The 57,228-nt window shown below is 64.6% G+C and carries 53 protein-coding genes (2 of these 53 cut by a window edge); 27 read left to right on the top strand and 26 right to left on the bottom strand.

The annotated features are described in order from the left end of the window. Window positions 1-684, top strand: the 3' portion of a protein-coding gene (locus M8523_RS16220; RefSeq protein WP_282585929.1) for an aldo/keto reductase. 297 nt of this gene lie to the left of the window's left edge; only the last 684 of its 981 coding nucleotides appear in the window; the start codon falls outside the window, past its left edge; the stop codon is at window positions 682-684. A 473-nt stretch (window positions 685-1,157) separates the two neighbouring features. Here the strand turns inward: M8523_RS16220 and M8523_RS16215 are convergent, their stop codons facing one another. From M8523_RS16215 to ftrA, 3 genes are all read right to left on the bottom strand, one after another. After that, window positions 1,158-2,681 carry a L,D-transpeptidase family protein gene (locus tag M8523_RS16215; RefSeq protein ID WP_282585928.1) on the bottom strand — a complete coding sequence of 508 codons (1,524 nt, stop codon included), beginning with the start codon at window positions 2,679-2,681 and terminating at the stop codon, window positions 1,158-1,160. Between the two features lie 178 nt (window positions 2,682-2,859). Further along, window positions 2,860-3,612, bottom strand: a complete 753-nt coding sequence (locus M8523_RS16210; protein WP_282585927.1) for a hypothetical protein — start codon at window positions 3,610-3,612, stop codon at window positions 2,860-2,862. 226 nt (window positions 3,613-3,838) lie between these two features. Then, window positions 3,839-4,810, bottom strand: a complete 972-nt coding sequence (ftrA, locus tag M8523_RS16205) for a transcriptional regulator FtrA (RefSeq protein WP_282586033.1) — start codon at window positions 4,808-4,810, stop codon at window positions 3,839-3,841. 85 nt (window positions 4,811-4,895) lie between these two features. On the opposite strand from ftrA, the gene M8523_RS16200 reads away from it, so the two are divergent. Together M8523_RS16200 and M8523_RS16195 are read left to right on the top strand one after the other, a co-directional pair. Further along, complete coding sequence (locus M8523_RS16200; RefSeq protein WP_282585926.1) at window positions 4,896-5,300, top strand: rhodanese-like domain-containing protein; 405 nt, start codon at window positions 4,896-4,898, stop codon at window positions 5,298-5,300. Next, the gene (locus M8523_RS16195) at window positions 5,297-5,758 is read left to right on the top strand and encodes a GNAT family N-acetyltransferase (RefSeq protein WP_282585925.1); all 462 of its coding nucleotides are present in this window, start codon (window positions 5,297-5,299) and stop codon (window positions 5,756-5,758) included. Before M8523_RS16200 ends, M8523_RS16195 begins: the two co-directional genes overlap by 4 nt. Before the next feature lie 78 nt (window positions 5,759-5,836). Here the strand turns inward: M8523_RS16195 and M8523_RS16190 are convergent, their stop codons facing one another. The 3 genes from M8523_RS16190 to M8523_RS16180 are packed head-to-tail and all read right to left on the bottom strand — an operon-like array spanning window position 5,837 to window position 8,708. Next, a complete protein-coding gene (locus M8523_RS16190) occupies window positions 5,837-6,502 on the bottom strand; it encodes a LutC/YkgG family protein (protein WP_282585924.1) in 666 nt (221 codons plus the stop codon). Further along, entirely contained in the window at window positions 6,499-7,929 is a 1,431-nt protein-coding gene (locus tag M8523_RS16185; RefSeq protein ID WP_282585923.1) for a LutB/LldF family L-lactate oxidation iron-sulfur protein, read from the bottom strand. The genes M8523_RS16190 and M8523_RS16185 overlap by 4 nt, the downstream gene beginning before the upstream one ends. Then, on the bottom strand, window positions 7,926-8,708 hold the full coding sequence (locus M8523_RS16180) for a (Fe-S)-binding protein (RefSeq protein ID WP_282585922.1): 783 nt from the start codon (window positions 8,706-8,708) through the stop codon (window positions 7,926-7,928). The genes M8523_RS16185 and M8523_RS16180 overlap by 4 nt, the downstream gene beginning before the upstream one ends. A gap of 180 nt (window positions 8,709-8,888) precedes the next feature. Here M8523_RS16180 and M8523_RS16175 point away from each other — a divergent pair, with 180 nt between their 5' ends. Further along, window positions 8,889-9,098 carry a type II toxin-antitoxin system VapB family antitoxin gene (locus tag M8523_RS16175; RefSeq protein WP_345894258.1) on the top strand — a complete coding sequence of 70 codons (210 nt, stop codon included), beginning with the start codon at window positions 8,889-8,891 and terminating at the stop codon, window positions 9,096-9,098. A gap of 201 nt (window positions 9,099-9,299) precedes the next feature. Continuing rightward, entirely contained in the window at window positions 9,300-9,458 is a 159-nt protein-coding gene (locus M8523_RS36580) for a hypothetical protein (protein WP_345894257.1), read from the top strand. A gap of 37 nt (window positions 9,459-9,495) precedes the next feature. Here M8523_RS36580 and M8523_RS16165 read toward each other — a convergent pair whose 3' ends face one another. After that, the gene (locus M8523_RS16165; RefSeq protein WP_428350694.1) at window positions 9,496-10,029 is read right to left on the bottom strand and encodes an adenine phosphoribosyltransferase; all 534 of its coding nucleotides are present in this window, start codon (window positions 10,027-10,029) and stop codon (window positions 9,496-9,498) included. Window positions 10,030-10,121: 92 nt separating this feature from the next. After that, window positions 10,122-10,997: an S-methyl-5'-thioadenosine phosphorylase gene (locus M8523_RS16160; RefSeq protein ID WP_282585920.1), complete on the bottom strand. Its 876-nt coding sequence runs from the start codon at window positions 10,995-10,997 to the stop codon at window positions 10,122-10,124. Between the two features lie 311 nt (window positions 10,998-11,308). On the opposite strand from M8523_RS16160, the gene dnaK reads away from it, so the two are divergent. From dnaK to M8523_RS16140, 4 genes are all read left to right on the top strand, one after another. Beyond that, window positions 11,309-13,210, top strand: a complete 1,902-nt coding sequence (gene dnaK / locus M8523_RS16155) for a molecular chaperone DnaK (RefSeq protein ID WP_282585919.1) — start codon at window positions 11,309-11,311, stop codon at window positions 13,208-13,210. A gap of 442 nt (window positions 13,211-13,652) precedes the next feature. Further along, window positions 13,653-14,783 (top strand): molecular chaperone DnaJ, encoded by a 1,131-nt coding sequence (gene dnaJ, locus M8523_RS16150; protein ID WP_282585918.1) that lies wholly within the window; start codon window positions 13,653-13,655, stop codon window positions 14,781-14,783. 41 nt (window positions 14,784-14,824) lie between these two features. Beyond that, the gene (locus M8523_RS16145) at window positions 14,825-15,748 is read left to right on the top strand and encodes a class I SAM-dependent methyltransferase (protein ID WP_282585917.1); all 924 of its coding nucleotides are present in this window, start codon (window positions 14,825-14,827) and stop codon (window positions 15,746-15,748) included. Next, window positions 15,742-16,161: a hypothetical protein gene (locus tag M8523_RS16140; protein WP_282585916.1), complete on the top strand. Its 420-nt coding sequence runs from the start codon at window positions 15,742-15,744 to the stop codon at window positions 16,159-16,161. The genes M8523_RS16145 and M8523_RS16140 overlap by 7 nt, the downstream gene beginning before the upstream one ends. Before the next feature lie 31 nt (window positions 16,162-16,192). Here M8523_RS16140 and M8523_RS16135 read toward each other — a convergent pair whose 3' ends face one another. Further along, window positions 16,193-18,958, bottom strand: coding sequence for a sensor histidine kinase (locus M8523_RS16135; RefSeq protein WP_282585915.1), 2,766 nt, complete (start codon window positions 18,956-18,958; stop codon window positions 16,193-16,195). A gap of 322 nt (window positions 18,959-19,280) precedes the next feature. Between M8523_RS16135 and M8523_RS16130 the strand changes: the two genes are divergently transcribed. The 4 genes from M8523_RS16130 (at window position 19,281) to M8523_RS16115 (ending at window position 23,490) form a co-directional block, all read left to right on the top strand. Beyond that, complete coding sequence (locus M8523_RS16130; protein ID WP_282585914.1) at window positions 19,281-19,652, top strand: phasin; 372 nt, start codon at window positions 19,281-19,283, stop codon at window positions 19,650-19,652. A gap of 88 nt (window positions 19,653-19,740) precedes the next feature. Beyond that, window positions 19,741-20,331 carry a phasin family protein gene (locus tag M8523_RS16125; protein WP_282585913.1) on the top strand — a complete coding sequence of 197 codons (591 nt, stop codon included), beginning with the start codon at window positions 19,741-19,743 and terminating at the stop codon, window positions 20,329-20,331. Window positions 20,332-20,442: 111 nt separating this feature from the next. Then, entirely contained in the window at window positions 20,443-22,029 is a 1,587-nt protein-coding gene (locus tag M8523_RS16120) for a peptide chain release factor 3 (protein ID WP_282585912.1), read from the top strand. Window positions 22,030-22,074: 45 nt separating this feature from the next. Then, entirely contained in the window at window positions 22,075-23,490 is a 1,416-nt protein-coding gene (locus M8523_RS16115) for a mannose-1-phosphate guanylyltransferase/mannose-6-phosphate isomerase (RefSeq protein ID WP_282585911.1), read from the top strand. A gap of 12 nt (window positions 23,491-23,502) precedes the next feature. Here the strand turns inward: M8523_RS16115 and M8523_RS16110 are convergent, their stop codons facing one another. Continuing rightward, window positions 23,503-24,861, bottom strand: a complete 1,359-nt coding sequence (locus tag M8523_RS16110; protein ID WP_282585910.1) for an MFS transporter — start codon at window positions 24,859-24,861, stop codon at window positions 23,503-23,505. A 64-nt stretch (window positions 24,862-24,925) separates the two neighbouring features. After that, on the bottom strand, window positions 24,926-25,708 hold the full coding sequence (locus M8523_RS16105) for a hypothetical protein (protein ID WP_282585909.1): 783 nt from the start codon (window positions 25,706-25,708) through the stop codon (window positions 24,926-24,928). A 156-nt stretch (window positions 25,709-25,864) separates the two neighbouring features. Between M8523_RS16105 and M8523_RS16100 the strand changes: the two genes are divergently transcribed. Beyond that, a complete protein-coding gene (locus tag M8523_RS16100) occupies window positions 25,865-26,353 on the top strand; it encodes a c-type cytochrome (protein WP_282585908.1) in 489 nt (162 codons plus the stop codon). Window positions 26,354-26,455: 102 nt separating this feature from the next. Here M8523_RS16100 and M8523_RS16095 read toward each other — a convergent pair whose 3' ends face one another. The 6 genes from M8523_RS16095 to M8523_RS16070 all read right to left on the bottom strand — a co-directional run bounded on the left by M8523_RS16095 (window position 26,456) and on the right by M8523_RS16070 (window position 32,509). Then, window positions 26,456-26,896, bottom strand: a complete 441-nt coding sequence (locus M8523_RS16095) for a VOC family protein (protein WP_282585907.1) — start codon at window positions 26,894-26,896, stop codon at window positions 26,456-26,458. Continuing rightward, window positions 26,883-27,470, bottom strand: coding sequence for a GNAT family N-acetyltransferase (locus tag M8523_RS16090; protein WP_282585906.1), 588 nt, complete (start codon window positions 27,468-27,470; stop codon window positions 26,883-26,885). The genes M8523_RS16095 and M8523_RS16090 overlap by 14 nt, the downstream gene beginning before the upstream one ends. Further along, complete coding sequence (locus tag M8523_RS16085; protein ID WP_282585905.1) at window positions 27,460-27,702, bottom strand: acyl carrier protein; 243 nt, start codon at window positions 27,700-27,702, stop codon at window positions 27,460-27,462. The genes M8523_RS16090 and M8523_RS16085 overlap by 11 nt, the downstream gene beginning before the upstream one ends. Next, on the bottom strand, window positions 27,703-29,376 hold the full coding sequence (locus tag M8523_RS16080; protein WP_282585904.1) for an HAD-IIIC family phosphatase: 1,674 nt from the start codon (window positions 29,374-29,376) through the stop codon (window positions 27,703-27,705). Between the two features lie 266 nt (window positions 29,377-29,642). Next, window positions 29,643-30,404 carry a polysaccharide deacetylase WbmS family protein gene (locus M8523_RS16075; protein WP_282585903.1) on the bottom strand — a complete coding sequence of 254 codons (762 nt, stop codon included), beginning with the start codon at window positions 30,402-30,404 and terminating at the stop codon, window positions 29,643-29,645. An 83-nt stretch (window positions 30,405-30,487) separates the two neighbouring features. Further along, window positions 30,488-32,509, bottom strand: coding sequence for a response regulator (locus M8523_RS16070; RefSeq protein ID WP_282585902.1), 2,022 nt, complete (start codon window positions 32,507-32,509; stop codon window positions 30,488-30,490). Between the two features lie 234 nt (window positions 32,510-32,743). Here M8523_RS16070 and lpdA point away from each other — a divergent pair, with 234 nt between their 5' ends. Further along, the gene (gene lpdA / locus M8523_RS16065; protein ID WP_282585901.1) at window positions 32,744-34,141 is read left to right on the top strand and encodes a dihydrolipoyl dehydrogenase; all 1,398 of its coding nucleotides are present in this window, start codon (window positions 32,744-32,746) and stop codon (window positions 34,139-34,141) included. 113 nt (window positions 34,142-34,254) lie between these two features. Here lpdA and M8523_RS16060 read toward each other — a convergent pair whose 3' ends face one another. The 4 genes from M8523_RS16060 to M8523_RS16045 all read right to left on the bottom strand — a co-directional run bounded on the left by M8523_RS16060 (window position 34,255) and on the right by M8523_RS16045 (window position 37,613). After that, on the bottom strand, window positions 34,255-34,683 hold the full coding sequence (locus M8523_RS16060; protein WP_282585900.1) for a type II toxin-antitoxin system VapC family toxin: 429 nt from the start codon (window positions 34,681-34,683) through the stop codon (window positions 34,255-34,257). Continuing rightward, window positions 34,680-34,985 carry a type II toxin-antitoxin system Phd/YefM family antitoxin gene (locus M8523_RS16055; RefSeq protein WP_282585899.1) on the bottom strand — a complete coding sequence of 102 codons (306 nt, stop codon included), beginning with the start codon at window positions 34,983-34,985 and terminating at the stop codon, window positions 34,680-34,682. The genes M8523_RS16060 and M8523_RS16055 overlap by 4 nt, the downstream gene beginning before the upstream one ends. A 99-nt stretch (window positions 34,986-35,084) precedes the next feature. After that, window positions 35,085-36,473: an HD-GYP domain-containing protein gene (locus M8523_RS16050; RefSeq protein WP_282585898.1), complete on the bottom strand. Its 1,389-nt coding sequence runs from the start codon at window positions 36,471-36,473 to the stop codon at window positions 35,085-35,087. Window positions 36,474-36,608: 135 nt separating this feature from the next. Further along, window positions 36,609-37,613, bottom strand: coding sequence for an NAD-dependent epimerase/dehydratase family protein (locus tag M8523_RS16045; protein WP_282585897.1), 1,005 nt, complete (start codon window positions 37,611-37,613; stop codon window positions 36,609-36,611). 231 nt (window positions 37,614-37,844) lie between these two features. On the opposite strand from M8523_RS16045, the gene M8523_RS16040 reads away from it, so the two are divergent. Next, entirely contained in the window at window positions 37,845-40,838 is a 2,994-nt protein-coding gene (locus tag M8523_RS16040) for a DNA translocase FtsK (RefSeq protein WP_282585896.1), read from the top strand. A gap of 225 nt (window positions 40,839-41,063) precedes the next feature. Beyond that, window positions 41,064-41,609, top strand: coding sequence for a metallophosphoesterase (locus M8523_RS16035; protein WP_282585895.1), 546 nt, complete (start codon window positions 41,064-41,066; stop codon window positions 41,607-41,609). A gap of 15 nt (window positions 41,610-41,624) precedes the next feature. On the opposite strand, the gene M8523_RS16030 is transcribed toward M8523_RS16035, so the two are convergent. From M8523_RS16030 to M8523_RS16020, 3 genes are all read right to left on the bottom strand, one after another. Then, complete coding sequence (locus M8523_RS16030; RefSeq protein WP_282585894.1) at window positions 41,625-42,305, bottom strand: NnrU family protein; 681 nt, start codon at window positions 42,303-42,305, stop codon at window positions 41,625-41,627. Between the two features lie 86 nt (window positions 42,306-42,391). After that, window positions 42,392-43,075, bottom strand: a complete 684-nt coding sequence (locus M8523_RS16025; RefSeq protein WP_282585893.1) for a YggS family pyridoxal phosphate-dependent enzyme — start codon at window positions 43,073-43,075, stop codon at window positions 42,392-42,394. Window positions 43,076-43,100: 25 nt separating this feature from the next. Further along, window positions 43,101-43,478 carry a TIGR02300 family protein gene (locus tag M8523_RS16020; RefSeq protein ID WP_282585892.1) on the bottom strand — a complete coding sequence of 126 codons (378 nt, stop codon included), beginning with the start codon at window positions 43,476-43,478 and terminating at the stop codon, window positions 43,101-43,103. 171 nt (window positions 43,479-43,649) lie between these two features. On the opposite strand from M8523_RS16020, the gene aroA reads away from it, so the two are divergent. From aroA to M8523_RS16005, 3 genes are all read left to right on the top strand, one after another. Continuing rightward, window positions 43,650-45,020, top strand: coding sequence for a 3-phosphoshikimate 1-carboxyvinyltransferase (aroA, locus tag M8523_RS16015; protein ID WP_282585891.1), 1,371 nt, complete (start codon window positions 43,650-43,652; stop codon window positions 45,018-45,020). Next, window positions 45,017-45,658, top strand: a complete 642-nt coding sequence (gene cmk / locus M8523_RS16010) for a (d)CMP kinase (RefSeq protein ID WP_282585890.1) — start codon at window positions 45,017-45,019, stop codon at window positions 45,656-45,658. The genes aroA and cmk overlap by 4 nt, the downstream gene beginning before the upstream one ends. Before the next feature lie 235 nt (window positions 45,659-45,893). Then, window positions 45,894-46,352, top strand: coding sequence for a helix-turn-helix domain-containing protein (locus M8523_RS16005; RefSeq protein ID WP_282585889.1), 459 nt, complete (start codon window positions 45,894-45,896; stop codon window positions 46,350-46,352). 2 nt (window positions 46,353-46,354) lie between these two features. Here M8523_RS16005 and M8523_RS16000 read toward each other — a convergent pair whose 3' ends face one another. After that, window positions 46,355-47,584 carry an FAD-dependent monooxygenase gene (locus tag M8523_RS16000; protein ID WP_282585888.1) on the bottom strand — a complete coding sequence of 410 codons (1,230 nt, stop codon included), beginning with the start codon at window positions 47,582-47,584 and terminating at the stop codon, window positions 46,355-46,357. Between the two features lie 153 nt (window positions 47,585-47,737). Here M8523_RS16000 and M8523_RS15995 point away from each other — a divergent pair, with 153 nt between their 5' ends. Then, window positions 47,738-48,208 (top strand): DUF1203 domain-containing protein, encoded by a 471-nt coding sequence (locus M8523_RS15995; RefSeq protein WP_282585887.1) that lies wholly within the window; start codon window positions 47,738-47,740, stop codon window positions 48,206-48,208. 84 nt (window positions 48,209-48,292) lie between these two features. Here the strand turns inward: M8523_RS15995 and M8523_RS15990 are convergent, their stop codons facing one another. Further along, entirely contained in the window at window positions 48,293-49,348 is a 1,056-nt protein-coding gene (locus M8523_RS15990; RefSeq protein WP_282585886.1) for a hypothetical protein, read from the bottom strand. A 250-nt stretch (window positions 49,349-49,598) separates the two neighbouring features. On the opposite strand from M8523_RS15990, the gene M8523_RS15985 reads away from it, so the two are divergent. From M8523_RS15985 to M8523_RS15960, 6 genes are all read left to right on the top strand, one after another. Continuing rightward, window positions 49,599-51,125: an aspartate ammonia-lyase gene (locus M8523_RS15985; RefSeq protein WP_282585885.1), complete on the top strand. Its 1,527-nt coding sequence runs from the start codon at window positions 49,599-49,601 to the stop codon at window positions 51,123-51,125. Window positions 51,126-51,248: 123 nt separating this feature from the next. Continuing rightward, window positions 51,249-52,358 (top strand): AI-2E family transporter, encoded by a 1,110-nt coding sequence (locus M8523_RS15980; RefSeq protein ID WP_282585884.1) that lies wholly within the window; start codon window positions 51,249-51,251, stop codon window positions 52,356-52,358. 78 nt (window positions 52,359-52,436) lie between these two features. Beyond that, the gene (locus M8523_RS15975) at window positions 52,437-53,405 is read left to right on the top strand and encodes a tyrosine recombinase XerC (RefSeq protein WP_282585883.1); all 969 of its coding nucleotides are present in this window, start codon (window positions 52,437-52,439) and stop codon (window positions 53,403-53,405) included. 140 nt (window positions 53,406-53,545) lie between these two features. Beyond that, window positions 53,546-54,844: an NAD(P)/FAD-dependent oxidoreductase gene (locus tag M8523_RS15970; protein ID WP_282585882.1), complete on the top strand. Its 1,299-nt coding sequence runs from the start codon at window positions 53,546-53,548 to the stop codon at window positions 54,842-54,844. A gap of 31 nt (window positions 54,845-54,875) precedes the next feature. Beyond that, window positions 54,876-55,820 carry an alpha/beta hydrolase fold domain-containing protein gene (locus M8523_RS15965; RefSeq protein WP_282585881.1) on the top strand — a complete coding sequence of 315 codons (945 nt, stop codon included), beginning with the start codon at window positions 54,876-54,878 and terminating at the stop codon, window positions 55,818-55,820. Window positions 55,821-55,923: 103 nt separating this feature from the next. Next, window positions 55,924-57,228, top strand: the 5' portion of a protein-coding gene (locus M8523_RS15960) for an ABC transporter substrate-binding protein (protein ID WP_282585880.1). The gene runs 261 nt beyond the window's last position; the window shows 1,305 of its 1,566 coding nt (coding positions 1-1,305); the start codon lies at window positions 55,924-55,926; its stop codon lies off the right edge, out of view.

The following is a 57,228-nucleotide window of genomic DNA, read 5'->3' as shown; positions in this document are numbered from 1 at the left end:
TATGTGAAGGCGGCCGTCGAGGGCAGTCTCAAGCGGCTCGGGGTCGATCACATCGACCTCTATTATCAGCATCGCGTCGACCGCAACACGCCGATCGAGGACACGGTGGGGGCCATGGCGGACCTCGTCAAAGCCGGCAAGGTCCGCTACCTCGGGCTGAGCGAGGCGTCGGCCGCGACGATCGAACGGGCCCACAAGGTGCATCCGATCACGGCGCTGCAGAGTGAATATTCGCTGTGGACGCGTGACATGGAGGGCGAGGTGCTCGACACCTGCCGCCGGCTCGGGATCGGCTTCGTGCCCTACAGCCCGCTTGGGCGCGGGTTTCTCACCGGCGCCGTCAAGCCGGAGGCTCTCGCGGCCGACGACTGGCGGTTGCAGAACCCGCGCTTCGCCGGCGACAATCTCACCAAGAACATGCAATTGGCCGAACAGGTGAAAGCAATGGCGGCCCGCAAGCGCATCACGCCCGCGCAATTGGCGCTCGCCTGGGTTCTGGCGCAGGGCGATGACATCGTGCCGATCCCTGGAACCAAGCGCCGCGCTTATCTCGAGGACAATGTCGGCGCGGTCGACGTCGTGCTGTCACGCCAGGAGCTTGACGACCTCGACGCCGCATTCCCGCCGGGCGCCGCGGCTGGCACCCGCTATCCGGAAGCCGCGATGGCGGCATTGAACGGGTAATACCAAGCCGCATCAGGCTCGACTGGTCGTCTCTGGCTGGATATCGGGTTTTGAACCTTCGCCCCGCAGGCGCCTACGGCATTCCCACATCTCGGCGGAGCTTCCCGGAATCCCCCTCTCCCTTGTGGAGAGGGGTTAGGGGTGAGGGTCGGAACGGGAGAGGACATTGGTTTCCTGACGAAAACCGCGTTCGTCGTGACCCTCACCCCCGGCCCCTCTCCACAAGGGAGAGGGGAGAAACCGCACCGGGTCTTCAGACATTGTGTTAATACGACAGCCGCTTGAGGGCGAAGGGACACGGCACCCATTGAACCTCATGCAGGTCGCTATAAGGCCGGCAGGGGACGGAGGGAGCTCCCGGTTGCAACTCGGACGCGGATTGCTTCGATGGCGATCCAGGTCCCAGGCACGGCATGGATCGCCACGGCGGCTTCGCCGTCTCGCAATGACCGGGGAGGCCCCCCGGCGTCTCCTTACTGTTTGGTCAAAGCCTCGAGGTCGGCCCTCGCTTCGGCGGGCGCACCGATCGTGTCGAGCCCGTAGACGTCGTCGCGGAAATTCGCCGTGCCTTCGCCGTTGGACCAGCCCGTCAGATAGACCCAGGAGACCGGGACGGCCGCCGAGAGGCGAACCTCCTGATGTTCGCCGCCCGCGATCTTCGAACTCACGGCGTCGCCGGTCCAGGTTCCGTCGGGTGCGCCGGGCGTGCCTTGCAGCAGCCAGGCCGCGAGATCATAGACCCCCTGCACCCGGACGCAGCCATGCGACAGGAAGCGGAAATCCGCGCCGAAGAAACGCTTCGAGGGCGTGTCATGCATATAGACCGCGTATTTGTTCGGCATGTTGATGCGGATCGAGCCAAGCGCGTTGGCGATGCCTGAATCCTGCCGCAGCGTGTAGTTCGTCGCCTTCTGGGTGCTCCAATCGATCGAGCGCGGGTCGATGACATTGCCGGCGCCGTCGAGGACGCGGATCTTCTCGCGGGTGAGATAGCCCGGATTCTTCTGCATCTTGGGGATGATCTCGTTCTTGATGATCGAGACCGGCAGCGTCCAGGTCGGATTGAGGTTGACCGCGATCGCCTTGGCATCGACCTCAGGCGACGGATGATCCGGGTCGCCCACCACCGCGACATAGCGCTTGTGGACCTGGCCATGGTCGACCGTCTCGACCGCCGCGGACGGGATGTTCACCACGACATAGCGGTCCGCGAAATTGAAGTTCCGCCCGGCAAGCCGTTGCGCGCTCGATGCGAGTTCGGTGAAGCGCACATTGGCGGGCACATTCATGGCCTTGAGGGTGGCGCCTTGCACAAGGCCCGTCTCCTTCAGGCCGTGATGCGCCTGGAAGCGCTTGACGGCATCGGTCAGGTCCTGCCCCCAGCGCGTGTCGAACATGGCCGGGCTCTGCCCATCGCCCGCAGCTTGGGCGCCGCGCTTGCCGAGATAACCCTCGATGGCAAGCCGCAACCGAAGCGTCGTCACGCCCTTGCCGGACGACTGCGGCGTCAACGGCCCCGACACCACGGGCCAGCCGCCGGCATCCGCGATGGCGGCGTAGCGCTCGGAGGCCTTGGCGGTGGCGAAGAACGTCTCCGGCGTCAGGGTCGGGTTCGGATCGGTCGAAAGTGCCGTTTCGCGAGGCGGGGCAGGGGGCGCCACTTTTTTCCGCGGCTTCACCTCGGCGGTCGGGATCGGGGCGGCCGGAGTGGATGTGGCCGGTACGGTAGCGGTCGCCCCGGGGATCGCCTGGGTCGCGGCCGGGCTCGGTGGGAGCGCCGCCTGGGGGGGTGGCGTGGCCGGTGCCGAGGCCGCAGGCTTGGTAATGGTGGGAGCCGGCACGGCCGGGACCGCCGGTGTCGCGATGCCGGTGATGGGCGCGGGCGACAGAAGGTTCGGCGCCTGGTCTTGCGCCCACGCGCCGCCGCTCAGCCCGAGGCCGAGGGCCGAAAGAACTCCGAGCGAGACTCCGGCTCTGGCATAACGACCGTGAAACATTGGCCCTCGCGCTTCTCGAACGGTTGGACGACCGAGCAGACGGTCCGCAACTCCTATGTCAAGAGTTCGGACGAAAGTGAAGCTTCCGAACTAGGGGTCGATTGAGGTCGTTCCAAGGCTCTTTCCCTGCCTGATCAAACCTCCCGGAGTCTGATGCAGGGATGCAACGCTGGTCGGGTCAGGGTGTGGCCGGTGTCGCTGGCGCGGCGGGGGCGGCCGGGGTGACCTTGGCGGTATCGTCGGTCTTGGTTGCGCCCGCCGTCGCGGGGGGAGGCGGCGGCGCACCGGCCGACGCGTCGACCGGCACGTCCGTGACCTTCAACAGGCTGAACTTCCAGGTGTCGACCTGGTTCTCCTCCGACTGCGCCCGCATGCCGATACGGCCGCCGCCGTCGGGGATCTGCCCCTTCACGGAGGCGAATTTCGCATCGTTGACGAAGGCCGAAATCGTGTTGCCGCTGACTAGCACGCGCAGGACGTTGTCCGACCCGGCCTTGGTGTTGATGTCGGCATCCGCCTTCCAGTCGACGATGCTGACCCATTTCCCATTCAGCTTGCGGGCGATCTCCGCATAGCCGCTCGGAGTGATCATGAACATGTAGTAGTTGTCGTAATCCTGCTGCAGGAAGACCGGGCCCGCCATGGTGTTGTCGTTGTTCGACACGACCTTGGGCATGCGGACCGTCAGGCAGATGTCCACCTCGCCGAAGTTGAGACCCTTGTAGATCAACAGGTTGGAGATGTTCGGCTGCGGTTTGACCTTGACCTTGCCGTCCTCGACCATGACGTCCGGCGCATCGAGCCCCCAGCTCGCGTCAACCTCCTGGAAGTCGTCGGAGAACAGCGTCTTGCCGCCCTTGCAGGCGAAGGCGGGCGTGCCGGCAAGCGTCACCGCGCCCACCACCATCACGGCTTGCAACCACCGGCTCATCAGCACTCTCCCGTTCGACGCGGTTGGTCTAGCAACTTGCGTGGCGGGAAGTTTGGCAAAAGGCGGGCTGCCCGGCAAATGCGGCCGGGCGTTGCAGCCGCGCACCACACGGCCGTGGTGTGGCGGCGATACATCCAAACTCGTCGGCAAGGTCGAATCAAAACTCTTCGGCTGTCCCTGACGAGGACGGAGATCTCCTGAAGCGACGGAAATCCGACACCTTACTCTATGCGGTTCCAAGACGGCCAAAGCGCACCCGATATTCCCTGGGGCTGATGCCGACACGCTTCCGGAATTGGTGGCGCAGACTGTCGGCCGCGCCTAGTCCGACGGCGACCGCGATCTCGTCGATTCCCAGATGGCCAACAGTGAGCAATCGCTTGGATTCCTCGATCCGCTCGATCGCCAGCCACTCGCCCGGCGGCAACCCCGTCGCCTCGGTGAAGCGCCGGACGAACGTGCGCAGGCTCATGCGGCATTCCCCAGCCATGCGTGCCAGTGGCCAGGGAGTGCCGAGCTCCACTCGAATCCGATCGAGCAGCGGTGCAACCGCAGCGTTCCGCAGCACCGGCACAGGCCGTTCCAGAAACTGCGATTGGCCACCTGTGCGGTGGGCAGGCATCACGAGGCGGCGCGCCACCGAGTTTGCCGCGTCCGGTCCGTAGTCCTGACGCACGATCTCGATCAGCAGGTCGAGCCCCGCGGCGCTTCCGGCGGAAGTGAAGATGCGCCCATGCGATTGGTAAAGCGAAGCGTGATCGACCGTGATGGCCGGGTGGCGCGCGCGCAGAACTTCGGCGTAGCGCCAGTGCGTGGTTGCCGTTCCCCCATCAAGGAGCCCGGTTGCTGCGAGCACGAAGGCGCCCGAGCAGATCGAAGCCAGGCGTGCGCCGCGCTTGTGGGCCTCGCGTAAACGGCGACAGAGATCCTCTGGGACCGGCTCGTTGGCTCCCTTCCAACCGGGCACCAGGATGATGTCAGCACGCTCGATCAGCTCGACGCCGTGTTCCGGCGTGAGCCTGAAACCTCCATGCGCTCGCAGGGGGCCGTCTTCGATCGCGCAACTTGCGAAGCGATACCAAGTCTCCCCCATCTCGGGCCGGGGCAGGCCGAACACTTCGGCCACGATCCCGAACTCGAAGGTGCATAGGCCGTCGTAGAGGAGTGCGACAGCAAGGGGGCCTGTTGTCTTTGGCATGATCTTCATGGTGTCTGTCATTCACGCCAATTGCAAGCGCGGCTTGGCGGGTGCGACATGGGGTGGTGAACCGATGGAGATCGTCATGCCTACCGCCGTAACCGCCGTGCCACCCGCGCCGAGTGACCTTGCCCGCGAGCACTACGCCGCCGAATTCGCATTCGAGACCGACTGCTGGGATGTACACGACGCCTTGGCGTTCGGGCCGGATTTCGTGCTCCTCGACGTGCGCGGCCCTGCCTTGTTCGCCGCCGGTCACATTCTAGGCGCCATCAACCTACCGCATGGCAAGATCGTGCGCTCCAAGCTCGAACAATGGGCAGAGGGCACGGTGTTCATCACTTACTGCGCCGGACCTCACTGCAACGGTGCGGCAAGGGGGGCCCTGCGGCTCGCCGAAATCGGACGGCCCGTCAAAATTATGTCAGGCGGGATCACGGGCTGGCTCGACGAGGGCTTTGATCTGGTGCGGGATGGGGCCCCGGCGTGAACCACCCTGCCCGAGTGGCGTCGCTGTCCGACGCACCGGCCCTCCTCGATCTGGTCCGAGAGCATGCGGCGTTCGAGCGTGGAATGGCTTCTCTATCGCTCAGCGATCTCGGGACGATCCTCTCGGCGGCCAGCCCACCGACACGCCTGCTTGTGGCCGAGAGCGACGGCACGCTCATCGGCTACGCCGCAGTGACTTTCGATTTCTCGCTTTGGCGTGCAAGCCGATATGGCCATCTGGACTGCCTGTTTGTCGCGTCGAGCGCTCGCGGCCGAGGGGCTGGGAGGAAATTGTTCGAAGCGGCGGCAGGTTTTGCTCGGGCCGAGGGGGCCGATTGGCTCGAATGGCAGACGCCGGCCTGGAACAGCGAAGCCATCAGCTTCTATCAGCGAGCCGGGGCGCTCCAAGCAACCAAGGAGCGGTTCGCGATGCCATTTCCGGTGCTGTTCACCGGATAGCGGGAACGGTCGAAAAGGAGATCGGGTTCTTCTCACGCGCCTGGGATATCGCCTGCCGTGCGCGCGAACACGAACTCCTTACCGCACGATCACCACATGCAACCGGCGCGGTCCATGTGCGCCGAGCACCAGCGTCTGTTCGATATCGCCCGAGCGCGAGGGTCCGGTGATGAAGTTCAGCGTCCGGGGCATGCCTGTGCCATGGCTGTCGCGCAGGCGGGAGAAGACCGTCTCGTAGTCACCCGCGACATCGTCGGCCCGCACGACCACGACGTGGTTGTCGGGCAGGAAGTTGAGGGTGGTGGGATTGTCGGTGCCGGAGACGAGCGCCAAGGTGCCGCTTTCGGCCACGGCCCCAAAGGCGCGCGACACGGCATTCAGATCCGCGCCATGCGACCGGCCGGTCTCGACTGTCAGCGCCGTGTCGGCCCAGGGCAACGCCGCGAGCTGCGGGTCGTCCCCCATGCGCAGCGTGGCCGGCGCATTGGCGTCCCTCAGGAAGCGTGCCACCTCGCTCGGCACCGCCTCCATCGCATCGAGAACCGTCACGGTCGCGTGCGCGGCCTTGGCCCTGTCGGCCATGAGGGCGATCCTGGCCTCACGGTCGACCTGCCCCCGCTGCGGGATGACGCCGCGTGGTGCTGTCGCCAGGCGCGTCTCGACCGAAAGCCGCCGCGTCGCCTCCCGGCCCGAAACCCCGAGGGAGCGCCGGATGGAGGCCAGAACCTCGTCGCGCGCGCTCATCGGTGGCCTCGACGGCGGGCCTTCCACTGCGCCTGGAAGGTCGCGCCCTGCGGCGCCGGCATGTCGCGCCACGCCGTCCACCCGCCCGCCAGCGGCAGGCTCGTGAAGCGGCCCTTGGTGCGGCCCGCCAATGCCATGGCCCGCATGGCGAGGCCGGTCGCGGCCCGGTAGAGGGCCGGGCGCTCGGCGAAGAAGGCCCAGAGTTTCAAGCCGTTGCGGACGGGCGCGGGGGACAGGTGCCGTTCGAATTCCTTCTCGCGCCAGTTGCGCATCATGCGCGGCAACGGGATGCGGACAGGACACACGGCCTCGCACCGGCCGCAGAACGTGGAGGCGTTGGGCAGATGCCCGGCCTTGTCGATGCCGATCAGGCTCGGGGTCAGCACGGCCCCCATGGGACCGGGATAGATCCAGCCATAGGCATGGCCACCGACCGCCTGATAGACGGGACAATGGTTCATGCAGGCGCCGCAGCGGATGCAGCGCAGCATGTCCTCGAACTCCGTGCCCAGCATGGTCGAGCGGCCGTTGTCGAGCAGGATGACGTGATATTCCTCCGGCCCGTCCGGGTCCTCGGCCCGGCGCGGACCGGTCGAGAAGGTGGTGTAGACCGACATTTCCTGGCCCGTGGCCGAGCGGGCCAGCACGCGCAGGAGCTGGGCCACGTCGTTGCGGGTCGGCACCAGTTTGTCGATCGCGGCCAGCACGATGTGGACCTTGGGCAGGATCTGCGTGAGGTCGCCATTCCCCTCATTGGTGACGATCACCGACGTGCCGGTCTCGGCGATCAGGAAATTCGCGCCCGTGATGCCGATGTCGGCCGCGAGAAAGCGCTCGCGCAGGATGGCGCGCGCTTCGGTCAGCAGCAGTTGCGCATCCGAGAGATCGCGGTCCGGGTGCAGGTGCAGATGCAAACGCCGGAAGTCGGCCTCGACCTGTTCCTTGGTGAGATGCACGGCCGGCGCGATGATGTGGGACGGCACTTCGCCGCGCAGCTGGATGATATACTCGCCGAGGTCGGTCTCGACCGGCTCGATCCCCGCCGCATGGAGCGCGTCGTTCAGGCCGATCTCTTCCGAGACCATCGACTTGCCCTTGGTGACCGTTCTGGCCCCGCGCGCCCGGCAGATCTCGACGATGGCGGCCCGCGCCTCGGCGGCATCGCGGGCGAAATGGACCGTGCCGCCCGCCTCGCGCACCTTCGCCTCATAGGCCTCGATATAGACGTCGAGGTGCTTCAGCGTATGGGCCTTGATGTCCCGCGCGCTGTCGCGCAACGCCTCGAATTCAGGCAGGGCGGCGGCGGCCTTGGCGCGCTTGTCGATGAAGGCCGAGCGGACGTGGTTGAAGGCTTTCTGCAGCTGCGGGTCGTGCAGCGCCTTGTGGGCGTTGGCGGGAAATTGCGCGGACGTGGGGTGGATCGTCATCGCGTGGTCTCTCCTGGCGCCCCGATCGCCGGCGCGTCCGTCATCCCGGCGAGGATCTCGGCGACATGCCGCACTTCTGTCGGCGAGCCGCGGCGGGACAGCTTTCCAGCCATATTGAGCAGGCAGCCGAGGTCGCCGGCCACGATCGTGCGGGCCCCGCTCTCCACGATCCGGTCGGCTTTGCGCTCGACGATGGCGTTCGAGATCTCCCCATATTTGACCGCGAAGGTGCCGCCAAAGCCGCAGCAGACATCCGCATCCGTCATCTCGACGAGATCAAGGCCGAGGACGCTCTGCAGCAACCGGCGCGGTTGCTCCCGGATGCCGAGCTCCCTCAGGCCGGAGCAGGAATCATGGTAGGTCACGGTCCCGTCGAAACGGGCCTTGACGTCGCTCACGCCCATGACGTCGGTCAGGAAGCTGACGAGCTCGTGGGTCTTGTCGGCGAGCGCCCGCGCCTTCTGGGACAGGCCCGGTTCGTCGGCGAAGAGTTCGGGGTAATGTTTGACCACCGTGCCGCCGCAGGAGCCCGATGGCACCACGACGTAGTCGAAGCCCGCGAAGGCATCGATGATGTTCTGCGCCAACCGGCGCGCGGTCGCGCGGTCCCCGGAGTTGAAGGCCGGTTGCCCACAGCAGGTCTGGCCCGGCACGTCGACGATGCAGCCCGCATCTTCCAAGAGCTTCACGGCGGCGAAACCCACGCTCGGCCGCATGAGGTCAACTAGGCAGGTGACGAGAAGCCCGACGCGCGGAGCAGGTTTGGCGTTGTCCCTCATGAATATTCCTTGGCCGGGCGATTCCACCTGGACGAGCCGCTATGTGCCCCAGGGCCTTCGGCGCGGCAAGTCGCATTCCTTCGACTTGCATGGGTTCGATCGAGCCATCAGCCTCACCCGGAAAGACGGCTTGAGCAAGGAATTGTTGATGACATCGATCGATGATATTTTCGTGCCTTATTGGAGCTGCTCAGGCGCACCACCCTTTCGCTCGATGATGAGCTTCTCGCACAGGCGGAAGCCTTCACGGGTCTCAAAGAAAAGTCGGCGATCGTCCGCGAAGCCCTGAAAGCCCTCATCGAACGGGAGAGTGCTCGGCGCCTCGCGCGTCTCGGCGGAACAGAGCCGGATGTCGAGATACCTCCCCGTCGACGAACCAAGCCTGCTTGATCCTGGCCGACACTTCGATCTGGATCTGTCACCTGCGGAGCGGTGACGCCGGGCTCCCAACCCTTCTTGCAGCCAACAGGGGTGCAATCCACCCTTTCGTGCTTGGCGAAATCGCTGGGTCACCTGCGGCAACGGCAAGCAATCATCGAGTCTCTGCAAGGCTTGCCCCGTCTCGCGATCGCGACCGACGCGGAAGTATTGATGTTCATCGACCGCTTCGCCCTGGCGGGCAGAGGAATCGGCTATGTGGATGCGCACCTTCTGGCTTCGACGCGCCTGAATGTCGGCTCCCGTCTGTGGACCCGGGACAAAAGACTTGCGGCGGTGGCGGACCAGCTGAAGCTGGCCTATCGAACCTGAGCGGCCCGTGCCGGCAGGAGCGTGATCGCCGCAGGCCTCAATGTCCCGCGAATTCAATCAGGGTTCCCACGGGCACGTCCATGGCGCGCAGCTTCACGGCGCCGCCGAGATCGGGCAGGTCGATGACGAAACAGGCGGCCACCACGTCGGCGCCGATCTGGCGCAGGAGTTTGGCGGCGGCCGTGGCGGTGCCACCGGTCGCGATGAGGTCGTCGACCAGGATGACGCGCTCGCCGGGACGCACAGCATCCTGGTGCATCTCCATCTCGTCGACGCCGTATTCCAGCGAATAGGCGATCCTTACCGTCGTGTGGGGCAGCTTGCCCTTCTTGCGGATCGGCACGAAACCGGCCGAGAGTTGATGCGCGACGGCGCCCCCCAGGATGAAGCCGCGCGCCTCGATGCCGGCCACCTTGTCGATCTTGGTGCCGGCCCAAGGCTGCACCAGCTCGTCGATGGCGCGACGGAAGGCGCGCGCGTCGCCGAGCAACGTGGTGATGTCGCGGAACTCGATGCCGGGTCTCGGATAGTCCGAGATCGTCCGGATGATGTCCTTGAGGTTGGTCGTCACGGCGTGTCGAACTCCGAGGGGCATGGCGGGCCGCGGGGCACCGGTTCTGCTTGGCCTAACGGCTACCCACCCGAATCACCAGTCTAAATCCGTCAGGCACCCAGCACGCGACCGCCGATCACCCGCAGCTTCTCGACAAAGGCTGGGTCGCGTGCCGCTGGAGCCGTGATGAGCGCATTGTCCAGCGCCCGGTCGGAGCCGACCGGACAGGTTTCGTGCTCTTCGGGAAAGTCGCGGATGAGGCGGGCGATCAGCGCCGCCGCCCGGCCTGCGTTCTCGTGGACGACTTTGATGACGGCCGCGACGTCCACGATCTCATGGTCGGCATGCCAGCAATCGAAGTCCGTCACCATGGCGATGGTGGCGTAGGAGATTTCGGCTTCGCGGGCGAGCTTCGCCTCCGGCATGGCGGTCATGCCGACCACATCATAGCCGGCGGCCCGGTAGGTCATCGATTCAGCGTAGGACGAGAACTGCGGCCCCTCCATGCAGAGGTAGGTGCCGTTGAGCTTGTGGGCGATGTCCTCCGCCTTGGCGGCCTCCGAGATACGGCGCTGCAGCAGGGGCGCGACCGGGTGGGCCATGGAGACATGCGCCACGCAGCCATTGCCGAAGAACGAACTCTCTCGCCCATGGGTGCGGTCGACGAACTGATCCACCAGGACGAAGAAGCCGGGATAGAGTTCGGCCCGGTAGGAACCGCACGCCGAAACGGAAACGAGATCGGTGACGCCCGCCTGTTTCAGGGCCGCGATATTGGCCCGGTAGTTGATGCCGGACGGCGACAATTTATGGCCGCGCCCATGGCGCGGCAGGAACACGGCATCGCGTCCCGCCAAAGTGCCGAACCGCAGCGCGTCCGACGGCTCGCCCCAGGGCGTCGTCATCTGTTCTTCGCGCAGATTGTCGAGGCCAGGCAGGTCGTAGACCCCCGATCCGCCGATGATCCCGATGATGGCTTTGGTCATCCTGCCGCCCGTCCCTTCGATGTGCGCCCTGCCGGCTACCTTCTCCTACATGCAGGATTTCGGCCCTGTGGCGCAACCGCTGCAGGCCCGCTCGGCATGGAGCGCCTTGCGCAAGGCGATCTTGCGCCTCAAAAATCCGCCGCCTATATGCGGCCCGGAACTTGCGCGGGCGGGTCGCAATCCCAACATCCCAACCAGCATCGGGGACCGGGCGGATGACGGCCGAAGACGACTTCGGTCGCAGGCGTCCGCCCATCAACCGGGCCGCTTCGGGGCCCGGTGGTCTTGCGAACTTGAGAGGAATAGAGAGCATGGCAAAAGTAATCGGCATCGACCTTGGCACGACCAATTCCTGCGTCGCCGTCATGGAAGGTTCGAGCCCCAAGGTCATCGAGAATGCCGAAGGCGCACGGACGACGCCGTCGATCGTGGCCTTCACGGATGATGGCGAACGCCTCGTCGGCCAACCGGCGAAACGCCAGGGCGTAACCAATCCGGAGCGGACCTTCTTCGCGATCAAGCGACTGATCGGCCGCACTTTCGACGATCCGATGACCAAGAAGGACATCGGCCTTGTGCCCTACAAGATCACCAAGGCTCCGAATGGCGACGCCTGGGTCTCGTCGGACAACAAGCCTTATTCGCCGTCACAGATTTCCGCCTTCATTCTGCAGAAGATGAAGGAAACGGCCGAATCCTACCTCGGCCAGACCGTTACCCAGGCGGTCATCACGGTTCCGGCCTATTTCAACGACGCGCAGCGTCAGGCCACCAAGGACGCCGGCAAGATCGCCGGTCTCGAAGTGTTGCGCATCATCAACGAGCCGACGGCGGCAGCGCTTGCCTATGGTCTCGACAAGCGCGCTGCCGGCACGATCGCGGTCTATGACCTCGGCGGCGGCACCTTCGACGTGTCGGTGCTCGAAATCGGCGACGGCGTCTTTGAGGTGAAGTCCACGAACGGGGATACGTTCCTGGGCGGCGAAGACTTCGACAATCGTCTCGTCGAGTATTTTGTCGAGGAGTTCAAGAAGGACAACACGGTCGATCTCCGCAAGGACAAGCTCGCGCTCCAGCGCCTGAAGGAAGCGGCCGAGAAGGCCAAGATCGAGCTTTCCTCCGCGACCCAGACCGACATCAACCTGCCCTACATCACGGCGGACGCCAGCGGCCCGAAGCATCTCGCGCTCAAGTTGACGCGCGCGAAGTTCGAGGCGCTGGTCGACGACCTCATTCAGAAGACCGTCGAGCCCTGCCGCAAGGCGCTGAAGGACGCTGGGCTGTCGGCCGGCGAGATCGACGAAGTGGTGCTGGTCGGCGGCATGACCCGCATGCCGAAGGTCCAGGAGATCGTGAAGCAGTTCTTCGGCAAGGAGCCCCACAAGGGCGTCAACCCGGATGAGGTGGTGGCGATCGGCGCAGCCGTTCAGGCCGGCGTGCTTCAGGGCGACGTCAAGGACGTGTTGCTGCTCGACGTGACCCCGCTCTCGCTCGGCATCGAGACGCTCGGGGGCGTGTTCACACGCCTGATCGATCGCAACACCACGATCCCGACCAAGAAGAGCCAGGTCTTCTCGACCGCCGAAGACAGCCAGACGGCGGTCACCATCCGGGTGTTCCAGGGTGAGCGCGAGATGGCCGCGGACAACAAGGTTCTGGGTCAGTTCGACCTCGTCGGTATTCCGGCGGCGCCGCGCGGTATTCCCCAGATCGAGGTGACCTTCGACATCGACGCGAACGGTATCGTGAACGTGACCGCGAAGGACAAGGCGACCAACAAAGAGCAGCAGATCCGTATCCAGGCCTCGGGCGGCCTCAGCGACGCCGACATCGACAAGATGGTGAAGGACGCTGAACTGCATGCGGCCGACGACAAGAAGCGGCGCGAGCTGATCGATGCCCGGAACCAGGCGGAAGCCATGATCCACTCGACCGAAAAGTCGTTGGCTGAATATGGCGATAAGGTCTCGGCGGCGGACAAGAGCGCGGTCGAAGGTGCCATCGCGGCTTTGCGACCGGCTCTCGAAGGTGAAGATGTCGAAGTCATCAAGGCCCGCACCAACGAGTTGATGCAGGCTTCGATGAAGCTCGGCGAGGCGATGTACAAGGCGCAGGCCTCCGGCGGCGAATCGGCTCCCGCCGCGGAAGAAAATGACGACGTCATTGATGCCGACTTCAAGGAAGTGGGCGGCGAGGACAAGAAGCGCGCGTAAAACGCGAGAGAAAGACAGGTTTTTGAACCGGCGCTCCCGAGCGCCGGTTCACTTGTTTTGGGACAGTCTTCGGTCTGCGACGTCGATGTCTCTCCAGCAATGATCGACGAAGCCGAGCACGTTGCAAAGCACCGAGCCTGGACTTCTCCGATCAGCGATAGGCGCACTCGGCTCAGGAGTAACGTCGCAGGCGGCCGAGCGGATGTGGAACCGTTGCAGACCTGGAACAGGGTGGGCCAGGACTCTGCACCGGCAAGTCCCGGGTCACAAACGCCGCCGATATCTTGGCATTTGTGAAGGCATTGTGGCAGAAGCATTTTCGAATGGGGTGAAGCGGCGCCGTCAGAGCACCCTCGCCGAAGGACAATGAAAGGCCGCAAGGCCGCAGGTGTGACACTGGCCGCTTCAGGCGTCACGTATCGCTCGATGGGATCAGCCGTTCATGGCCAAACGCGACTTCTACGAAACGCTTGGCGTTGCCCGCACCGTCACGGAAGCGGAGCTGAAGGTCGCCTTCCGCAAAGCCGCGATGCAGTATCATCCGGACCGCAACCCTGGCGACAAAACCGCCGAGGTCAAGTTCAAGGAAGTCAACGAAGCCTATCAGATCCTGTCCGATGGCCAGAAGCGGGCTGCCTACGACCGGTTCGGTCATGCCGCTTTCGAGCAGGGTGGCGCGGGCGGCGGCATGAACGATGGCTTCGGAGCCTCGATGTCCGATATCTTCGACGATCTGTTCGGCGACATGATGGGTCGCGGTCGGGCCAACCGCAGCAACGGACGAGAGCGTGGCTCCGATCTTCGCTACAATATGGAGATCACGCTCGAGGACGCCTTCCGGGGCAAGACCGCGACGGTCAAGATTCCAACCTCGATCTCCTGTGAGACCTGCTCCGGCACAGGCGCCAAATCCGGTTCGAAGCCCAAGACCTGCGGGACCTGCGGCGGCCAGGGCCGTGTGCGGGCGCAGCAAGGATTCTTCGCCATCGAGCGCACCTGTCCGACCTGCGGCGGACGGGGCGAGATCATCGAGAACCCCTGTTCGGTCTGCATGGGGTCGGGCCGGGTGACGCGCGATCGCTCGCTCTCGGTGAACGTTCCGGCCGGGGTCGAGGATGGAACCCGGATTCGTCTTTCCGGCGAAGGCGAAGCGGGTGTCCGCGGCGGACCGTCCGGCGACCTCTACATTTTCTTGTCCGTCAAGCCGCACCAGTTCTTTCAGCGTGATGGCGCAGATCTCTACTGTCGCGTGCCGATCTCCATGGTGCAGGCCGCGCTCGGTGGCGAGTTCACCGTTCCGACCGTGGACGGATCGGAAGCCAAGGTGAAAATCCCGGAAGGTACGCAGTCCGGCAAGCAGTTCCGCATCAAGGACAAGGGGATGCCGGTGCTACGTTCGCGCGACGTCGGCGACCTCTATATCCAGACCATGGTGGAGACGCCGCAAAATCTCACGCGACGCCAGCGTGAGCTCCTCGCCGAATTCGAATCCGAATCGACACAGAAGACCTATTCGGAATCGGCGGGGTTTTTCGACAGGATCAAAGATTTCTTCGATAATTTGAGCGGCTGAGCCGCCGAATCAGGGTTGGAAACGGTTCAGGAACTTTCGTTTTGCGTCATCATTCAAGCGCGTCCGACCGTGGTGCGCGCGGCAAATCCAGGCCCCCGGCTGAGCGCCTCGGCGACGAGGCGCGCTTCATTCGCGCGTGGCTCGACAAACCTCTTGTCACCGGGGCGGTCTCGCCCTCTGGCAAAGTCTTGTCGCGCACGATGGCGCGCTGCATCGACCCCAGGCTGGAGGGGCCGGTCATCGAACTCGGGCCGGGCACGGGCCCGGTCACCGAGGCCCTGATCCGTCGCGGCATCGAACAGGAAAGATTGATCCTGGTCGAATTCGACCCTGATTTCTGCAAGCTCCTCGCGCGGCGCTACCCGCGCGCCTGCATCGTCGAGGGAGACGCCTACGATCTTCAAGCATCCCTGGGATCGGTCCTCGGGAGGAACGCTGCGGCGGCGGTGGTTTCAAGCCTGCCTCTTCTCACCAAGCCCGAGCGGCAGCGGCTCGCGCTGCTCGATCAGGCCTTTGGTCTCATGCGGCCCGAGGGGGTTTTCGTCCAATTCACCTATGGGATCGGCTCGCCCGTACCGCGCGTCGACGAGAATTTCGCGCCGACCGGCTTTCGGGCCAGCGTCTCGCCGCCGGTTTGGCTCAACCTGCCGCCCGCGCGGGTTTGGACCTATCGCGCGGGTGACAAGGAGTCGGCGGAGGCGGATGTCCCGTCACGTGACGTCCTGCTGCGCTTGAAAGAGGGCACCGATAAGCTCGGCGAGGAATGGCGCGAGAAGCGGCGGCGCCTGCATGACGTCTTCGTGATCCGGGCCGAAAAGGCGCGCCACGAATTTAAACTTCGGACCGAGAAGCTGAGGGTCGGGATCGAGCGTCACCAATCTTTGCTGGAAGAGAAGCACAGCGGGAAACTCCCCCTGGATCTCCTCGAACGCACCAAAGCGAGCAAGAAGACGCCGCGGTGGTAGAGCCTCCGGCCGAGGAGCGGGACAGTACCGACCTTCGTCTCGACGCACTCGCCTATAAGATGATGGGATCGCTTCTCCTGGTGGCAGGTGGCTTGCTGCTCGGGACGCTTGTGGCTGTTCGGCGGTTCAACCCGGTGATCCGCGACGGCGTCAGGGCCTATGCGGTTCCGGGCACCGATGGTCGGCATGTTCTCGATGCGACGGCCCTAACGGTCCTGGCCTCTTCAGGCGGCGTGCTTTTCGCCCTGGGCCTTGTGGGCTTTATGCTGGCCCGCGCCAAGGTAAGACGCCCGGTCGGCCTTTCCAGGATGCCGCAAGCCGACCCGTCCCCCCGGCCTTTGTGGCGCTCGGTCTTGATCCTTGTGGTCGGACTCGTGGTTCTGGCGGGGGTCGTCTACGCGCGAAGGTCCTGACTCGCCGTCTTCCAGAGCGCGCTCGCTGGGCTCATTCGGCCGGCATGCTCACTGAATCCTGCTCGACGACCGGGAACACCACCTCGACAAGCGTGCCTTCACCGGGTGTGCTTCTGATCGACATGCTGGCGCAATTGGCTTCGACCAGCGCCTTGGTGAGAGGCAAGCCCAATCCGCTGCCACTCCGCTTCGTGCTTGAGACTTGGTGGAACGGCTCCATCGCGCTCTCGATCTCCTGCTCGGTCATGCCCACGCCCGTGTCCCGGATGCGGATCGTGATCGCGTCCGAGGCCGCAAGCGTCGTCGAGACGATGACCTGCCCACCGGGCTCGTTGAATTTCACCGCATTGGACAGGAGATTCGAGACGATCTGCCGAAGGCTGTGCTCGTCGGCGAGGGTCGGCGGAAGCCGGGGTGCCAGGGACAGGCGCATGATGATGCGCTCGCGATGCGCTTGCGTCTGAAGCGCGTTCACGCAGGCCTGAACGATCGAGTTGGCATCGACGGCTTCGAGCCGCAAATCCATGCCGCCCGACTCGATGCGCGAGAGATCGAGCAGATCGTTCACGAGGCTCATGACATGCGTGCCGGAAGCGTGAATGTCCTTGAGATAGTCGAGATAACGGGCGTTGCCGACGGGGCCGAGTCGCTCGTCACGAATGACCTCTGCGAAGCCCAGAATGGCATTGAGGGGGGTGCGGATTTCGTGGCTGACCTTGGCCAGGAATTCGGATTTCAAAGCATTGGCGCGTTCCGCCTCACGCCGTGCCGCATCGAGCCCATTCACGGCGCGCTTGCGACTGGCATCGTCGTTCCAGAACACGCAAAGCCGATCGGGCGCGACACGTCCGAGGCGGACCAGCAAGGGAATCGGTTGGCCGCTCCGGGTTCGCCCCAGGACTTCGTTGCTGACGACATTCGATGTCTCGACAGCCGCCGCCAGGAGGCCATGCCATGACGAATCCTGATTGGGCATCAGGAGGTCGGCCCCGGACGCTCCGACCAATTCCGCCGCGCCGTAGCCGAAGAGTCGTGCAGCCTGCGGGCTCACCTGTCGCAGCTTGCCACTCTCGTCGATGAGCGCAAATCCGTCCGCCGCAAAGGCCAGCGCCGTCGAGCTCCATGGCTCCGCCTCGCTTGGCTCGTTCTCGGAGCGCTCGATGCTCTGCTCGGGCGTTTTTGCGACCAAGTCCGGCACGATCCAGATCCGGGCCGTCGAGCTGCCCAGCTCGACGTGTTCCACCCGAGCCTCGACCCATGTTCCATCGCTGGCCCGGATTCGCCCCTCGGGACCTGGCTCTTCGGCCGCTTGACGAGCTTGGAAGTCGAGCTGTGTGGAAAAGCCGAGACGGGCCAGCAAAGTCGCGTTGGCATGCCGGATTCCTTCCATGTCGAGAAGGAGCGCGGCGGGCAGGACGTCGATCAGGCCAGCCACCTCGGAGGGATCGAGGGTGACGGCGCGGACCGGCGGTGGCGGAGCGGCCGGTTCCGGTAAGTCTTCCTGTGCAGGCGGCGAATGGGCGAACGGCCTTGTCCCGAGAACCTTCCGGATATGTTCGAAGGCATCCTGCTCGTCGGCCGTAAGTTCGCTCGGGAAGACGGACGAAGTGGCCTGGTCCGTCTCGGGCGATTCGGACCAGCGCGGAGGCTCGATGCCCAGCGCTTCGCCTCTGCCGGCAGGCGGCACCTGCGGCGGAAGGGCAGGCCGGAGCTCATGGCCGAAATTGGCCGGCACGGATCCTATCCGCATCGACGGGAAATGGACGATGTTGCTGCTGCCCGCCACGATGGTCGGCATGGCGGCGCGTGAGCCGGCGCCGGGTTGAATGTCCGATGCGGGCGGCTCGGGGACGTGAACCGCATCATCGACCACCAGGGCAACCTCCGGCTCCGTTCCGCCTGGCGCATCGTCATCGTTGGCAGGTTGCACCGGTTCGATCGACGCGATCAGCTCGGGTAGGCTTGCGGGCCGGGTCACGGTCCCATGGACATGGAGCGTGCAGAAGCCGCGCAAGCCGGCCCCGCGACCTCGCTTCGGGGCACATCCGATCTCGACCGGAACGGCATCGCCGGTGACCGAGTGTGGCCAGCTCACCCGCGATGTTTCGATCGAGTGGTGGTCCCGCAACGAGTCATCGAGACGATCCGCGAGATCCGGGGCGAAGGCCCGAATGCGGGTGGGCAGGTGATCGTCGATGCGCAGGGCCGCGTGCCCCATCGCGGACTGGAAGACCGGATCGATCGCCGTCAGACAGCCCGTGGCGTCCGTCTCCCACAACACCCGCAGGATGCGCTGGCGAGAGGAGGGACCCTCCAACTCCCCGGAATGGGTCGGCGGGGCGGCGGTCGCGTCTTCCGGCGGAAGCTCCGGGTCGTGGTCGAGAGCGGAGGCGAATGGATCGTCCCGGCGCGGTTGAGCGAGAGGCGATGCCGGGAATTGCAGGGCCACGAGAGGCCCGGGTCCGAGATCGGCGAGCGCCCGGCATGCGATCGTTTCCCAGACTGCCGGGAAATCACGCGAGAGCCTGAGACGTTCCAGCGTCGGGCCCTGCTCGGGGGATAGGTGACTGAGGCGACGCGCGAACGTGCGTGCAGATGGCCCCGACCCGAACAGAAGATCTGAGATGTCCCGCGCATTCGCGGTCCCGAGGAGATGAACGGCGCCATCGTTCGCCCAAACCACCCGCGCCTCGTGCTGGGCGACGATCACGAGCGGCGTCTCCGTTGGACGCACAGCATCGATCGCGAGGGTCCCGAAGATTTCGGCCAGGACGTTTGCAGCGAGAGGCGCCGTCATGAGTTCGCGTTGCATCCCGCACGCGTTGCCAAGGCTCGATCAGATTGGTGGACCACCATGTCCTCCGCAGCCTGCACCGGTTCCAAACTTAGCTTTTTACGATAGCAGTTTACCTCTCATTAACGCTAGCCGGATGCCGCACTTAGCAACAACTGTGGCGTCTTTGCACCTTATCAGATTGTGCGGCGCGGAAAATTTGTTGCAATGCAGCATTTGGCGACTTATATTGGCATTGCCGCCACAAATGGGGCAGGCTGGGCGTTTATTCGGCGTCGCCGATAGAAAGGCCCCGAGGCTTAGCCGCCTGATAAGGAGAACTGCAGTGACCACCCCATCCTATGAAATTCCGACCGAGATGCGCGACTTCGCCGAAAAAAGCGTCGATCAGGCCCGCAAGGCATTTGAATCCTTCATCGGCGCCGCCCAGAAGGCAATGGGGCAGGCCGACACCGCGACCAACACCGTCCAGGGCAGCGCTCGCGTGATCGGCGACAAGGCCGTGACCTTCGCAGAGCAGAATGTTCGCTCGGCTTTCGACTATGCTTCCAAGGTTGTTCGCGTCACCGATATGCAGGAGCTTATGGCTCTGCAGTCCGACTATGTGAAGAGCCAGATCGCGACGCTCCAGGAGCAGGCCAAGGATTTCGGCAGCACCATGCAGTCGACGATCGCCAGCACCTTCAACAAGTCGTAAGGGGCCGACCGTGGCCGTCTCGCGCCGCGCAGCATCGAGGCGGCCCTCCAAAAGGCCCGTGGATCTTCCAGCTCAAGGGAATAGTCCGATGATGGTCGACAACGACCGACCTGGCGAAGGCGAGGGAGACGCTCATCCCGCCGAGGAGCACGCGGCGCAGACCTCGGAAGCAGTTTCTGAGGCGGGCTCCGAGATCGCATCCCACATGATGGATGTTACGAAAGCCGTCGCCGAGGAGACCGAGGCTGCCAACAGTCAAACCACCGAAATCCTGAAGGCGGCCTCGCAGGACACGTCTGAGGCCGTGGATGCGGCCCGGCAGCATCTCAATGCGATGTGGTCTTCGCTCCCGGGCGGCAACCAAGGTGCGTTGGGGTCGCTGAAGACAGCCGCAGAGTCGTTGGGCAAGGGAGCCGAGGCGAACTCGACGACGACGCTCGAACGCATGGCCGAATTCAACAGCAAAGCCATCGCGGCGTGGCGGGTCAACGCCGAGGCGGCGATCCAACATTGGCGGAACCTCGCTTCGGTCAAGACTCTGTCCGAGGCCATCTCTCTGAATGCCGAGCATGCCCGGCGGCAGATGGACGCTGTCAGGGCCCAGACCACGGAATTGTCGACCCTGGCCACTCGAATTGTCCGCGAAGCGGCCGATCCAATGAAATTTTCCGGCCGTTGATGCGGTCCGAGGCCCGGCGCGGAGGATTGTCGGGGCCGCAATCGAAAACGGTCATTTGTCACGGCGGGCTTTTTTGCTAAGGGGCGACGGTTCCGCGCAACCGAATTGATCATGTCCCTCACAGAAAACGACCCTGTCGCACGGCGACGGACCTTTGCGATTATTTCGCATCCGGACGCCGGCAAGACCACGCTGACCGAAAAGCTCCTATTGTTTGGCGGCGCGATCCAGCTGGCTGGCGAAGTGCGGGCCAAGGCCAACCGGCGTCAGACGCGGTCGGATTGGATGGACATCGAGCGCCAGCGCGGCATCTCGGTGGTCACCTCTGTGATGACCTTCGAACATGCCGGCTGCGTCTTCAACCTCCTCGACACGCCGGGCCACGAAGACTTCTCCGAAGACACCTACCGCACGCTCTCGGCCGTCGACTCGGCCGTGATGGTGATCGATGCCGCACGCGGCATCGAGTCCCGCACCCGAAAGCTCTTCGAGGTGTGCCGGTTGCGCGACATCCCCATCGTCACCTTCATCAACAAGCTCGACCGCGAAACGCGCGATCCCTTCGACCTGCTCGACGAGATCGAAAAGGTGCTGGCGCTCGACACGGCGCCCATGACGTGGCCGATCGGTCGTGGACGCGCCTTCGCGGGCACGTACGATCTTGCGCGCAACATGATCCGCAAGCTCGACTCCGACGTGACCGCACCCATGACGCCGGTCGACGGGCCGCGTGATCCGGTGATTCGGGCGCTGCTGCCGGCGCACGAGGCCGATGCGGCCATCGACGAGCTCGAACTCGCCCGCGACGCCTGCCGCCCCTTCGACGAGCAGGCCTATCTCGAAGGCCATCTGACACCGGTGTTCTTCGGCAGCGCACTGCGGACCTTCGGGGTCGCGGACCTGATCAATGCCTTGGCGACCTTCGCGCCGCCCCCGAAGGGCCTGCAGGCGGAAAGCCGTTTCGTCGAGGCGCACGAGAAGAAGATGAGCGGCTTCGTGTTCAAGATCCAAGCCAATATGGATCCCAATCACCGGGACCGTATTGCCTTCATGCGCGTCTCCTCGGGCCGCCTCACGCGTGGCATGAAGGCCAAGCTCGTGCGCACCGGCAAACCCATGGCGCTCAACGCGCCGCAGTTCTTCTTCGCGCAGGAGCGTGCGCTCGCCGAGGAAGCCTATCCGGGTGACGTCGTCGGCATCCCGAACCACGGAACGCTGCGCATCGGCGACACGCTGACCGAAGGCGAGGATCTCGTATTTCGCGGCGTGCCGAGCTTCGCGCCCGAGATTCTACGGCGCGTGAAGCTGACCGATGCCATGAAGGCCAAGAAACTGCGCGAGGCGCTGCAACAGATGGCCGAGGAAGGCGTGGTCCAGACCTTCGTGCCCTATGATGGGTCGGGCGCCATGGTGGGCGTCGTGGGGGCGCTGCAGCTCGACGTGCTGGCCGAGCGGCTGCAGGCCGAATATGGCCTGCCGGTGTCGTTCGAGCCGAGTCGCTTCGAAATTTGCCGCTGGGTCACCGGGGAAGCCACGGAGCTGAACAAGTTCCTGGCCGCCTATCCGTCCTCGACCGCCTCGGACCTCGACGGGGCGCCCGTGTTCCTTGCGACCTCGGCCTTCACGCTACGCTACGAGCAGGAGCGATGGCCTTCGATAACCTTTTCCGACATCAAAGATTATCAAAGAGCCGCATAAGGTCTATTCTGGCTCAAACCGCTGTTTCGAGCCGGATATTTATAGATGATTAAAATTCTGCCCGTGATCATGTGCGGCGGGTCGGGCACACGGGTGTGGCCTGAGTCGCGCGAAGCCTTGCCGAAACAGTTCATTGCGCTTCTCGGCACGCGGTCGACGTTCCAGATGGCCCTCGACATGCTTCGCGATCGCGATCTGTTCGAGCCGGCGATCGTCATCACCAATCATGACTACCGCTTCCTGGTGGCCGATCAGGTCAAGGAAACCGGGATCGAAGCCGACGTGGTTCTCGAACCCTCGCGCCGCGATTCGGGGCCGGCCGTCGCTGTCGCGGCGGAAATCGCGCTCCGTCGCGGACCCAAGACCGTCGTGGCAGTGTTCGCTGCTGATCACATTATTGAGAACCGGGCCGCCTTCGTGGAATTCTGCCGCGAAGCCGCCTCGGCGGCCGCGGAGGGGTCCATCGTGACCTTCGGCATCACGCCGACCCGCCCCGCGACAGGCTTCGGCTATCTCCGGCCCGGCGCTCCTCTGGGTTACGACAGTGGCGTGCGAAAACTCGAATCTTTCGTCGAGAAGCCCGATGCGGCCACGGCGCAACGCTATCTCGAAGCCGGATATTTGTGGAACTCGGGCAACTTCGTGTTCCGGGCCGACGTCATGCGGGCCGAAATCGAACGCTATGCGCCCGACCTCGCCAAGGGGGCCGAGGGTGCGGTCGCGGGTGCTCAGCGCGACCTCGGGCTGCTCGTGCTCGACGCCGAGGCCTTTGCCCGCATGCCGAAGATCTCGATCGACTATGCCGTGATGGAGCGCACCGACCGGGCCGCCGTCATTGCGGCCGACATGGGCTGGTCGGACATCGGCACCTGGCAGGCCGTGTGGGAGCTTTCGGACCGCGACGCCCAGGGCAATTCCATCCGCGGCTCGGGCGTCGTGCTCGATGGCAACAACGTGCATATTCGATCGGACGAAATGCTGACCGCCGTGGTCGGGCTCGACAATGTCATCGTGGTGACGACCCAGGATGCCGTCCTGGTGCTCAACGCCGACAAGGCCGCCAAGGTGAAGGACCTCGTCGATCAGCTGAAGCGGGAAAAGCGGCCCGAGGCGCTCGAACACCGCCGCTCCTATCGGCCCTGGGGCTATTATCAGAGCATCGATCGCGGGGGCCGCTATCAGGTCAAGCGCATCGTCGTGAAGCCCGGCCAGCGTTTGTCGCTGCAGAAGCACTTCCACCGCGCCGAGCACTGGATCGTGGTGCGCGGCATCGCCGAGGTGACGGTCAACGAGACCATCAAGCTCGTGCACGAGAACGAATCGATCTATCTGCCGATCGGCTGCACGCACCGCATGACCAATCCCGGCAAGATCGACCTGGAATTGATCGAGGTGCAGACCGGCAGCTATCTTGGCGAAGACGACATCATCCGCATCGAGGATGTCTACAACAGGTCCTGACGCCGCTTACGTCTAAACCCGCGCCCGCCGAAGCGCGCTGACGATTCCGGCCGCCAGCGCGAAGACCGCGCCGACAGCCAGCGCGAGACGCGGGGCGGCATCGCCGACGAAGCCGAACAGAAGGGCCGTGATCACGGCCCCGTTCGTTTGGCCGAACAGCCGCGCGGTGGCCTGCATGCCGCCCGCCGCCCCGCTGCGCTCCTTGGGTGCGGAGAGAAGCATGTTGCGATTGTTCGGGGTCTGAAAGAACCCGAACCCGAGACCGCTCAGCATGTTGAACGCGATGAGCGGGGCAATGCCGCCATCAAGCGGCCACACGGCCGCCAGGCCGAGCCCCGCCGCGAGGCATCCAGCGCCAATGGCGCAGAGCGTGGCTGTCGAGACCCGTTCGGAGAGGCGACCTGCGAACGGCGCCGCCACCGCCACCGTGACCGGCCAGGGCGTCATCAGCAGACCCGTCGTGAAGGCGTCGCGACCGAGCCCGTGCTGGAGGTAGAAAGGCAGACCCACGAAGGCGAGCATCTGGGCCGCGAAGGCGCAGACCGAGGCGATCACAGAGAGACGGATCGCCCCGTTGCGCAAGAGATCGAGCGGGATCAGCGGAGCAGCCCGCGGAGCTTCGCGCCGGACCAGTGCCACGAGGCTCACGGCTGCCACGAGAAGGAGGCCCGCGGCCCATATTGGAGCCTCCGTCAGCCGGTCGACCGCGAGAATCAGCGGCGCGAAGAAGAGGGCATTCAGGAGGGCGCTGAGCCCATCGACGTGGCGGCCGCTGCCGGGCGTTTCGGGCAAAGCCCGCGCGGCGGCGAGTACCAGGCAGCCGATCGGGATGTTGACGGCGAACAGCCAGGGCCATGGAGCCACATGCAGGATCGCGGCGCCGAGCGTCGGTCCCGTGGCCGAGGACAGGGCCACCGCCATGGCGTTCCAACCGATCGCCCGCCCGAGCAACCGGTGCGGGTAGGTGTAACGCAGAAGCGCCGCCAGCAGGGCCATGGTGGCGGCCCCGCCAAACCCCTGCAGGACGCGAGCCGCGACCAGGACGGGCAGGTTGGGCGCGACGGCGCAGAGGGCGGAGGCCAGCGTGAACAGGGACACCCCGGCAATGAACACCCGACGATAGCCGATGCTTTCACCGAGCGCCGCAAAGGGCAGCAACGAGACCACGAGCGCCAGTTGGTATCCCGACACGATCCAGATCGAGGCCGCGGGCGAGACGTCGAGGGCACCCGCCATGGTGGGAAGCGCCACGTTGACGATCGAGCCGTCGAGCACGGCCAGCACGATGGCCGCGAGCAGGGCGAAGACCGCAATGATCCGGCGTGGCGTCGGCAGGCCGTCGGGATCGGGAGATTCGGAAGGAGCGGACACGTGGCAGGCGATCGCGTGGGTTGCAGCGCGGTCTAACAGGCGGATCGAGGCCTGTCCCCTGCCGTCATGCCGCGAGACCGACGGAAGGCAGCACCGTGTCCCGTAGAGCCGCGAAACGTTGGGTGCAATCGCCCCGGAAGCTGTCTTGGCCCGTATGGGTCAGCTTGCTCTCAAGATCGAGCCAGATCTCGCCTCCGAGCGCACGCCAACGGCGGCAGAACGAATAATCTTCGCTGAGGTAGAAACCGGTCGCGGGGTCGATGATGCTGTCGAACAGCGCGTAAAGATGGTCTGCGGGCGCCCGATCGTCGGCGGCGTCGTGGACGGCGCGGAACTTGAGCTCTGGATGAGCCGCGATCATGCGCTCGAAGACGTTGCGCCTAATCAGCTGAAAGCCGGTGCCGGCGAAATCGGCGGTCGCGAACCCGCCTTCCAGTTTTAGATCCGACCCGCTGGACACTTGGCCGACATAGGAAAGGCCCGCGCGATCGAGCGCCTCGCCGGCCAGGACGCGTCCCGGAACCTGACCCCAGTCGGTTCGCTTCAGGGGGTAGAAGGCGGCGGCGAAATCACGGTCGGCCGCAAGCAGCCGGTGGAACTGCTCGGGTTCGAACGAGATGTCGGCATCGATGAACAGGAGATGGGTGGCGTCGGGTCTCATCAAGAAATGTGAAACCAGAAGTGCTCGGGCGCGGCTGATCAGGGAATCGCCGCCTAGCATGAGCATGTCGATCCCGAGGCCGGCTTTCTCCAGATTGCTGGTGAGGCGCATCACCGAGATCATGAAGCTCTGGGTCACCAAGCCCCCGAAGCAGGGTGTGGCGACGACGATATTGGGGCGCGTCATGGCTGTTCCGGACGATCGAGACCGACCCAGCATGACGGGGGCGCCTTACCCCAAGCTGTGGTGACCGCGACCCTGGTGGGCAGAATGCAGCCTTCCCGATGGACAGGCGGCGGCCTTTACGGAACAATCATGATGTTTCGATCGGGGAAGAATTTGATGAGTGCCTCCGCCAACAGCATTGCGGCGACGATCCTGATGTTGGCTGCGGCCGGCGCCGCCAGGGCCGAGACCCAGGTCGAGCGCGGCCGATATCTCGTTTCCATCATGGATTGCGGCGGATGTCACACGACCGGGGAACTCGGCGGGCATCCGGAGCCGGGGCATACGCTGGCCGGCGCCAAGATCGGTTGGGCGATCCCGGGCGTCGGGATCGTGACGCCGCCGAATCTCACGGGAGACGTGGCCACCGGGCTCGGCAACTGGACGAGCGACGACATCGTCAAGCTCTTGCGCACCGGCGTTCGCCCCGATGGCCGCGAAATTGTCGGCCCCATGGGATGGCGGGCCTATGCTCAGATGACCGACCCCGACATCCGGGCTGTCGCGGCTTACCTCAAAAGCCTGCCGCCGGTTGTTCATGCCGTGCCGGGCCCGACCCCGATCGCGGATTTCAAGGGAGCTTATTTCACGGTTGCGCACCCCTGAACGCGTGCCGTCTCGCGATCTGCGATGGAGACGAGGGCGTCAGATGTGTCGGATTCGGGTGCGACGATGCGTTGTGTCATTGCTTTAGGATCGATCCATCCGCTATCTCGACCCATCCGAGAGTTCGGCCTCGATCAGTTCGATCAAATTCATGTTTGGCATCAGAAAGAAGGCGATGCGCCGGCCCGCGAAGGCGACGGCCGGCACGGGAGCAACGGTCAGTTTGCACCCGGCGGCGCCCAAGGCCGCCAGGAGATCGTTCATCGAAGGAGTCTCGAACGCGTGATGGTAGAGTTTCACGCCCCGATCAATCATCCCATTGATCGGCGATTCAGGCCCCGAAGGCATCAAGAGTTCCAGGCGAGGGCCCGGACCGATGAGGAAGCGGCCTCGAACGCCTTGGATAGGGTCCTCGAAATCGCTGCCTTCCTGTCGATACCCGAGGCTTATCCATGATTGCGTTTCCCGATCGATTGATCGGCAAGCCAGGCCAAGATGATGAAAGCGGCACGCGAAGGAGGCAAATAGGTCATCCTCTTTCATGAGGTGCTCCAGCGAGTCGTCGTGAGAGCATTTCGAGACGCGGAGCGATCTTGATCCAGATCGGATGTGTCACACGGTGTTCGACGGCATCGACCAACTCGCCTGTCGCCGTAGTCCAGTCGTGCAGGATACGGGCTCTCGGAACCCCGCAGGAATCATGAAACGAGACGACGGCCTGATTGGCGAGGTTGGTTAACGAATAGAGGCTGGTGAGGCCGATGACGTCAAATGCGACCTTGAACATGAGAAACACCGATTCGACCGCAGCCGGCGTGTCTTGGGCGAGAATCCAACGGCCCCACTCGGCCGCGTCTGTGTTCGGGTCGTAGTCATAGATGGCGATCGTTCCCACGGGTCGTTCCGTGAGGCCGTCCGTGACCATGAAATACCAGTCGCCCGAGCGCGCCTCGTATCGTTCTTGCCATGCAATCTGGTCATCAAGCTTGCCCGAGGTTGGGCCGATATACCTATTCAGGAGAGGGTTGCTGCGGAGCCCAAGGATATAGCGAGCATCGGCGCGGGTGACAGGACGCAGCCCGAAGCGCGCGCCTTTGATGCTGAAATCATGCAGCACGTTTCGCCTCGGCTAGCCTGACGATATCGTCGAAGTTCTTGATTTCAGCGATGTCATCCTCGTCGAACCGGACATTCAGAGCATCTTCAAGAGCGAAGATGATCTCGATGTGCTTGAGCGAATCCCAGCGCGGCTCGTGATCGCGGCTGATCGCATCCGCGGGGACAACGGGCCGCTGCAAGACAAGAGCCAGGATGTCGGCGATTTTACCTTCGAGAGTTGCGTCAGCCAACTATGCTCTCCATTGCAGAGCCACGGGGGCTTCATTTACGAGACGATCAGCAACAGTCTGATCCCAAGCCATTTCAATCGTTCCGTGCTCTGCATCACAAGTAGATCCTGTGTAACTCGAGAGCCAGGTGATAGCCGGTTGATTCCGCGGCCCGACACGGTACCTAAATCGCACGCTCTTGGCATTGAATTCGGCCATAGAATACCGAAGCGCTTCAGTGATCATGACGCTCTCAAGAAATCGTCCGAGTGACCGGCAGGAAAGGCACAATTCCTCCACCACGACGCAGTCATGGTCTCGGCGCACCAGCAGCGAGCCGACGGAGCCGGAATCTGCGAGCCGATCGCGAAGATAGATCATGACGGCTCGACGTTCTGGATCGTCCAGGTACAGGGAAATATCGGCAGCCGAAGGTCGTAACAACGCGATATTGAATTGATTGGTTTTCACGCTCATATCGTAAAAACGTTGAAGCTCGTCTCTTGGATTCGACGTGAAGCCGATCTCGACACCCAATGACCTGATGTAGCTGTTCTTATCGAGGGATTCACCGGCCGCAGCCTGGCGCTGCTTGTTCGCCTGGATATCTGCGACACGTAGGAGGTCTGTCCGCGTTTCTGTCGATGGCCACAAGCTGGGAAATCGGCGGAGCGAGCGCACCGTGTCCTCGGGCGAATGCCCCGCAAACAGGAGCTTCACGTCAGGTAGGTCCCGCGCCATGGAGGTCAGTTCGCCGAGGTTGTCATCCAGGAGCAAGACAGCGTCGGTCGCAATCTGCAGTTCGGCCGCGGCCTTGCTGATGCCGTCCGCCTTGCCGGCCCAAGAGACCTGCCAACTCGCAATGTGGTCGGCGTGAATGGGAAAGTCTCCGCGTTCGCGGAAGAGCTCCGTCACATCGTCGGCCTCGTTGCGAGAAACCACGATGAGGAGCACGCCCTTGCTGGCCAGTTCGGCCAGGAGAGTGTGAAGCTTGTGATGTGCTTCGGTCAATACGACGCCATGAGGCCCGTCTTCCGCAAGCACCCCTTGGTAGAGCGTGTTATCCAGGTCGACTGCGACGGCTTTGATCGGGGCCGCGATGAGCGATGGGATGAGGCTCAAGCCGAGCTCCCTTGCCGCACCGAGACACGCGGCGTCGGAGTAGCGGGTGCCGGTCAGTGAACTGCGGCGATCGTCGAAGAAACTTGCAGACAATTCCGATGCGAGCGAACTCACTCGAAGGATCGCTGTTCCGGGCGTTGCCGCAGACCAAGCGGACAGGGCTGCGTTCAGATCGCGTGCCCGTGCGTCGGACGTCGGAAGATCTGCAACGATGAACGGCGCTCGTGTGGCCTCCCGCAGGGCCGCTAGCCTGTCGAAAATCCACATATGCAGTTCGTGATCCGACAGGCGCGCGTAACGATCGAAATCCAGCCAGACGATGCCGAGATCAGAGGTTACGTTTGTCACTTGGAAGGAGTCGTCATACTCTCCAATGTCGAGGCACGCGTCGAATTGCGCATAGGTTAAAAAAAGCTTTAGTGCTGTCGCGACCTGCTCGAAGCCATGATTTCGGTAGATGTGAATCCTCAGACTGCGTCTCGCTTGGCTCTGTTCGAGCTTGAGGAGGTTATAGCGGCTGAGCTTTTCGGCGAATATGGTTTGCTGCCAATCCAGCAGGTCGAGAGAGGACATGACGCGACCATTCCTATCTTCGAGCGAGAACGATCTCTTGAGTTCCGTGCACATGCGCCGGCCAGTTCCGGCTTTGATCACTCACTTCGGGGTCATTTCTGCCCTGGGTGGCAGACATAACGCGCCGGAAGACGATCACTGGTTGCGCGACATGGAGGGTGGAGAACATTCAGCGGCCGATCTCAACTTTAAGACGAACGAACGGGCACTTCGCGGCTTGGCGGTGAACTTTGGTCGCGGCAAGATATGGGTGATGAAGGGTTAACTTATTGTGGTGATACGCGCCCGCCGACCATTCTTCGGTGTGTGGCCGAAGCAAGCTCCGATAATGTGACGAACCGCCTGCCGTTCCGTTCCACCCATTCGATGATGTCGGTCAAGAACGATGCCGAGCCACGCCCCTGGTATCGTCTTTCGACGGCCTGCGCTCGGCTCAGCGTCGTGATGAATGGTTTGTTGTCGGCATAGAAAGCCGCGCTATTCGCATTCATGGCCCACATGAAGGGATGAAAATTAAGGATTTTCAGTCCGGGGCTCGCAAAGGCCGTGGCGTGGTGCTGGAAGTCCCAATCGAGGCCGCTGGTCCAATGCACATCGTCCTCGAAAAAGACCGGCAATCGCAGCACGCCGTTCCAATGTCTCAAACCCTGCAGGTTTCCTTGCAGGTGGCAGCAGAGATTACTGTCGACCGTGATGCCGCGGCGCGCAACCGCCATCGCGACGTGGGAATTATCGAAAAACGCGTGACATCGCAGGGCGATGGGATCGGGCACGAGGTCGAACACATGATCGAGGATGCCATCGATCGTGTCTCCATGCGTGGTCCCGGCAAGGAAGTTCGGGTGGATTCCGAGGTCGACCAAGCCGGCTTGGGCCAATCGCTCCAGAACGGCCGACCGGTGCGTGACGAAGAGGGTCGGCTTTATCCCTCTAGCTGCCGCCGCCTCGACATAGCTCTCGATGCAATCGTCCGAAGCCCAGTCGACATCACCCGTGAGAACGAAACCGTCCGAGGGATCCGTCTGCATTGCGTTCTCCCCAATCAGATCCGGGAGTATCGCGAACTGAACCGAGCGTAAACACTTTCAACGACCCGATGTTGATGAACCGCTTAATGTGGCTCGGCCATCGAGCGTAGGTTTCCCGCGAGCGTGGTGAGGCTGGTTTCGCCCTTCTTCAACACTTGTTTGGCGCCTTCGAGGCGCTTGCGGTCGTCACGCGTCAGGTCGCGGGCGGTGAGCACGATCACCGGGACCTGGGCACAACCGGGCGTGTCCCTCAGCTTGTGCAGAAACGCGAAGCCGTCCATCACCGGCATGGTGAGATCGAGCAGGATCACGCGCGGGACCGCATGGGCCACGAGGTCCAGGGCCTCCTGCCCGTTGCCAGCCTCGGCGACGGTCCAGCGGTCCTTTTCCAGCACCTTGCGGATGCGCTGGCGGGTGTCGGTATCATCGTCGACGATCAGGACATCGCCCTCGGCATGTCGGAAGCGGTCCATCACTTCCCGGAAGCGCTCCCATCGCACGGGCTTCTGGACGTAATCGGCGGCCCCCAGCGCATTGGCGAGGCCGCGCTCGCTCACGAACGTGACCATCACGACCGGGATCGCGGCGAGGTCGGGATCGGCTTTCAATGTGGCCAGGACGGTCCAGCCGTCCACCCCTGGCATCATCACATCGAGCAGGATCGCGCGCGGTTTGAGGGCGCGCGCCAGGTCCAGCCCTTCGCTGCCATTGGTGGCGACATGCGCCGCGAACCCCTCGCGCTCCAGGAAGCGGCTCATCAATTCGCGCTGGGCAGGGTCGTCGTCGATGACGAGAACGATCTCACGACCGGCGTTGGGCGCACGATTGGATATTCCGGCGTCGCCTTGGGGACCAGCCTCCTGATCGTCCGAGGCTTCGGGCAGATGCACCGGCAGCGTGACCGTGAACGTGCTGCCGGTCCCGTGCCGACTGTCCACACTCACCGTGCCGCCCAGCATGTCCGCGAAGGCCTTGGTGATGGACAGGCCCAGGCCTGTTCCGCCGAACTTGCGGGTGGTCGAGGCATCGGCCTGCCGGAAACGCTGGAACAATTGCGCTAATTGGTCGGCCGTCATGCCGATGCCCGTGTCCTCGACCTCGAACACCAGCGTCGCCTTTGGTCCATTGCCCCCCTCGCGCCGGGCCATCAACGTCACGGTGCCGGCGTTCGTGAATTTTGCCGCGTTGCTCAAAAGATTGAGAAGGACTTGGCGCACCTTGGTGATGTCCGAGTGCATGGTGCCGAGATCGTCGCCCAGCTGGAGTTTAAGGGTGTTGTTGTTCTTGGCGAAAAGCGCTTCGACGGTGACCCCCACGTCCTTCACGGTCGAGGCCACGTCAAACGACTCGGCGAACACCTCCATTCGCCCGCTCTCGATCTTCGAGAGGTCAAGCACGTCATTGATCAGGCCGAGCAGATGGCGGGCGTTTCCCTCGATCTTGCGCATGTCCTCCAGAAGTTCGGTGGCGTCGGTGCCGTCTTCGATCTCCTCCAGTAGCATCTCGCTGTAGCCGATGATGGCGGATAACGGCGTCCGCAACTCATGGCTCATGTTGGCGATGAAGGTCGACTTCGCGAGATTGGCCTCCTCGGCGGCTTCCTTCGCGCTGGCAAGCGCGCGTTCGCTCAGCACCTGATTGGTGATGTCCTGACAGGCGCAGAACAAACCCGCGATGTCCCCGCCGTTGTCATGCACGGGCGTGTACGAGAAGGCGAAGTGCGACTCCTCCATCCGGCCTCGGCGGTTGACCAGCAAGGTGATGTGATCCATCTGCACCGACGCACCGCCGAAGACCTGCTCGACCAGCGGCTGCAGGTCGTCACGGGCTTCACGCCACACATCGAGAAAGTCCTGGCCCAGCGCCGCCGGATGCTTGATCCCGAGAATCACGCGATAGGCATCGTTGTAGAGCAGGGTCCGCTTGGCGCCCCAAAGAAGAAACATCGGCTGGTTCGACGACAGCATCACGCTCATCAGCGTCTTGCATGGCTGCGGCCAGTCGGAAGCGCGTCCGATCGGCGTCGCGGCCCAATCGAAGGCGCGGATCAAGGCACCGGTCTCGCCGCCGCCGGACAGAAAAGCGGGCGTCTTGCTTTGCAGCATCACATCTACCCCCTGGCCCCCTCAACGGCCCTTCCAATGTTGGAGCAACGGTCAGCGCAAGCGAAGGTTGCGGCCAAGCTTCCCGCTAGATCCGGAGCCGGCTCCTTGCTGCGAATCGCAAACTCGATGCTGCATGAAAGGCATGCGGGCATTGTGCTTGCGGGTTGATTGTGCCAACCCCACCATCCTTGCATGTCGGGTGCGGCCCCGCGTCTCGAGCCGCCGGAACATTTCATGTCCTACGATCTCGTTGTCATCGGCACCGGCCCGGGCGGCTATGTCTGCGCCATACGGGCGGCACAGCTTGGCCTAAAGACGGCCGTGGTGGAAAAGCGTCCGACCTTCGGCGGCACCTGCCTGAATGTCGGCTGCATCCCGTCGAAGGCGCTTCTCTATGCAACCGAGATGTTCGATCAGGCGGCACATGGATTCGCGCCGCTCGGCATCAAGATCCCGGCCCCCGAGCTCGATTGGGCCGCGATGGGGAAGCACCGTGACGACACGGTCGCGGCGAACGTCAATGGCGTGAGCTTTCTCTTCAAGAAGAACAAGATCGACAGCGTGATCGGCACCGGCCGCATCGTGGCGGCCGGAAAGGTCGAGGTCACGGGCGCCGACGGCAAGGTGCAGACGCTCGAGACCAAGAACATCGTGATCGCGACGGGATCGGATGTCGCGACCTTGCCGGGCATCAACATCGATGAGGAGACGATCGTGTCCTCGACCGGCGCGCTCGTCCTGGAAAGCGTGCCGAAGAAGCTCGCCGTGATCGGCGCCGGCGTGATCGGGCTCGAACTCGGCTCCTGCTATCGGCGGCTCGGGGCCGAGGTGGTGGTGATCGAATATGCGGATCGCGCGCTGCCCGGCATGGACATGGAAGTCTCGAAACAATTCCAGCGCCTCCTGGAGAGACAAGGTTTCACGTTCCACCTCGGCCAGAAGGTCACGGGCGTCGACAAGGTGCAGGGCGGCGCCATCGTCCGCTACGAGCCGGCGGCGGGTGGCGAGCCCGGGTCGGTCGAGGCCGACATCGTGCTGATGGCGGTGGGCCGCAAGCCCTACACGGAGGGGCTCGGGCTTGAAGAGGCCGGCGTCGCCCTGGAGCGCGGCCGCGTCGTCATCGACGATCACTTCGCCACCAACGTTCCCGGCATCTACGCGATCGGCGACGTCGTGCGGGGCCTGATGCTGGCCCATAAGGCGGAAGACGAAGGCATCGCGGCGGCCGAGATCATCGCGGGCCAGGCAGGCCACGTAAATTATCGGGCGATCCCGAGCGTCGTCTACACGATGCCGGAAGTGGCGGCGATCGGTGAAAGCGAGGAATCGCTGAAAGCCGAGGGACGCGCCTATAAGGTCGGCAAGTTCCCCTATACGGCGAACGGCCGGGCGCGCGCCATGCGGCACACGGATGGTTTCGTCAAGGTGCTGGCGGATGCCGAGACCGACCAGGTTCTCGGGGTGCATATCATCGGTGCCGTGGCGGGCGAACTGATCCAGGAAGCGGCCGTGGTGATGGAATTTGGTGGCTCCTCGGAAGACCTTGCCCGCACCTGCCACGCCCACCCGACCATGTCGGAAGCCGTGAAGGAGGCTGCCATGGCGGTCGAGAAGCGCGCCATCCACGTTTGAGACGGGTGTGATCAACGCGATGCGGCGGGGCTGAAGGCCCTGCCGGCAAGTTTTTCATTGCGAGCTGTTGCCCCGGTCCTGTGACGTCCGGGCGCCAACAACGTGACCGTTTTTCATACAATCTTCCAGGGGTTGAGGAGGACGACCCGCGTGCGCTCGAAATCCCCGACGTCGCGGGACACAAGCGTCAACCCGTACTGGAGCGCCGTAGCCGCAATGATCAGATCGGGTTGGGAGAACGTGTGCCGAGTCTTTCGCCCTTCCTCGACGAGCAGCCGCCACTGGAACATGACATCTTCGCTGATGGGGAGGACCCGCTGCGCGAACATCGGCCTTACTTTGTGGCGCAGCCAATCGTTCAGCTCGGCGCGTCGCTCGGGTTCCGCAACCATCTCGATGCCGAAGCAGATTTCAGCGAGCGTCACGGCGCTGATGTGAAGGCGGCTCAGAGGTTGCGCCCTGATAAAGGCGATAACCTTAGGCTCAGGTCTGGGTCGGCGAAGTTCGGACAGGACGTTGGTATCGAGGAGCCATCCTGTCACAGGGTCACGCCACGGACGGGCATCGGCTCATAAGGCATGTCGAGCTCGGTGTCGTGAAGAGGCGAGGCCTGCATCGCGGCGATCAGGGCTTCTCCGGTTTCGTCGCCCTTCAAACGCCGAAACTCCTCGGATGAAATGACAACCACCTCGTCGCGCCCGTGAACGGTGACGTGCTGGGGACCCTCACTGCGGACCCGTCGTACCAATTCGCTGAAGCGAGCCTTGGCGTCCTGTAACAGCCAATGGCCGGCCTGTCGGCTCTTCGGAGAGCGAGCACGTGGTGCCCGTGGATCAGATTTCATAATTCTGGTCATCCTGACTAGGATGCGCTCATGGTACTCGTACTTCAAGGACTTGGCTTCGCCGCGTCGGACTAAAAATGCGCGAAGGACTCGGCGCCTTCAGGCGGCGCGCGAGAGGTCGCCTTCGATCGCGGAGAGCGCTCGTTCCAGGGCCGCCACGCAGTCCGGGTCGAGGGCGGTGCCGCTATCCTTGCGCAGGATGCCGAGCGCCTTTTCGAGCGGCATGGCGGACCGATAGGGCCGGTCGGCCGTCAGAGCGTCGAAGACGTCCGCGACCGAGACGATGCGGGTCTCCGGGTGGATCTCGTCGGCCTTCAATCCGCGCGGATATCCCTTACCGTCGAGCCGCTCATGATGGCTGCCACCGATGCGGGCCATGTCATGGAACACGGCGACGCGCGCCAGGATGGTTTCGGAGAGTTTGGCATGGTTGCGCATCGCCTGCCATTCGACTTCGTCGAGCGGACCGTTCTTGTCCAGGATGCTGTTGGAAACGCCGAGTTTGCCGATGTCGTGCAGCAGCGCCGCGCGCCGCAGCCAGCGTCGCCGGCCGGGTTCGTAGCCCATCGAGGCCGCGATCATATCGGCATACACGGCGACACGTTCCGAATGACCTGACGTGAAGGGACTTTTGGAGTCGACCACTTGCGCAAAAGCGCGCGCGATGTCGTCGAGGTAGTCGTCGTCGACGGCGATCGAGTCGCGAGGCGGTTCGAGGTCGAAGAGAGCGTCCTCGACCGAATCCGACGCGAGCACCTCCCAGAAATGATCGCTTCGGGCCACGCGCTCGAAACAGGCACTCACCTCAGGATCGAACCAGGTGCCGGTACGGCGTCGGACCTCCGCCATGGCGGCCTCGCGGCCCGCCGTGTGGTGGAAGACATCGACCACCTGGGACAGGAGCGCGATCCGCGCATAAATTGGAATGGCTCCGCCTTCGAGACGGTCCGGGCGGCCTTTGCCGTTCCAATGCTCGTCGAGCGCATGGATGCCGGCGCAGACCGCGGGTGGAAAACGCAAGCGGGCCGCGATCGCGGCCCCGCGCTGGCAGCGGGTTTCGATCAGCTCGCTGACGAGCCGTTCTCCGTTTTGCAGAATATTGAAGACGGCCTTGAAGCGCTCCGCCAAGCCGGATTTGAGGCCCGTGTGCGAGAACACAAATCCAAGGACCTTGGGCAGACTGTCGCTTACCGTCTTGAAATCGCGTTTCAGGCCGATGTCATCGGAGAGGTAAAGCTCGCAGAGCCGCGCTGCGTTGCTCGAACAGCCGAGGTCCTTCATCATGACGGTATAATAGAGTTCCCAAAGTAAGGACTCCGGGAGCCCGAGTTCCTGCCCGATGTGAAAGCCGATCCAGGTGGCGCGGACGCAATGGCCGATCGGCTGTCCTTCGGTCAGGTCGAGAGCATGGCTGAGGGCGCCGAGAAGTTCGGACAGGCGAATGCGTTCTCCTGTCGAGCGGGTCGCCTTGTCACCGCGCACTGTCATAGGTCTCGTCCCGGCCGATGGAGCCTCATCATCGGGCGGCCGTCCCTAACGGGACGTTGCGGGCCGGAACCTCGGTGGGGGAAGAGTTAGCGAATTATCGAGATCTTATTTAGTAACTGTCTGAATTCGAAGGGATCAAGTGGCCGGGTAGAAGCCGCGGTACCAATCCACGAAGGCCTGCACGCCGCGTGAGACCGGGGTCGTCGGGACAAATCCCGTCAGCGCCTTAAGCAGTGCCGGCGACGCCGTCGTGGCCTCGACGTCGCCCTTCTGCATCGGGACCATGGTGCGGGTGATCGCGACACCGACGCTGCGCTCGATCGCATCGATATAGTCGAGCAGGGGCACCGACTGGCCGCCCGCGATATTGACGGCGCGATAGGGCGCCACCGGGGAGAGGGAATCCATCGTGCCGATCGGAGCGCCTTGGACAGGTGGACAGCCGATCAGGCGGACCACGGCCTCCACCAGATCGTCGACATAGGTGAAGTCCCGCTGCATGCGGCCGTGCCCGAACACCTCGATCGCCTGCCCGGCAAGCGCGGCCCGCACGAATTTGAAATAGGCCATGTCGGGCCGTCCCCATGGCCCATAGACCGTGAAGAACCGAAAGGCCGTGATGGGAATGCGCCACAGGTGGGCATAGGAATGCGCCATGTCCTCCGCCCCCTTCTTGGTGGCCGCATAAAGGGACAGGGGGTGGTCGGTTCGATCGGTCTCGCGCGATGGCACCGCCCCGCTGGCGCCATAGATCGAACTCGTCGAGGCGAGAAGCAGGTGCCGCGGCGCCACCTGCCGGGCGAGTTCCAGGATATTGAAGGTGCCGGCGAGATTTGACTCGAGATAGGCCCTCGGCTGTTCCAGGCTGTGCCGGACGCCGGCCTGGGCGGCGAGATGGATGATGACGTCGGGTTGGCGCCGCGCCGCCAGGTCCTCCAGCCGCGCCATGTCGTCGAGCATCAGGATATGCGGCTGGAACGCCGCGAATCGCTGCAGAACCGCGTGGCGCGCCTCCTTCAGCGACGTGTCGTAATAAGGCGTCATGCCGTCGACACCGTCCACACTGTGGCCGTCGCCGAGAAGGCGAGCCGCGACATGAAAGCCGATGAAGCCTGCCGTGCCGGTGATCAAAACATGCATAAGGCGCTCCCAGGCGGGACGCAGGACCGAGCGGTCGCGGGCGGTTGGAACACCCTTTATGCGAAATTCCAGCCGAACAATAGCTGGAGCTTCGCTGCAGGGTAGATGGTGAACCTTGCATCGGGACGACCCGGAACCTTGCCGATCTAAGCTCCTGTTAAGGTCAACAAACCATGATGGGAGCCGTCGCCGCGACCTGGCGATGCGTTCGGACCCGAGTCAGCTGCCTCCATGACACTTCTGAAAGAACACGCTGCAATGCCTCCCGAGACCTCCGCCGAAACCGCTTCGGCGGGGCCGGATTGGCAGGCTCTCTACCAGAGCATGATGGCGCAGCTCATGGCGAATATGGAAGGCATGGTGGCCCATGTCCTGGCGGACCATGCGGCGCAGCACGGCCTCCTCCTGCCGGAGGCGTCTGCCACCGCGGTCCCACCCGCGCCCGAGCCGCCCCCTGCGACCGGCAACGCCGGCCTCGATGCCATCCATGCGCAATTGCACGAAAACGCGCCGAGCCTCATGCAGCCGGCGGCCGTGCCCACCCCGCCGTGGCTCCGTCCCTTCACGTTGCCCGCGAATGTGCGGTTCACCCGGACGCCCGATCCCGTCATGCGCTGGGAACGTGCCATGCCCAATCCGGAAGAGCTTGCCGTCAAGGCCCGCGAGGCCGCACGTGCCGCGACCGAAGCGGCGGCCGAGGTGGCGCAGCGGGAGTTCGACCGCATGCGGGCGGAATCGTCCGATACGACACCGATCTGGCGGCGTCCCTTCACGCTGCCGCCCAACGTGCGCTACACACGCACCCCCGACCGGGTCGCCAAACATGACGGCGCCTCGTCGACCGCGGAGGTCCATTCCATTCCGGCGTCCGAGCCCCGCGCGGCCTCTGCCGTTGACGTGCAAGAAGCCATGTCGACGAGCGAGAGCCCGGATGGCGCCTATCGGGCCGTGACCTTCACCAAGACCGTCACGACGGTCGAATCCGTCACGGTCTCGACCGTCGAGCCCACCAACGAGGGGCCGCTCTTCAGCGGCGAGATGTCGGAGGCCGCCGGCCCCTCCGAGGCTCCCGCCGAAACTCTTTCCCTCCTCCAAGCGCCGAACGAGACCGCGCCAGCGACCCCCATGCCGTTGCCGGCTCATCGCGACTCTGTCGCGCATTCGGCCACATGGGCGGACCATGGCCTGCCGTCATGGTTCGGCGCAATGTGTCAGTCGGCCGATCTGACGGCATCGTTTGCGGCGCATAGCCCGGCGCCTACCCCGACCTTGCCCGAGCCAGCCACAGCTGTGCCTTCGATTGATGAAGATGACAGTGATGGCGGCGCTCCGTGGCGCGCCCGGTTCTTGCCGGATCTCGAAGAGGTCGTCTCGACCGCCGTGGCCGCGTCGGCACCCGTGACCCATGCCGACCTCAGCAGCGACCCTGACGCGGACAGCGGCGCGGCGCTGTGGCGCGGTCGGTTCCTGGCCGATGAACCTGGCATCGAGATCGTACCGGCACCGGTGGTGATCGCCGCCCCCTCTGTTGCCGTCGAAACAGCCGCTGGCGTCGCCCCGATTTCGAGTGAGGTGGTCCGGACGCCCGAGCGCCGCGCCTTCGGGTCGCACGGCATCCCGGCCTTTGCCACCGCCATGCATGTCGATAGCGATCCCGATTTCTACGTGTCGCCACCGATCGAGCATCTGGTCATGCCGCGCCCGCAGGAAGGGGTCGGCGTTGGCCTCACCCGCGAGGCGCTGGAGCAGAACGCCCGGTTGCTCGAAGGCGTGCTGGAAGATTTCGGCATCCGGGGCGAGATCATCGCGGTGCGTCCCGGCCCCGTCGTCACGCTCTACGAGCTCGAACCGGCGCCCGGTGTGAAATCGAGCCGCGTCGTGGGATTGGCCGACGACATTGCGCGATCGATGTCTGCCGTCTCGGCCCGTGTGGCGGTGGTGCAGGGCCGCAATGTCATCGGCATCGAATTGCCGAACGAGCGGCGCGAAACCGTGTTCCTGCGCGAACTGATCGGCTCGGAGGATTTCGAGGATTCGAGCCATCGGCTCGCCATCGCGCTCGGCAAGACGATCGGCGGCGAATCGGTCATCGTCGATCTCGCCCGGATGCCGCACCTGCTGGTCGCCGGCACCACCGGTTCGGGCAAGTCGGTCGCCATCAACACCATGATCCTGTCGCTGCTCTACCGCATGCGTCCGGAGGAATGCCGCCTCATCATGGTCGATCCCAAGATGTTGGAACTCTCGATCTACGACGGCATCCCGCACCTGCTGACCCCGGTCGTCACCGATTCCAAGAAAGCCGTCATCGCGCTCAAATGGGCCGTCCGCGAGATGGAGGACCGCTACAAGAAGATGGCCAAGGTCGGCGTCCGCAACATCGACGGCTTCAATGCCCGCGTCGCCGAGGCCAAGCTCAAGGGCGAGGTCATCACCCGCACGGTGCAGCAGGGGTTCGATCGCGAGACGGGCGAGCAGATGTTCGTCACCGAGGAGATGGACCTCGCGACGCTCCCGTATATCGTGATCATCGTCGACGAGATGGCAGACCTGATGATGGTGGCCGGCAAGGAGATCGAAGGCGCCATCCAGCGCCTCGCCCAGATGGCGCGCGCGGCCGGCATCCACCTCATCATGGCGACGCAGCGACCGTCCGTGGACGTCATCACCGGCACCATCAAGGCCAATTTCCCGACCCGCATCTCGTTCCAGGTGACGAGCAAGATCGACTCGCGCACCATTCTCGGCGAGCAGGGTGCCGAGCAACTGCTCGGCCAGGGCGACATGCTGCATATGGCGGGCGGCGGGCGCATCGTCCGTGTACACGGTCCCTTCGTGTCGGACGGCGAGGTCGAGAACGTCGTGTTGCACCTCAAGGCGCAAGGGCGACCCGAATATCTCGACGTCGTCACGTCGGACGGCGAGGATGAAGCGGAGGGCGACGAGGACGCCGGTTCGGACCCCGTGTTCGACAAGGGCAGCCTCGGCGACGATAGTGTGGACCTCTACGACCAGGCCGTGAAGGTGGTGCTGCGCGACAAGAAGTGCTCGACCTCCTACATCCAACGCCGCCTGCAGGTCGGCTACAACAAGGCCGCGTCCCTCGTCGAACGCATGGAGAAAGAGGGACTGGTGGGCGCCGCCAACCACGCCGGCAAACGCGAGATCCTGAACTTCAGCCGCGACTATGGGCGCACGATCATCATGCCGGGGGATGGCGATTAGGCGGCCTCAGGGCGACACTTTCGTCTCTTCTCACCTGTCCTTCAGGCGAGAAGAGACGCGTCAAGATGACTTCGCGGTTTGTCACTCCGGGAAGTCATAGGCGCTTGTATGGAGGTGATTGGGCTGCGACTTTGTCCACGCGGTTCGCCGCTGTGAAATTGCCGGCTTGAACGGAGACGCTCTCGGAGGGTAGCCGGCCGTTCGGCACTTTGGCCTATGAGGACCATGTCCACGTTTTTCACCAGCGACACGCATTTCGGCGATATGCGGGTGCTGCGCATCGACAAGCGTCCGTTCAAGTCTTTGGCCGAACACGATGCGGCCCTTGTGGCGAACTGGAACGCTATGGTCGGGCCGGACGATACGGTGTGGCATCTCGGCGATTTCGCCCTGGGACCGTCCGACGAGGACGTCGCGGCACTGCTGGACGGCCTCAACGGGACCAAACATCTGCTGATCGGCAACAACGACGGACCCGGCACGTTGAAAGCGCCGGGTTGGGCCAGCCTCGGCCATTATGCTGAGATCGACATCGGCGGCACGGGCTTGATCCTGTGCCATTATGCGTTCCGGACCTGGAACGCGATGGGGCGCGGCACCCTCAACCTGCACGGCCACTCGCATGGCCTGCTCAAGACGGCGCCCAAGCAATATGACGTCGGGGTCGATGTCTGGGATTTCCGACCCGTGACCCTCGATGAAATCCGCGCCCGGCGGCGGGTCACGCGGATCAAGCATTTTGGCGGGATGGCCGACGATGCGTCCCAATAATGCGTCGCAAAAGTCCTAGGTCGGGAAGGGCGACACGCCGATCAGGTGCGAATGGCCGCCCAGCATGAGCGCGTAGGCGAGGAGCCCGGCACCGGCACGCCATGTGACGACATCGCCCGCGTTGAGCGTCGAGCGCCCCGCCGCGACAGCAGCGAAGGGAAGGATCGACGTCCGTGCCGCGAAAGGGCCCCAGGCGTCGGAGCCCAGGAGGCGCAGGCGTTTGGCATCGATCGACATGGTTCCGAAACCGCAGACGGCCGCGAAGGTGCCAAACAGGATCAGCGACGCGAGATCTCCGTTGCCGATCAGGTGCACCAGGGCCCACAAGCCCACCCCGACCAGAAAGGGATGGCGCGTGATCTTCACGATGCCCTGGGGCGATTGCGCGAGACCCGCTTCCTGTCCGACGGCGGTGGGATTTGGCGTCGTGACGCCGATGACGGCGAGCAGGAAGGCGGGCAGCATGAGGGCGATCGCGGCGGGCTTCCACCATTCGAGCTGTCCCCACGTCTCCACATAGGGGCTCGCCTGGTAGGATCGGACCAGCCAGAAGATGCCGAAGAGCGACCCCACGGAGAACATCAGCATGTAGGGCGTCGGGCCCAGCCGGGCGACGAGCCCATCTCGGAGGCGCGTCCCGGCCACGCCGAGATGAAGGGCGGTGAAGAAAACAGCGCTCAGGATCAGCATGAACATCGGGCACGCTTTCGAAACCATCCGCGACCACCGACAGCCGGCCGGTCCGGATCCTCGAACGGTAGGGCCGAACCGGCCCTCGTGCATTAGGCGTTCTGCCGCGCGCCGAAAATAGCGCTGCCGACCCGCACATGCGTGGCGCCGAGCTGGATCGCCAATTCGAAATCGGCGCTCATGCCCATCGACAGGGTGCCGATCCCGTTGCGCTCGGCGATCATGCCCAGCAGGGCGAAGTGGGGAGAAGCCTGCTCATCCACGGGAGGGATGCACATCAGGCCGTCGATCGTTAGGCCGAGGCTGCGGCACCGGGCCAGAAAGGCATCGGCCTCCTGCGGCAGCACGCCGGCCTTCTGGTCTTCGGCGCCGGTGTTCACCTGGACATAAAGCCGCGGCGCCTTGCCGGCGCGTCCGATCTCCTCGGCCAGTGCTTCGGCGATCCGGGGCCGGTCCACCGTCTCGATCACGTCGAACAGTTCCACCGCCTCGCGGGCCTTGTTGGATTGCAGCGGCCCGATGAGATGGAGGCTCAGATCCGCGACGCCCGCGCGCAGGGCCGGCCACTTCGCCTTGGCTTCCTGCACGCGGTTCTCGCCGAAGACGCGCTGGCCGGCCGCCATCAGCGGGGCGATATCCTCCGCCCCGTAAGTTTTCGAGACCGCAACCAAGGTTACGGCCGCGGGGTCTCGATTTGCGTCGCGCGCGGCCCGAGCGATCCGCGCCCGGATTTCGTTCCAGCGGGATACGACGGAGAGTTTCGCATCATCCGTCATCCCCGTTCTCCTTCGGCGTTCCGGCTCAGCCTTCTTCGTCGGAGTCGATGTCGCCATCGATGAGCCCCGACACGTCGTCGTTCTCTTCCTCATCCTCTTCGAGGAATGTGTCGTCCGCGGGTTCGTCCTCGACCTCGATGTCGTCCTCGGCCACCACCTCGACCTTCTCGGCCGCCTCGACCTCGTCGAGCGACACCGTTTCGGCCACGGCTGGATCGACCTCGACCTCGACCTCATCGTCATCATTGGCCGGTGCCGTCCGGGCCGCGGCGGCCCGACTCAGGGGCGCGGCCTGGAAGACAGTGGCGCATTTCGGGCACACGATAGGGTCCCGGTTGAGATCGAAGAACTTCGTGCCGCAATTCTGGCATTGGCGCTTCGCGCCAAGTTCGGGTTTCACCACTGTATTGTCCTTGGAAGGGGCCTGAGATGCCGCCGTTCAGAAATGAAGGCCCGCGTTAGTCGGCGTGGCCACCGCTGTCAAATGGGAAATGGAGGGGAGACCGTCATAATGACAGAGGGGGGCGGCCGTGGTACGAGCGCGCCCGACAAACAGCTTTTTGGAAACCCCCCGGTGTCAGCCTCTTCCGATGCATCTGCCCATGGCGCGACGCCGCAGCCCCTGACCGCGGGCCGCAGCGGGCCGTTGCGCGGACGCTTCAAGCCACCGGGCGACAAGTCGATCTCGCACCGAGCCTTCATCTTCGGCCTGCTCAGCGTTGGCGTGACCGACATCGAAGGTTTGCTCGAAGGCGACGACGTGATGCGGACCGGCGAGGCCTGCCGGGCGCTCGGCGCCACCCTGACGCGGCATGGGCCGGGGCGTTGGACCGTCCAGGGGATGGGGGTCGGGTCGCTGCTCGAACCCAAGACCACGCTTGATTTCGGCAATGCCGGCACGGGTTCCCGGCTGATGATGGGCGTCGTGGGCGGCCATGCGGTGACGGCCACATTCGACGGCGACGCGAGCCTTCGAAAACGACCGATGCGTCGCATCCTCGATCCTCTGGAGGCGATGGGCGCGCGGGTCGTCGACCAGGCGCCCGGCGGGCGCTGCCCGATCGTCCTCGAGGGAACATCGGAGCCGCTGCCGATCGACTACGAGACGCCTGTCGCCTCGGCCCAGATAAAATCAGCTGTGCTGCTCGCCGGTCTCAACTCGTTTGGCCGCACCACGGTGCTGGAGCGCGAAGCCTCGCGGGACCATACGGAGAAGATGCTCGCTCACTTCGGCGCGACCGTTCATGTCGCGCCCTGGGGTGAACATGGACGCAAGATCGTGCTTGAAGGCCGGCCGGAGCTGAAACCCCGCCCGGTCAGCGTGCCGGCCGATCCCTCCTCGGCGGCGTTCCCGATGGTGGCCGCCCTGATCGTGCCGGGCTCGGAGATCGTCCTCGAAAGCGTGATGATGAACCCGTTGCGGACGGGACTTCTCACCACGCTTCTCGAAATGGGCGCCGACATCACGGTCGACGGGCGGCGCACCGAGGGGGGCGAGGACGTGGCCGACCTGCGGATCCGTGCCTCGCGACTGCACGGGGTCGACGTGCCGGCGAGCCGCGCGCCCTCGATGATCGACGAATATCCAATCCTCGCCGTCGCGGCTGCCTTCGCGGCCGGCGAGACCCGAATGCGGGGCCTGCAGGAATTGCGGGTGAAGGAATCGGACCGCCTCGCGGCGGTCGCGGCCGGGCTCGCGGCAAACGGCATCCGGCATTCCGTCGTCGGCGACGACCTGATCGTGACGGGCGGTCCGGTGCCGGGGGGCGGCTCGGTCGAGACGCATCTCGACCATCGCATCGCCATGAGCTTCCTGTGCCTCGGGCTGGCGGCCGAACGACCCGTGACGATCGATGACGAAGCCATGATCGTCACGAGTTTCCCGACCTTCAAGGGCAGCATGGCGGGGCTTGGAGCGGCCTTCGCGCAGGAAGGCGGCGCGTGATCATCGCCATCGATGGGCCGGCCGCTTCGGGCAAGGGCACCCTGGCCCGCAAGCTCGCGGCGCGGTTCGGCCTGCCCCATCTCGACACGGGGCTGCTCTACCGCGCGACCGCCCGTGCCTTGCTGGATGCCGATCAGCCACTCGACAATGCCGCCGCGGCCGTCGCCGCGGCGCGTGGGCTGGCCTTGACCGAGTTCGAGGAGCAGCGCCTGCGGGGCCGCGAGATGGGAGAGGCCGCCTCGGTGGTGGCTGCCATTCCGGCGGTGCGGGAGACACTCGTCGAGGCACAGCGACGCTTCGCGCGCCGCATCGGGGGGGCGGTTCTCGACGGACGCGACATCGGCACCGTGATCTGCCCGGAGGCCGACGCCAAGATTTTCGTCACGGCCTCACCGCAGATGCGGGCGCAGCGCCGGGCGCTGGAACTTGCTCGATCGGGTGAGGACGTTTCGTTCAACGAGGTGTTGGCCGACATCCTGCGTCGCGACGAACGCGATTCGTCCCGTGCCGTGGCGCCGCTGCGGGCCGCCCCCGATGCCGCGTTGCTGGACACGACGGCGCTCGACATCGCAGGAGCGTTCACGGCCGCGCTTGCCCTCGTCGAGGCCGCGAGAGCCCGCCTGCACGCCACCGATTGAGGTCGGGCTTTCGAGACCACGTCAGCTGAGCCGGGTCGATCGCCGTACCGCGAGGTCGGTACGGCGAGCTACGCGTCATCCTCCCCATCGACCCCTGCGCAGAGGATAGACTTCGGGACCAAGACATTACCCTACGTCACTTAGCAGCTGGAAAACCCACATCTACAGATTGATTGGGTGATGTGATTGATGTTCACTACGACTTCCGCAAGGGAAGCATTTCGTAGAGGAACCTATGCCAAAGCGCAGCCCGGGCCTGCCCACCGACGACCACGTCAACCGGCGGTTCGGAGAGCGGTTGCGGTTTTGCCGGGAGAAAGCGGGCAAGAGCCAGTCGGAGGTTGGAGAGGCTCTTGGAGTAAGCTTTCAGCAGATCCAAAAATACGAAAATGGCACGACCAGTATTAGCCTGAACCGCATCTTCGATTTCGCCGCCAATATCGGGATCAGCATGGGAAGCCTGTTCGAAGGGCTCGATCTTTATCCCGGGCGTGGGGGCGTTCGCGGCTTTGCGGAGGAGAAGCAGGCGGTCTTCATCGACGAGGATGAATTGACGATCGGGGCCGGGCTCTATTCGAAGCAGAAGGTCGCGCTGCTGAAGGCCTTCGAGCAGATCAAGGACTCCAAGGCACGACGAACCCTGATCGACATGGCCGATGCGCTGGCCAAGCGCGACGAGGATGTCACCGTCTGACCCTAAGACGCACGCGGCAGACCCGTCGCGCCGCCGATCAGCATCCGCTTGATTCGCGGGGTCCGATCCACCAGGCCGAGCCCGATATCGCGGAGGAGCCGGACCGGAAGGTGGTCGTTCGAAAACAGGCGATTCATCAAGTCCGTCGTCGCCACCATGGCGGTCGCATCGAACTGACGGTCGCGCTGGTAGGCTTTGAGCACCGCATCCGCGCCTGGGTCGAGGCCCAGTTCGACGACTTCGGCGACCTGGCTTGAGAGCGCCATGGCGTCGCGCAGGCCGAGGTTGAGTCCTTGGCCTGCGAGCGGGTGGACCACGCGCGCGGCATCGCCCAGCAGAGCCAGCCGCGGCCCGACGAGACGCCGCGCGAGCGCGAACCGGAGCGGAACGGCGGCCGGCTGATCCTCAAGCGTGAGCTGTCCGTATTCGAACCCGATCCTGTCTTGCAAGGCGGCCAGGAAACCCTCGGCCGGCAAGCCGACGAGGCGTGCGGCTTCCTGCGACGTCTCGGTCCAAACGATCGAACTGCGATGGGGTGAACCATCCTGTGCCCGCAACGGCAGCAGCGCCAGGGGGCCGGCCGGCAGGAAATGCTGCACGGCCCGCCCCTCGTGGCTTCGCGCATGATGCAGCGTCGCCACGATGCCGGATTGAGGGTAGGGACCACCGAACACCTGGACCCCACCCGCGCTCCGCAGGCGCGACCGGCCGCCATCCGCGGCGACCAGCAGGCGGCCCCGGAAGCTCGCGCCCTCGGATGCCTCGACCCGCACCCCGAAGCTCTCCGCCTTGAAGCCCGTGAGCCGGACCGGCACGAACAGAACCCCCGCGGCCTGGCAGGCCCGCAGCAGCGCGCCGCGCAGATCCCCGGTAAACGCCATATGGGCCAGATAGCCCTCGGCGCGTTCCTGGCCGTCGAAGCGCAGGAAGATGGGGTTTGGCAGCGCGCCCGGCCGTGAATCGGTGATCGTCATGCTGCGGATCGGCTGCGTCGATGCCGCGATCTCGTGCCAGACCCCCAGCGTCTCAAGGCTCTGTTGCGCATCCGGTGCGACCGCGACAGCCCGCATCGAGTGGCGAGGCGCCTCGAGACCATCGATCTTAGCCAAGGCTGGATCGCAGAGCGTCACGGTGACGAGCGCCCCAACCGCCCGCTTGATCGACAGCGCAAAGCTCGCGCCCGCGATGCCGGCGCCAGCCACGATGATGTCAGAGAAGGGCGGAGCCGCCATGGACGCAATACTTCAAATGTGGGCCGGACCGACAGTGACCATCCGGGATCGGCCGGCGCGCGTCAATGTGGCAGGCCGCAGCGCCCCTCGGTTACGGCGCAAGAACCGGGAGGCCCGTGACCCTCGGCGGGGCTAGCCTGGGCGCCTCGATCGATGACAACGGAACGCCATGCATTTCCGTATCACCGGCCTCGATCCGGCGCTCTTTGGCCAATCCTCCGACGATCTCCCGAAATCCGGCATTCGGCGCGTCATGGCCGACACCTCACTGGGTATCCAGACCGTATCGCACTCACCGAGGTCATCCCGGGCGAGACGATGCTCCTTCTCAACACCACGCATCAACCGGCGGACTCGCCCTACCGTGCCAGTCACGCCATTTTCGCGCGGGAGGGCGCTACGGTGCCCTTTGATCAGGTGAACGTTGTTCCCGAGGTCTTACGTTCAAGGCTGGTCTGGCCCTGGGGACTCGATGAGGCCGGCATGATGATGGATGCCGATATCGCCGCGGGCGATGACCTCGTCCCCTGCATGGAGCGCCTGCTGGCAGACTCGCGGATCAGATATCTTCAGGCCCACTACGCGAAGGCGGGATGCTATGCGGCGGGGATTGTCCGTGCCTGAGACACGACGGTGCCGCCGCTATGCTGCCAGGCGGCTCTGAAGGGGACGTGACGACCACGCCCCCGGCTGATGGCGGGTGCCGTATCAGGCTGGAACCACCCGCCGCTTCGAGTAACCCAGCACACCGATCATCAGGACCGCAGCACCGAACATCGGAAGCGAGGAGGGCAGCGGGACCGCAGACAGCGACCCGTTGTTGATGCCTTCACTGAAGACGATCTGATAGCCGCTGATGGAGGGATCGATAGCGAAAAAGGGATCGACGACGGCTGTCGCCAAGGACGATAGCTGCGTGCTTTGAGCATCAAGGCCATAACCCGCAAGCGCATCGGTACTGACGACCATTCTGATTTTGTAGATCTCGTTTGTTTCGAGAGAGAAATATCCATTGATATCGAAAGAGTCGGTTAAATTCACTGCATCTGTGTTGCTGTGACTTTCGATGCTCCTCAGCAGACCCTGTCCACTCCCGTTGACGACGCCGTCCAGTTCAAAGCTAGCGTAGGCGTTTGATAGAGAATTCAGTCCAATATTGACGTTCGTGCGACCGGAAGCCTGGACCAGAATTGGAATCTGGCGGTTCTCCGAGCCCTCTATTGCGAAGTAATAGATGAGCTGGGCATTGTTCTTGGCATCGCCGCCCCCGAGAGGGGAGGCAGCCGTGGCAGCGCTACTGGAAACGGTTTTTGGCCTGCCTGAAAGGTCCAAATCGACGGTCGTCGTGCTATGGCTTGTCGATCGCGTCGTCTCACCCACATGATTCAGATCGGGGCCGCCAAACACGTCACCTTCAATGGGGTGGTGTAATCCATCTCTATAGCTTGTCGTGACTTGCGTGTTCCCGCTGTAGCCCCATGCCGGGACAATCACAGTCGCATGTGCGCCTGTCGTCACGAACAGGGAAATCAGGCAAGCGGCTCCGACCGCGATCCTGTTCCGCTTCGAAGATCCGCACGGGTCCAAATCGGCCGGCAAAGAGGTGTGGATGTTCTTCTGCGCGACGTTTCTGCCTAACGCTGCGATAAACGGCGGTTGCTTCTTCTGGATGACATCGCGCGCCTTCAATCTGCTCTCTCCAAACCGCATCGAAATCTCCTGAAAAATCAGGTGCGAGTATGATGACTCCTTGCCCCACGTCATCCACCGAACGGTGGAGACCAAACCGAAAAGCGCTGCTCGGCCCGACAATGATTTAACCAATGGCGGGGATTGTTCATTCCATGGCGCGTTTCCCTTAGGCCCAGGTGGGAGGGATCGGATCGGGGCCACCGGAAGAGCGTTTGCGGCCGTGGAAGCCTGCTGTCCTGGCTCGGCCCATGACGCTCCGCAAAAACCCGCTAAGGTCCGTCCTCGCGAATCGTCCACGCTGGCTGCATCCCACGAGGTCGTCATGTCCAAAAAGCCGCCCCTTTCCGGCGACGGCGAGGCTCCGAAGACGATCTCGGTCGCCACCATCCGGTCGCTCGATCTCGATCCGCCGCGCACGCGGCGCGAGCACGATCTGCTCGGCGAGGCGGACGTGCCCGTCGATGCGCTCTGGGGCATCCACACCAAGCGCGCGGTCGAGAATTTTCCCATCACGGGCGTGCCAGTCGGGCATTTTCCGGAACTGGTGCGTTCACTCGCGCTCGTGAAGCAGGCGGCGGCCCGGGCCAACAAGCGGCTCGGCTTCCTGCCGCCCGACAAGGCCGATGCGATCGACAAGGCCTGCACGGCCATCGCGGTCGAGGGCCTGCACCATCGGGAGTTCGTGGTCGACGCCGTGCAGGGGGGCGCCGGCACCTCGACCAACATGAATGCCAACGAGGTGATCGCCAATCTGGCGCTCGGCACGATGGGCTATCCGCCGGGGGACTATGCCCATCTGCATCCCAACGACGACGTCAACATGGCGCAGTCGACCAACGACGCCTATCCGACGGCCCTCCGTCTCGCCGTGATCCTGGCGACCGCCCCGCTGGCCCGCGCGCTCGACGACCTCGCCTATGCGTTCAAGACCAAGGCGGTGGATTTCGCCGACATCGTCAAGATGGGCCGCACGCAGCTCCAGGATGCCGTGCCGATGACGCTCGGCCAGGAGTTCGACGCCTTCCATGCTACCATCAAGGAGGATGTGGCCCGGCTCGGCGAAGTCGCCGCCTTGTTCCGCGAGGTGAACCTCGGCGCGACCGCGATCGGGACCGGGATCAACGCCGATCCGCGCTACGCCTCGCTCGCAGTCGAGGAACTGGCGCGGCTGTCGGGCCAGCCCATGGTGCTGGCCACCAATCTGATCGAGGCCACGTCCGACATGGGTGCCTTCGTGTTCTTCTCCGGGCTCCTGAAACGGATCGCCGTGAAGATCTCGAAGATCTGCAACGACCTGCGGCTCCTGTCGAGCGGACCGCGCACCGGCTTCGCCGAGATCCGCCTGCCGGCCGTGCAGGCCGGCTCCTCCATCATGCCCGGCAAGATCAACCCCGTGATCCCCGAGGTGGTGAACCAGGTGGCCTTTCTGGTGATCGGTCACGACCTCACCGTCACGCTCTGCGCGGAAGGCGGCCAGTTGCAACTGAACGCCTTCGAGCCGACCATCGGCTATTGCCTCCTGAATTCCATGCGCATGCTGACGGCCGCGATGGACACGCTCACGCACCGCTGCGTCCTCGGCATCGAAGCCGACCGCGAGCGCTGCCAGAGCCTCGTGCGCGGCTCGATCGGTCTCATCACCGCGCTCGGGCCGGCCCTTGGCTACGAGGCGAGTTCGCGGATCGCCAAACGGGCGCTCGACGAGAATCGCAGCGTGGCCGAGCTGGTGCTGGAGGAAGGACTTCTCACCGAGGCGCAGCTCGACAGCCTGCTCGAACTCGAAGCCATGACGCGGCCCTCCCGGTTGCGCATCGTCCCGGACAAGCGCGGCAAGCCGACAAGCATGTAAGCAGGCAGGACGCAGACCCGTCTGCGGCGGCGGGAGGGCTATCCGGCCTATGTCATTGAGGCTAAAGCACTGCGCCCGCCCGATCTTCCCCGCAATGCGGCGGCCGCTCACAGCGAGATGTTCATGAACGGCCCCTCCCTGACCACCGAGGCCCCCGCGACCGGGCGTCGGATCGTCGACATCACGCATATCTACGACCTACTTCGCCTTGTGGTGGTCGCGACAGCCGTCATCCTGGCGATCTGGCTTTTGAGCGACGTCTTGATGGTCGTCTTCGCGGCGACGCTCCTGGCCGTCATTCTGAATGGCACTGCGTCCCTTCTCAGCCGCGTGACGCGTCTGCCCTATTGGGCCGCCCTGTTGATCGTGATCGTCGTCCTCACGGGGCTTCTGATCGGGCTCGGCGTCGTGGCGGGCCCCGGCTTGGGCGAGCAGGCCAAGAGCCTTCGCGGCGCCTTGACGGAGCAGGGCAGGAGCCTTCAGGGCCGCCTGTCGCAGACCGAATGGGGCAAGTTCATCCTGCAATATGTGCCATCCTCGCTGGGCGGCGGCCGCGAGGCGAGCGCCAGTCCCTCGATGCCGTCCGGTCTTGCGGGCTCGGTCGCGGGGGTCCTGGGCTCCGTGTTCGGTGTCTTCGGCACCCTGGCCGTGGTCCTCATCGCGGCCATCTATTTCGCCGTCGCGCCCGCCACCTACATCAACGGCGCTCTGCGCCTCGTGGTGGTGCGCCACCGGCCCCAGGCCAAGCTCTATTGCGAGGCGGCCGGGCATGCGCTGTGGGCCTGGAGCGCCGGGCAGGCACTCGACATGCTGGTCGTCGGTCTCCTGTCGGGCGTGGGCCTCTGGTTCATCGGCGTTCCGTTGGCGCTCGTGCTCGGCGTCGTGGCCGGGCTGCTGAACTTCGTGCCCTATATCGGGGCGATCGTCGGAGCCATTCCGGCCGTGATCATCGCTTTTTCGGTCGGCGTCACCCAGGGTCTCGAAACCGTGGCCCTCTACCTCGTGATCCAGGGCTTCGAGGGCAACGTCATGGCCCCGATGATCCAGAAGCGCGCTGTCGACCTGCCGCCCGGACTGACGATCCTGGCCCAGACGGCCTTCGGGGCCATCCTGGGGTTTCCGGGCCTGATCTTCGCCACCCCTCTCACGGCCGCTCTTCTGGCGGTCATGAGCAAGGCCACCACGCCGCTCGACGACAAGGACAAGATCGGCGGCCCGGGATCCGACGATTGAGGCCGAGAAGGGCACGGTCGAGTGCCACGCGACGCATCGAGCAGCACAACGTCAAGATTATCCTGCTAGGATCTCGCGATGTCGAGCGTCGCTACCCCTCAGATCGTGATCCTGCCCGGCGCGGACGAGCCGCTCGCCCGTGAAGCCGTCGCATGGCTGCGCTCTCTCCAGCTGGAACGGCGGTTGTCTCCGAAGACCGTGGAGGCCTATGGGCGCGACCTGCGCCAGTTCGTCGGCTTCCTGCAGGAGCATTGGGGCGAGACCGTTACGCTAACTGGTTTCGCCGCCTTGAAGGTGCCGGATCTGCGTAGTTTTCTGGCGCACCGCCGTCGGGCAGGAACGGAAAACCGTTCACTGATGCGGGCGCTCGCGGGCCTTCGTTCCTTCGCCCGCCATCTCGAACGTGAGGGGCTCGCCAAGGCGGATGTGTTCTCCGCGATCGGTACCCCCAAATTGCCGCGCAGCCTCCCGAAACCCATCGCGATCGAGCCCGCCCGGAGTCTCGCCCAAGTCGAGACGCGCGACGGCGAGGATCGCCCGGCCTGGGTGCTGGCGCGCGATGCGGCTGTGCTCGGCTTTCTCTATGGCTCCGGCCTGCGCATCAGCGAGGCTTTGGGGCTCCGGCGTCATCAGGCGCCGGTCGGGGGACTCGACAGCGTCACGGTCGTTGGCAAGGGTGCGAAGACCCGCGGTGTGCCCGTCATCAAACCGGTGTCGGAGGCCGTGGCCCGCTACCTGGCGCAATGTCCGTATCCGCTGCCGCAGGACGGACCCCTGTTCGTCGGCGCCAAGGGCGGTCCCCTCTCGCCGCGCATCATCCAGCTCGCCGTGGAGCGCCTGCGCGGTGCCCTCGACCTGCCCCCGAGCGCAACCCCGCACGCGCTGCGCCATTCCTTCGCGACCCATCTCCTGAGCCGTGGGGGCGATCTTCGCACGATCCAGGAACTGCTCGGCCATGCGTCGCTCTCGACCACGCAGGTCTATACGGCCATCGACACGACCCGGCTGATGGCCGCCTACCGCGACGCGCATCCGCGAGCGCGGTAATCCCACGGTGGCGCGGGTGGGAAGAGGAGACGTGGCTTGCCGCGTTCGACAACCCATGTTTTCGTCGGCCCAGGCTGGTCTTCGGCATCGCGGATCGTGATAGAAAATCCTCTAGGACGAGCCGAGGGGAGAACATGCCGGTGAGCGGATCGGTCCCGGATGATGCGCGGCTGCCGCGCAGTCTTTATGCCGAAACCGCTCGCGAGCGGGTCGCGACATCGCCGCTGGATGGCGACCGGACCGTGGATGTCGCCATCGTGGGCGGCGGTTTCACGGGACTTTCGGCTGCCCTCCCCCTCGCTCAGCGGGGTGTCGAGGTCGCGGTGCTCGAAGCTCGAGAGCCTGGCTGGGGCGCCTCGGGGCGCAATGGCGGCCAAGTCAATCCGGGCCTGAAACACGAACCCGACGAGATCGAGGCCGAGTTCGGCGCGGCGCTCGGCCGGCGCATGATCGCTCTTTCGGGTGACGCCCCCAACCGGGTCTTCGCGCTGATCCGCGAACACCAGATCCGCTGCGACGCGCGCCAGACCGGCACCATCCGGGCGACCTTCACGAACGGCTCCGCCGACACGATCCGCCGCGCCACCGAGCGCTGGCAGCGGCGCGGGGCACCGGTCGAGTTGCTCGACCGCGACGGGATCGCGACCGCGACCGGCACGGGCCGCTATATCTGCGGCGCGCTGGATCGCCGTGGCGGTTCGGTCAACCCGCTCGGCTATGCGCGGGGTCTGGCCGAGGCCGCCATCAGGGCGGGGGCCAGCGTCCACAGCCAAACCCCTGCGGCAGCTGTCGTGCGCCAGGGGAACAAGTGGCTGCTGACGACCCCGCGGGGCTCCGTCACGGCCGAATGGCTGGTGCTCGCCACCAATGGCTACACGGACGATCTCTGGCCCGGGCTCAGGCGCAGCATCGTGCCGGTCTACAGCGGGATCGTGGCGACCGAGCCGCTGCCCGACGCCGTCGCCCGACGTATCCTGCCGGAGGGTTCGGTGCTCTACGAACACGAAGCCATCACGGTCTATTATCGCCTCGATGCCGCCAACCGCCTGCTGATGGGCGGCCGCAGCCGCCTGCGGCCCCTGGAGGGACCGGAAGGGTTCCGGGATCTCATGCGCTACACCAAGCGCCTGTGGCCCTTCATCGGCGACGTACGTTGGTCGCACGGCTGGAACGGGCAGCTGGCGATCACGACCGACCATTATCCGCATCTGCAGGAACCCGGCCCCAACGCCATCGCGTGCCTGGGCTACAACGGCCGTGGCATCGCCATGGCGACCGTCATGGGCGGCGAGATCGCCCGACGCATCTCCGGCACGCCCGCCTCTGACCTCGACATGCCTGTGACACCGCTGCGGCCGATCCCGTTCCACCGCCTCTGGCCCCTCGCGGCCTCGGCGCGGATCGCCTATGGCCGGGCCCGCAACGCGCTCGGCATGTGACACGGCTGGCGCCATGAACTCCGAGTGACGTGTGATCGATCCCGACATCCAGGCTTTCATCGCCGAGAGCGAGCGTTTCTATCCGCCTGATGCGGCAACCCGGTCGATCGTCGACCAGCGGCGGCTCTATCACGCCTATGCCCACGCCTTCGCGGTGCGGCGACCTTCGGGGATCGAAAGTCAGGATGCAATGCTGGCCACGACGGGCCGAAGCATCCCGCTCCGGCGCTACATGCCCCGACGGGAGCTCTCGCGCGGCCTCGTGCTCTACGCGCATGGCGGCGGCTTCATGCTCGGTTCGCTCGACAGCCATGACAGCATCGTGGCGCGGGTGGCGGAGGCAACGGGCGCGGAGGTTATCGCGATCGACTATCGACTGGCGCCCGAACACCCGGCGCCAGCTGCGCTCGATGACATCATGGTCGTGCTGGCCGCCGCCCTGATGCGGCAACTGCCCTGGCCCGATCTCCCACTCTCTCCCGTGGCCCTCATGGGCGACAGCGCCGGGGCGGCCTTGATGGCCGCGGCGGCCTTGCAGGCAGGCAAGGCGCGCCCAGGTCGCTTGGCGGCCCTGGCCTTGGTGTATCCGTCGTTGGGCTACGAACCGGCCGAGCCGGCGTGCCGTCTGGAATCTGCCGCGCCGATGCTGACGCTGGCCGATGTCCGCTTCTACCGCTCCGTCTATCTCGCCGGCCGTGAACCGCCGCCCGGCACATTCGTGCTCGATTCCCCCGATGTTTCGGGTCTGCCACCGACCGTTCTCCTGCCCGCCGAGCACGACCCGCTGCGCGACGACTGCACCGAACTGGCCCGGCGCCTCCGGGCGGTTCGGACCGAAGTTCTGTTGCTGCCCGGCACCGGCCTCGTGCACGGATGCCTGCGCGCGCTCGACCGCTCACCGGCTGTGGCCGAGCCCTTCGGGCGACTCTGCGCGTTCGTGGCCCGCCGCCTGCACGGCTCTCGGACATCGCCGTAAGCTGCCATACGATGTGTTCTCTTGCCGCGATCCCCGAGGCAAAGGTGGCTTCGAAGCGGGTCCGCGCGCAGTATTGCGCAATTCGGTAGCCGGAGAAGATCGCATGGAACCAGACTTCTCGACCCTCAGCGGCCTCAACCGCCGTGCTCTGTTGACCGGCGCGGCGCTGCTCGGCGGCACGGGCGGGTTGGGCCTCGGTGCCCGTGCCAGGGCCGACGACACAACGCCGCAGGCGGGCGGCACGCTCAGGCTCGGGATGACGGGTGGCGCGACCTCGGACAGCCTCGATCCGCGCGCCGTGACCGACTGGGTGCCGGTCAATCTCGCTTTTCAGGTGATGAATGGTCTCGTCGAGATCGATGAGAAGAACCAGCCCGTGCCCGAATTGCTGGAGCGCTGGGAGGCAAAGCCCGGCTTCGCCGAATGGGTGTTCGACGTGCGTCGCGGCGTGACCTTCTCGAACGGCAAGACGCTCGATGCCGACGACATCATCTATTCGCTGAACCTCCATCGTGGCGAGACGAAGTCGGCCGCCAAGGCCACGCTGGGGGATATCACCGACGTCAGGAAGCTGAGTTCCCATCAGGTCGACATCACCTTGTCGAGCGGCAATGTCGATCTCCCCTATCTCCTGTCCGACTATCACTTCTTCGTCGTTCCAAATGGCTGGACGGACTGGATGAAGCCGGTCGGTACGGGGGGATATACGCTGGAGGTGTTCGAGCCCGGCATCCGCTCCGTCACCAAGAAGCGGAGCGGCTACTGGAAACCCGGGTGCGGCCATGTCGATGCGATCGAGATCCTCTGCATCAACGACACCAATGCCCGCACCAATGCGCTCGTCTCTGGACAGGTCGATGTCGTCAACCGGCTGGACGCCCGGACGGTCGATCTTTTGAAGCGTCGGAGCGGCCTCCAAGTGATTCGCAACGCGGCCGGGCAGCACGCGGTGTTCCTGATGAACGTCACCGACAAGCCCTATGACGACGTCAACGTGCGGCTGGCGCTCAAATACGGGATCGACCGCCAGGGAATCATCGACACGGTGCTGCACGGCTATGGCGTCATCGGCAATGACCACCCGATCCCACGCACCAATCCCTTCTACGCGGCCGATCTGCCGCAGCGCGCCTACGATCGCGACAAGGCCAAATTTCATCTGAAGCAGGCTGGTCTGACCACCCTGCCTGTGACCCTCGCGGTGTCGGATGCGGCCTTCACGGGGGCGACCGATGCCTCGCTGCTCTATCAGGAAGCTTGCAAACCCACCGGCATCGAGATGACGGTGGAGCGGAAGGCCGCGGACGGCTATTTCAGCGCCGTCTGGATGAAAGCGCCGTTTTGCGTGTCCTATTGGGGTGGTCGTCCCACCGCCGACCAGATGCTGACGATCGCGTATAAATCCGAC

It is taken from the genome of Lichenifustis flavocetrariae, from assembly GCF_026130545.1.
Lineage (GTDB): Bacteria > Pseudomonadota > Alphaproteobacteria > Rhizobiales > Beijerinckiaceae > Lichenihabitans > Lichenihabitans flavocetrariae.
This window is presented reverse-complemented; position numbering and strand designations above follow the sequence as displayed.

Coding starts and splice junctions, on each gene's coding strand:
- M8523_RS16115 (WP_282585911.1), top strand. CDS start 22,075: ATGATTAAAATTCTGCCCGTGATCATGTGCGGCGGGTCGGGCACACGG.
- M8523_RS16030 (WP_282585894.1), bottom strand. CDS start 42,305: ATGTTCATGCTGATCCTGAGCGCTGTTTTCTTCACCGCCCTTCATCTC.
- M8523_RS16005 (WP_282585889.1), top strand. CDS start 45,894: ATGCCAAAGCGCAGCCCGGGCCTGCCCACCGACGACCACGTCAACCGG.
- lpdA (WP_282585901.1), top strand. CDS start 32,744: ATGTCCTACGATCTCGTTGTCATCGGCACCGGCCCGGGCGGCTATGTC.
- M8523_RS16035 (WP_282585895.1), top strand. CDS start 41,064: ATGTCCACGTTTTTCACCAGCGACACGCATTTCGGCGATATGCGGGTG.
- M8523_RS16070 (WP_282585902.1), bottom strand. CDS start 32,509: ATGCTGCAAAGCAAGACGCCCGCTTTTCTGTCCGGCGGCGGCGAGACC.
- M8523_RS15975 (WP_282585883.1), top strand. CDS start 52,437: ATGTCGAGCGTCGCTACCCCTCAGATCGTGATCCTGCCCGGCGCGGAC.
- M8523_RS16080 (WP_282585904.1), bottom strand. CDS start 29,376: ATGTCCTCTCTCGACCTGCTGGATTGGCAGCAAACCATATTCGCCGAA.
- M8523_RS16210 (WP_282585927.1), bottom strand. CDS start 3,612: ATGAGCCGGTGGTTGCAAGCCGTGATGGTGGTGGGCGCGGTGACGCTT.
- M8523_RS15995 (WP_282585887.1), top strand. CDS start 47,738: ATGACAACGGAACGCCATGCATTTCCGTATCACCGGCCTCGATCCGGC.
- M8523_RS15985 (WP_282585885.1), top strand. CDS start 49,599: ATGTCCAAAAAGCCGCCCCTTTCCGGCGACGGCGAGGCTCCGAAGACG.
- M8523_RS16120 (WP_282585912.1), top strand. CDS start 20,443: ATGTCCCTCACAGAAAACGACCCTGTCGCACGGCGACGGACCTTTGCG.
- M8523_RS16045 (WP_282585897.1), bottom strand. CDS start 37,613: ATGCATGTTTTGATCACCGGCACGGCAGGCTTCATCGGCTTTCATGTC.
- M8523_RS16050 (WP_282585898.1), bottom strand. CDS start 36,473: ATGACAGTGCGCGGTGACAAGGCGACCCGCTCGACAGGAGAACGCATT.
- ftrA (WP_282586033.1), bottom strand. CDS start 4,810: ATGCCAAAGACAACAGGCCCCCTTGCTGTCGCACTCCTCTACGACGGC.
- M8523_RS16040 (WP_282585896.1), top strand. CDS start 37,845: ATGACACTTCTGAAAGAACACGCTGCAATGCCTCCCGAGACCTCCGCC.
- dnaK (WP_282585919.1), top strand. CDS start 11,309: ATGGCAAAAGTAATCGGCATCGACCTTGGCACGACCAATTCCTGCGTC.
- M8523_RS36580 (WP_345894257.1), top strand. CDS start 9,300: ATGTTCATCGACCGCTTCGCCCTGGCGGGCAGAGGAATCGGCTATGTG.
- M8523_RS16135 (WP_282585915.1), bottom strand. CDS start 18,958: ATGACGGCGCCTCTCGCTGCAAACGTCCTGGCCGAAATCTTCGGGACC.
- M8523_RS16180 (WP_282585922.1), bottom strand. CDS start 8,708: ATGAGGGACAACGCCAAACCTGCTCCGCGCGTCGGGCTTCTCGTCACC.
- M8523_RS16160 (WP_282585920.1), bottom strand. CDS start 10,997: ATGACCAAAGCCATCATCGGGATCATCGGCGGATCGGGGGTCTACGAC.
- M8523_RS16200 (WP_282585926.1), top strand. CDS start 4,896: ATGCCTACCGCCGTAACCGCCGTGCCACCCGCGCCGAGTGACCTTGCC.
- M8523_RS16125 (WP_282585913.1), top strand. CDS start 19,741: ATGATGGTCGACAACGACCGACCTGGCGAAGGCGAGGGAGACGCTCAT.
- M8523_RS16105 (WP_282585909.1), bottom strand. CDS start 25,708: ATGACGCGCCCCAATATCGTCGTCGCCACACCCTGCTTCGGGGGCTTG.
- M8523_RS16000 (WP_282585888.1), bottom strand. CDS start 47,584: ATGGCGGCTCCGCCCTTCTCTGACATCATCGTGGCTGGCGCCGGCATC.
- M8523_RS16055 (WP_282585899.1), bottom strand. CDS start 34,985: ATGAAATCTGATCCACGGGCACCACGTGCTCGCTCTCCGAAGAGCCGA.
- dnaJ (WP_282585918.1), top strand. CDS start 13,653: ATGGCCAAACGCGACTTCTACGAAACGCTTGGCGTTGCCCGCACCGTC.
- M8523_RS16025 (WP_282585893.1), bottom strand. CDS start 43,075: ATGACGGATGATGCGAAACTCTCCGTCGTATCCCGCTGGAACGAAATC.
- M8523_RS15980 (WP_282585884.1), top strand. CDS start 51,249: ATGAACGGCCCCTCCCTGACCACCGAGGCCCCCGCGACCGGGCGTCGG.
- M8523_RS16075 (WP_282585903.1), bottom strand. CDS start 30,404: ATGCAGACGGATCCCTCGGACGGTTTCGTTCTCACGGGTGATGTCGAC.
- M8523_RS16100 (WP_282585908.1), top strand. CDS start 25,865: ATGAGTGCCTCCGCCAACAGCATTGCGGCGACGATCCTGATGTTGGCT.
- M8523_RS15990 (WP_282585886.1), bottom strand. CDS start 49,348: ATGACGTGGGGCAAGGAGTCATCATACTCGCACCTGATTTTTCAGGAG.
- M8523_RS16185 (WP_282585923.1), bottom strand. CDS start 7,929: ATGACGATCCACCCCACGTCCGCGCAATTTCCCGCCAACGCCCACAAG.
- M8523_RS16215 (WP_282585928.1), bottom strand. CDS start 2,681: ATGTTTCACGGTCGTTATGCCAGAGCCGGAGTCTCGCTCGGAGTTCTT.
- M8523_RS16190 (WP_282585924.1), bottom strand. CDS start 6,502: ATGAGCGCGCGCGACGAGGTTCTGGCCTCCATCCGGCGCTCCCTCGGG.
- M8523_RS16095 (WP_282585907.1), bottom strand. CDS start 26,896: ATGAAAGAGGATGACCTATTTGCCTCCTTCGCGTGCCGCTTTCATCAT.